The following is a 57,671-nucleotide window of genomic DNA, read 5'->3' on the forward strand; positions in this document are numbered from 1 at the left end:
TGAGATATCTGCGGAGGAAATAAGAGTACTTTTCATGATCCCAATGTGGGTACCAATAAGAAATATAGGAAGCCAGTTCTTTAATCGTCAAGTGAGAGAACGCCTCTACTAATTCTCCCGAAAACCCTATGTTTTGTTTATGTTGACTTTCACTTGCTGCAGCGAATTTCCCGAAAAAATGGATAGTACCTTCATCAGCCTGAAGAATATTCACTAAGAGACGAAACAGTGTGCTTTTTCCAGAACCATTAGCTCCTGCTATACCAAGTGAGAACCCTTTTTCCAAAGTTAAATTCACTGGTCCTAGGGTGAATTTCTTAAATGATTTTTTTACATTATTTAGCTCTACCACTAAATGATCACTCATCTTCCTTTCCCCCTTTACTCTTATTGATTTTATTATCAAAGTATTGGAGAAGCGCTTGATTAAAAAGGCTTTTCATTTCAGCTTGAGTAGAGCCTACTTGGTCAGCTTGTTCAACCGCCTTTAGAAAGGCAGATACTATTAGTTGCTGTTTGGTATCTTCTTTTCTTTGCTTCTCTACTTCTTTTACAAATGTGCCTTTTCCCTGTATGGTTTTGATCAAGGCTCTGCCTTCAAGATTTTGATATGCTTTCCTTGTTGTGATGACACTGCAGGAAAGTTCACTGGCCAGGGCTCTAATCGATGGAAGAGGAGTTCCTGGAGGCAATTTACCACTGACAATTAACGATTGAAGTTGAGTTTCAATTTGATGGTAAAGAGGCTCCCTGCTCTCCTCAGAAACACGTATCGGTAATTTCATAATGCCTCCTCCCTCAGATATTATAAGAAATCTTTTTTCAGCAGGCGCTGTTTAAGAAGCTGGTTCCAGAAAACCACTCCTGCTGCTCCTGCCCCTAAAGAAAATAAAGCTGCTATCCATCCATACTCCCTTATTAACAAAAAACTCCACTCGACAAATCCACGGCCTGTAAAAACGGAAATTATTATAATAGCGATCAATAAAACAAGTAAAAAAATATAGGGTGAAAGATAGAGCATGATGCCGTTTAAACCATATTCTACAAAGGGATTCCATCCCCCTAACAATAAGGCATAGCCAAACCAAAAAAGAATAAATAGAATAAATTCTTGCCTCGTTATGTATGTGAAAAACTCATTCGATAACCCTGCTGTTATAATGAGGTAAAAAACAATAGACATGACCGTTAAGATTATTACCATGGCAAGGGTTCTGCTCAGTGTAAGTACACTTACCGGAATGGGCAGAGCTCTAAGCAATGCCATCTTTTTGTTAAAGGGGTCCTCTTTAACTGTCCGAAAGCTTAAGTATGGACTTGACATGTATAGGGCTGCTAAAGATGGAGTCATCCCTACAAATATAACATCAAGCAGGATGCCATTGATATTCCCAGCTTCCGTAACAAATTCATTTCTTGCCAGCTGGTTGAGAAAAAACATCGTTACGACGCCACAGAGAGCGGTGAAAACAAGGGTAAAAACAAATGCCCATAGGTTATGTTTCAATTCCTTTCTCACCAGCCAGAAGGCTTGCCCTATCATCCTAACCTCTCCTTTCTCTTCATATCTCTCTGACCTGTAATTATTCAAAAAAACCTCTAATAAAGCCATTTTCCTGATTTCCTAAAAGATCAATTCCATAATAAGCCAAAACGGAAAAAACAATACTCCAGAGAGAAATGCTTCCTAACACCCAATAAACCGTTTTTTGTTTTGAGCCTCCAAGAGTCACACACATAAAAGCAGTAAGATGACTGCCGACAAAAAGCGGCCCGATGACAGCCAAGCCAGGAAGCCCGTATCTTTGCCAGAGCTTCTGTGCTCTCTTGTGCCTTTTGCTTTGCTGCTGCTCTTGTTCCACTCCTTTGCGTTTCTTCCTCCATGCTTTAATTTGTTCAATAAACAGGACTAAAAGAAGCACTGTCAACAGATTTCCAGCTAAACCAATGACAATGGATGGTACAGTCGATAAACCAGCTATGAGCGCAAGAGGTATAACCGCATAAGCTTCAAAAAAAGGAATAGCAGATAATACAAATACCAGAATATATGCCCACAGCAATGTCAGAAAATCCATATTAACTCCCCCTGTATGTTATGGTGTTTATATCAACATAAACACCATAACACTGTTGCTGTAATCTGGCAAGGATAAATCAACTAAAATGGTTTCAATGTCTTTTGCAGACCGATTTGCTTAGGGTACAAAGAAAAATGATTCTAAGTAAAACCTCCATGAAATAACAACCTTGCTTTTTAAATTCTTTCGCGGTATAATAGATCGAATACCACCTCACCCTCTAACAGGAGGTATTTGTTTACTCCCACATCATTAGCCTCTAATTTTCACTTCTCACGCTGGATACCCAATTTATAATTATGTGTAACAAGAACAAGTATGGTTGTAGACCAAATCACACTGGAGCGGTCATTGGAGCCGCAAGGACGAAAGAGTAGGAAGGGCTTTTGTTGTTTTATGTATCACTGCTGTATTTTCACCAATGTTATTAATAAATTGATTTAAAGAAAGAAGATGTGGGATACCCACTAGGCCAGCATAAGTAGAATTGCTGGCCTTTTTACGTTGGATTCCTTTTCACGATCAATTAATTACATACGAACCTGCAATTACTATATTTCATCATCCATGCCTATCTTTACACTTCGTCTCTCCAATAGCACTGTATCCCGCCAGACTCCGTTCATTTTCCCGATACGCTCCCGCCTGCCTACTTCACGAAAACCTTGTTTCTTATGCAGCCTGAGACTGGCAGTATTTTCAGGAAAAATTCCGGACTGAAGAGTCCAGTACCCTTGCTTTTCACTTTCTGCAATTAAAGCAGCCAAAAGTCTGCTTCCTACTCCCATGCCTTTACTCTTTTTGCTTATATAAATACTTACTTCTGCTACCCCGGCATATACATTCCTATTTGAAACCGGCGTTAAGGCAGCCCAGCCAAGGATGGCAGTGGCGCTGCGTACGACCAGTCGACATTCTCTAGCATGTTTTTCATCCCACTTCTCCCACGCGGGTGCATTTGTTTCAAAAGTTGCATTTCCGGTTGCAATTCCCTCTTCGTATATGGTCCTTACCTGTTCCCAGTCTTTTTCTGTCATCCAATCTATCACTATCGTTTCGTTCATTTCCTTTTTCCCACCGCTTCCTGTTTCATTTCCTGCTTTAGGTAATCACTATTATAACGACTTACAACACGGATTATAATCCCTTTTTTGGGACACAAAAATAGAGAGGTTTAAATATTTCCCTCTCTTTCAGTTTCATTATCTATTTTCTTTTTCAGTTATAGGGATTTCTTCCCCTCTTTTTCTTATTTCTTCTTCTAACAATTTTAAAAACTCTTCCTCTAACTCATTTTCACAGGCTAAGCGGTATGCTTCTAGAAGAGTGTGAACAGAGACTCCCTCCATGGCTTGCACCTCCACAACACTTTGCACTAACCACTTACATTACCTGACTTCCTCGCTTTAAAACATAAATTTCTCGTAAATGAATTTTTTTTTAAAATTGTGGTAACATCCTGTAATTAAGTATGTAACGGAAATATTATTAAAAGAACTGCATTTCTCTACAAAATAATGTTAAATGCTACTAGATTTCCTGTAAGTTTGATATCATGTTTTTATTAAACGAATTACTTCCAGGTGTTGAAGATTTCCAAACCCATTACATAAATATAAGAGGGGGACTTTGTATGAATGAAGCACAACAGAATTTTCATACATGCTTAAATCTATTTAGGGGAGCTTATAAAGTTATCGAAGAAGACTGGCAAAAGTCAGCACAGGAAATAGGAATTACGCTAGCAGAGCAGCATATCCTGTGGATCCTTCACATAGAAGGAAGATGTACAATGTCACGTGTAGCAGAAGTCGGTTTATGGGACCTTTCCACGGTGATGCAAATCATGAAAAGACTGAAAAATAAAGAGCTTGTCAAAACAGAAAAGAAAGCAAATGATTTACGAGTTTCTTATGTAACTTTAACAAACCAAGGGGAAAAGTTACGTGAAGAATCAGCTGGTAAAACCCATCGGTTTAACGACTTTATCCAGGAATACGCTAATAAGGGCGAATCAGAACAAAAGTTTCTAGCAGACCTGATGACTTTCTTAAAAGAAGCTAACTCAGTCTTCCACGGTTCTCATTTTGTAAAATGGCTGGAGCAGCAAGAAACTTCTAGAATCAAATAACCTTTCATTTCCCCATAAAAAAGAGACTCTCATGAGTCCCTTTTTCTTTTGCTTTCCTCCTAAAAGTTTTATGAGGTAATATTTAAAAATATTGATCTAAGTCAATCTCCCGCCCTTTACACCCTTCTTCGATTGTCGCTATGATTGTTTTTAAGGTCTTTACCCTGGCAAAGTTTTTATCCTCGCCTTCAATAATATGCCAAGGAGCATGTTTTGTATCCGTTTTGTAAAGCATATCTTCCACTGCTATTTTATACTCATCCCACTTTTCTCTGTTACGCCAATCTTCCTCTGTTATTTTCCAGCGCTTTAAAGGGTTATTCTGCCTTTCCCTAAACCGCTTTAACTGTTCTTCCTTAGAAATATGAAACCAGAATTTAATAATGAAAAAATCTTCTTGAGCAAATATTTTTTCCATTTGATTAATTTGGTCATAAGCTCTTGTCCATTCTTCTTCTTCAGCCAACTCTTCCACTCTTTCTACAAGCACACGTCCGTACCATGATCGATCAAATATCCCGATTTTCTCGTATTTAGGCATTCTGTCAAGAAACCGTTGAAGGTAATGGTGCTGCTTTTCTTCCAAGTTAGGTGCTGCAGTAGCATGAACTTCTAACCCTCTAGGATCTATCTTTTCTACAACTCGTTTTATGGCACTGCCTTTTCCCGCTGCATCCCAGCCTTCAAATACGATTATACAGCCTAACTTATGCTCAACCAGTGCTCTTTGCAGGGCTAGTAATTTCATTTGCTCTTTTTTTAATTCCGTTTTGTAGACTTCATCATCCATTTTAAGAGAAAGATCTACCTCTTCGAGCATTTTTACTCCCCTTTTCTAAAGTGTTGGTAACCTTTCCCCTTATCCTTCCCTAAACAAACTCTCAGCGATTGATTCAGCTGTTACTCAATAAAATCTATGAAAAAAAGAAACTCTATCTTTTTTCCATTCATTTTTCCTATAAGCCGATGCTTCAACGAAAATCCTTGCTAAATTCTCGACTGTTTGTTTTTCACAGACAGCTTCGGGGGTATGATTTATGGCCCACTCCCATGCCCTTTTTTCCTCCTTTATGTATTCATTGATAAACAAATCTAAAGACTTTACATAACGAACTTTATCACCAACATTTAGAGCCTCTTTGTGATCCTTTATAAAATTTTTTAAAGGGTCTTCCTGTTTTTGTTTCGTACAGTGACCTAATTCATGAAGAAGTATGATATAAACATAGGTTTTAAATTGAGCGAGCCTTATTCCATGAGAGACGATAACTTTTTTATAATTTTCTACCACTTTTTTTGAATTCACGTTAATTTCATAGTGATTTTCCTTTGAGCGGATCGCCGCTGCCTGAGTATTTATCGAAGAGTCTACTTTAAATGTTATAGTCTGTTTTAATTCCGGTATAATCATTTTTACTAAGTGGTGAAAAGCCAAATGAAATACTTTTTCTTCCATCTATCCACCATTCCCGTTCATGTTAATTGGCCTCTTTAGGTGAAGCGAGATTATTATATACCAAAATAACTTTAAGTGCCACGCTTGGAAGTACAAGGGACACATACATTCAGGCATCAGCCTTTATGTAAACAAAAAAAATAACCGGGAGTTTAATCCTGGTTATACTGTACGATATGTTTATTTATCAAATGTTATGTTCTTTCGCAGGCATCTTTTTTAATAACTACTCGCGGGTCAGGAAATTCTTCTTTTTTCTCTGCAATTGGATAATGAACAAATTCAATACAAACGGCGTGCTTATATTCTGCGGTAACCTGAGCTGCTTCTCCTTTATATAACACCTGTTCTCCTATCGTAAATAACCGGTCATATTCTGCTTGCTTGGTATACATATCATCTCTCCTTATGTTTGTTATCGCAATCGAGAGAGTGACTCTCATTACGGATTTGACCTTTTGCGGCTTTTGTTGTCCATAGGCCTGGCCCCTATTAATAGTAACTCTTGTCCTTGCTTCTTAGATTTACCCGCATTTACATTGAGCAAGAAACAAACATGGACATTAGTTTATGTATATGTAATTTCCCTCAATTACACAAACACAAACTAAAAAACCGCCTGAAAGTTAACCAGGCGATTTTTTATATTAACTTTTTTATTGCTTCCACAGCATCCTTTGCATCGTTTCCAACTGCTCTTACCGTCATTTGATTCTTCTGCTTTAAAAAGGTGCTGACACTTATCAGGCTTTTTCCATTAATAACCATACCATTCATTTCAAACACAATATAGCTTTGAAATTGATTTGCTTCTCTAACAATTGTAAGAAGCTTATCATAATACATCTTTTCTTCCATTTGAACCATAACAGCTGCTTCCATGATCCACACTACCCCTTTATCGAAAAGTCAATTACCCGCTTATTAAGAGAGTATTTGACCGCTTTTCTTTTTATGTTCATTTCCACTATATTCCTCTAATATATTATATATAAAAAGTTTTTTTCATGTAGAAATATGGGAGGTTTGCTGACACCTATTTTTCTGAAGGAGTAGTGCGTAAGCCTTTTTCTCTCAGTCTGATTTTATTTCGGCCTTCACAAGGATAGTTTTCAAAAACGAGTTCACATAATCCTTTATTTTAAAAGCGGCTTTCTTGTGTTATTTTTAATTTATATATTATTGAAGGAGTGAGGGTCGTGAAGGAAAATCATTCTGCATCTGACGAACTGCAGAAAAAGATCGAAGAAATAAGCAGAGAAAATACCGTAACTATCACTGACCTCTTTGACCAAAGTTTTATGAAACAATATACTTCTGTTTCCTCTTTTGAAGTATTCATTGCCCAAAGCGGCTTTGTATTCGAATCTGAAGAGGAGTTTAATAAACTTACAGAAACTGAGAAGTGGAATGAATATATTGGAGAGACAACTATTTTTGAAGACTGGGATGAAATGAGAGAGACTGCCGGTAAAGTTTATATTCAAAGAAGAATTAAAATGATGGAATTTAATTAACGGAAAAGGCTCCCAATCTTTGCTTACTGCTGACGGTTACGTTTGTCAGGCAGACAGCAGAGCTTGGGAGCTTTATCTTTCATGTTATACAAACCACCAGGCATCTTTTTGTTTTCCATATTCTTGTGAAGAGGGTAAGAACTTTTGCTTATGCTCCTTTTTTTGATAGATTCTATCCATTTCTTCTACCATGGTATCCAGCTGCTTTCTGGTAAGTTTCCCTTCTGCATAAAGCAGGCACGCGTAGGCATATGCCAGAGATGATGTATCAATATTTACGGTTACGTCAACATCTGAGTTCCCACTGCGGTCTACACTGGAAACATGCTGAACCGGGAAAGGCTTTTTCTCCATTTCAACGTCCCCCTTATTCAAATGTAAAGGCAAGGGAAGCAATCTCATTGTGATTACCTCCCGTCATCATTTATTATCTTTTTCTTCTCCCATCCTGAAATCCTGTTTCTTGTGCCTGCTTAGCGTCTGCATCTGCAAAAGACTTAGCACGGCCTTTAGCAAAGGATTCAGCATCTACGTGAACATTTACATAAGAGTTTCCGCTGTTTTTAATCACTGCTTCTGCCACGTTATAGTTTTTATCTTTAATAAAATTTTCGTTATCCAGTTTGTTTCTGCCAGTACTGACTGCCTGTACTTGATCGTCAACTCTGTCATCCCTATGCTTTCTGTGAATGCTCATAGTCTCCCTCCTTTCCTCGTACTGTTACCACTCTATGCGTCACCTCTTAAAACGTATAGACAGGTTCCTTTCAAAAAACCTATCCCTCTTTTAATTTCTACATCATTGGGAAAGGTATAGATAAAATAACATCCAAAAGGTGATAAATATGGAGCTTGTGAAATGCCAAAAAAACGTATGTAAACACCTGGGGTATGATTTCGTCGAAATTTATCCACCCAGGTTATTGTTTAAAGAGGGGTATATTTATCCTGCCTATCAGGACAAGTACGGAAGCTGGCTCGCCACTGATGAAGAGGGACAGTCTCATGTGGTATCGGAGACCATCAATAACCCTGAAGAAGACCCGTGGTTTCGTCTTCATTTTAAAAAGGTATGAGATTTTCAGGAGGTGGGATAGTTGAAAAAACATATTATTGTCCATGGAAAAGTGCAAGGAGTCGGATTTAGAGATTTCACCAGACAAGAAGCGAACAAGAAAAATGTCTTTGGGTGGGTGAAAAATAATTCCGATGGAACCGTTGAACTAAAAGCTGAGGGGGATAATAAAAATATGGAGGAGTTTATTGATTCCCTGGCTGAAGGTAATTCTTTTTCCAAGGTAGATCATCTTGATATTAATGAAGCAAATGAAATAGATCACGAAAACAGTTTTGAAGTTAAATATTAATGCAGGTTATAGGCCGTTCCCAAGTACGGTAAACAAGCCTTACGTTAAAAAGAAGCATAGGTCCGCAGATGCAGGCTATGCTTCTTCCTCTATTATTTCATTATTAAACCAGTTGATTTACTTTTCCCATCACATCTGCTTTCAGCAAGGCAAGTTCTCGCTCGGCTTCTTCCATGCTTTCCTCACGAACCCCAAAATAAAATTTAACCTTTGGTTCGGTTCCTGAAGGCCGCACACAAAACCAGGAGCCATCTTCTCTGAAATATTTTAATACATTAGAAACAGGCAGTTCAATCACTTCACGCTGGCTGCCCTCCAGCCAGCTTCTTTCGCTTGTTTTGTAATCCTCTACTGTGACAACCTGCTTTCCACCAGCTGTCCGAGGAGGAGACTTGCGAAAGTCTTTAATGATTTCTTCGATTTTTTCGACTCCCTCTTTCCCCTTGAGAGTAAGAGATTCAAGACCTTCCAGGTAATATCCATAACGGCTGAATAAGTTCATCAACCCTTCATATAACGTTAACCCTTGTTTCTTGTACCATAAAGTAATTTCTGCGGCTAACAAGGCAGCTTGGACTGCATCTTTATCACGAACAAATGATCCGACTAAATATCCATAGGATTCTTCGTATCCAAATTGAAATGAATACTCTCCTGACTCTTCATATTGTTTAATCTTCTCGCCGATAAACTTAAAGCCGGTAAGAGTGTCAATGGTTGTCAGTCCGTAAGCGTCTGCTACAGCGCGTCCGACTTCCGAAGTTACGATCGTTTTTAACACGACGCCGTTTGCCGGAAGAACTCCGTTTGCTTTTTTCTGAGATAAAAGATATTCCAACATAAGAGCTCCGGTTTGATTACCCGTTAATACTTGATACTTCCCGTCATTGTTCCGGACAGCCACTCCCACCCTGTCTGCATCGGGATCTGTAGCAATAAGGACATCTGCCCCTGTCTTCTCTCCTTCTTCGATAGCCAGCTCAAAAGCTGCTTCTTCCTCAGGATTAGGACTCTTTACAGTAGAGAATTCAGGATCTGGAAGTTCCTGTTCTTTTACAATGTGCACATCTGTAAAACCACTCGTTTCCAGGGCCCGTACAACCGGGAGATTCGCTGTACCATGGAGCGGAGTAAACACAATGGTAACGTCTTTACCCTCTTTTTTTGTTAGATCCGGATTTACTACAATGGTTTGGAGCTCTTTATTGTAAGCCTCATCGATTTCTTCTCCAATCACTGTCAGAAGACCATTTGCTTTTAATTCTTCCTGGCTTGCAGCAGGTATTTGCAACTCATCTTCTACTTCCTCTACTTTTGTAATTAAGTCCTCTGCCGGCCCTGGAGGGAACTGGCCCCCATCCTCGCCATATACTTTAAAACCATTGTATTCCGGCGGGTTATGGCTCGCCGTAATCACTACTCCTCCAAACGCACGGAGATGTCTTACTGCATAGGAAAGTTCTGGAGTAGGCCTTAACTCTTCGAATATGTAAGATTTAATATTATGAGCCCCAAGGGTTAATGCTGTTTCCAAAGCAAACTCGGGTGAGCGGTGGCGGGAATCAAAAGCGATCACTACTCCGCGCTCTTTTGCTTCTTTTCCTGCTTCTTCAATATATCTTGCCAGTCCTTCGGCTGCTCTGCGGATCGTATACTTATTCATACGGTTAGTACCAGGGCCAATTTCTCCCCGCATCCCGCCTGTACCGAATTCCAGATATTTATAAAAGCAATCCTCCGTCGCTTTTTCGTCTTTGGTTATTTCTTTTAGCAGGTCCTTTAAATCTTGATCTAAGCCTTCAAATGAACTCCAGCGTTCATAATGTTTCTTCCAAACCATACCTTTCCTCCTCGTCTCTTTCCAGTAGTAAAGCTTACTATCTCTTCCATTTTTAGAGTATCATGTACATTATTATTTTTATAGAAAAGTTTTCTTTTTCCTTCTTTTTTCCTCCAACATTTATAGATGTCGTTCGTCAAATTTCTCTTTTTCCCAACGTGTTCTGGGGTGAGTTCTCTCAAATTACAGGGAAAAAAGCAATTTTTTCTCACAAAAAAGGAACAGGCAGCCTGTTCCTTCGTTGATTATCACACCACTTTTTTTGCTTCAGGACCGGATTCCTTTCCTAAGGGTACCTGAGCCCACTTTATTTCTTCTTCTAGCACTCTAGTAAATCGTCTTTCTTGCTCCTCTGTCCAACGTAAGTGATCTTTCATAAAAGCAGCGACGTTCTTTTTATAAGCCATTACCTGTTCCATTCCAAAATACAAATAAGCTGTTCTGCGATTAAAGAAGTCAAGTGGAGTCACTGCCATTTCATCCTGAAGAGCATACAGAAGTTTCCCAGCTATGTGAAGAGGCAGTCCATATTCTTTTGCAATCTCCCCTTGTTCTTTCACTAGTTCAAAAAGACGGGGAGCATTTGATCCATAAAAACGTACGATCTCCCTTGCCTCTTCTTCGGAAAATCCAAGTGATAGTCCCTTTGCTTGATTTTCTTCAATAAAACGATCAAACCCTGCGCTTCCACCTACATCCCCGCCTGATAGTTTTATATGTTCAGTCGGGCACGGGGCGTGAATGTTAAGCTTTTCGGTAACAATATCAGCAATTCGTTCTGCCATCTTCCGATACCCTGTCAACTTTCCCCCTGCAATGGATATTAATCCAGACTCAGAGATAAACACCTCATCTTTTCGGGAGATTTCAGAAGCATTCTTGCCTTCTTCATAAATAAGCGGACGGAGACCGGCCCAGCTCGATTCCACGTCTTCTGCTGACAGGTTCACTTCAGGAAACATCTCATTTGCTGCCTGAAGAAGATAGTCCCGGTCTTCTTCGGTCATTCTTGGACTAGCAATATCTCCTTTATATACCGTGTCAGTCGTGCCTACATACGCCTTTTTGTCCCGGGGGATGGCAAAGACCATTCTTCCGTCAGGCGTATCAAAGTAAACAGCTTGCTGAAGCGGGAACCTTTCCCGGTCAAACACCAGGTGAACACCTTTTGTTAAATGAAGCTGTTTCCCCTTTTTGGAGCCATCTTTTTCCCTTAACTCATCGACCCAGGGACCCGCCGCGCTTACAATATGCTTGGCATAAATTTCATAGGTTTTGTCGTTAACCAGGTCTTTAACATTTACTCCCACTGCTTTATTTCCGTTGTAAATAAATGATTCTGCTTTCGCATGGTTCACAGGGTTGGCACCTAAATCATTTGCCTTCTTTATCGTTTCTAATGTTAAGCGGGCATCATCAGTGCGATATTCTACGTAAACACCGCCGCCTTTTACTTTATCCTTTAATAATAACGGTTCTTTTTTTAACGTTTCCTCTTTATTTAACATGTAACGCTTTTCACTCTTTTTTACTCGTGCAAGGGTATCATAAACTTTTAAACCAAGAGATGTTGAGAATTTACCAAAGGTGCCGTTTTCAATGATAGGAAGCAGCATCCATTCAGGAGTTGTAACATGGGGAGCATTTTCATAGACAATTGCTCTTTCTTTTCCCACCTCAGCCACAAGCTTCACTTCAAATTGTTTTAAGTAGCGAAGCCCTCCGTGTACTAGTTTTGTAGACCGACTTGACGTTCCTTCAGCAAAATCCTGCATTTCAATCAAACCTACATCTATTCCTCTGGCAGCTGTATCAAGGGCTATGCCTGCACCAGTAATCCCACCGCCGATGACAAGCAAGTCTAGCTCCCTACCTGACATTTCTTCTAACCGCTCTGTTCTAGATATGGCAGAAAACCGTGATTGTTTCATAGGTATCTCTCCTTTTTCTATTGTCAGAATTAGGAATAAAAAAAGACCACAATACACCTGCTGTTGCGTAGCAGGGTATTGTGGTCTCTCTGTAACTCCGACCGTTTTATTAACTTAGTTCTATTATAACGAGAACCACTGATAATATCAAACCCTTTGCTAAAAACAGCAGGATTTCCTTGTTGTTAACAAGACCCTTTTTACTAAATCACGTAATAGTAATTATCCGGGTTAAAAAATGCGACAAAACTACAACCTTTTCAACAAAAATAATCTTTTTTCTACTGATTGGAGGGGGAATGAAATGACTAAGCCACTTTCCTTGTTGAGTCTCAGGTTGTTTTGCCTGTTTTCCACGTCCGGCAAATGTTCTAGGCCGATGTAATAAATAATATAGTTAAACACTACGCTTGCACTTTATTATCAACCCTATTATTTCAGGTGCATGTAGTGAGAATGCAGTGTTTTGTATGAATCATATAATCATGTACCCTGCATATAAATATTTTACGCGTTTTGCAGAAAAAATTTGTCAAAAAACTTCGCAAAGTTTTCTAAGCAGTTAGAAGGTTTATTTCTCTATGAAAGAGAAACTTATACTAACTCAAAACGGCTCTGTAGTTGACAGCCAGTAACTTTTCATTTCACCAGGGGGATTGCAATGGATAATTTAGGGATTTCTGAACACGATTTGTATTTATTTCACCAAGGAACTTTTTTTCAAAGCTACGAGACATTTGGCTGCCACCACTTGGTACTTAACGGAGAATCTGGGTACCGCTTTGTTGTCTGGGCTCCTCATGCAAAGCAGGTGAGTGTGGTGGGAGAATTCAACTATTGGAACGGGGATGATTATCCCCTTCACCGGATTAATGACCAGGGAGTATGGGCTGGCTTTTTCACTTCCATTGAAGCTGGTACATCCTACAAGTACAAAATCACCACTTCTTACGACGAAACATTATTAAAAGCAGATCCTTATGCTTTCACTTCCGAAGTTCGGCCTGCCACTGCCTCAGTAGCACCAGCTCCATCCACCTATAAATGGAGTGATCAGGAGTGGATTTCAGAAAGAGAGAAGCAAGCGCCTTATGACTCCCCTCTTCTAGTCTATGAAGTGCATTTAGGTACGTGGAAACGCAAAGATGATGGAACTCTTTATTCCTACCGGGAGCTTGCTGAAACTCTGGTCCCATATGTGAAGGACATGGGGTTCACCCACATCGAACTTCTTCCTTTAGCAGAACATCCATATGATCGTTCATGGGGCTATCAAATTACAGGGTACTTCTCTGTCACAAGCAGGTTTGGCTCTCCTGATGACTTCCGTTACTTTGTTGATACGTGCCATAAGCATCAAATTGGTGTCATTATGGACTGGGTACCTGGCCATTTTTGTAAAGACAGTCACGGTCTTCGGCTCTTTGATGGCGGTCCCGTATTTGAATATGAAGATTCAAGGAAGGCTGAAAAGCTTTCGTGGGGGACATTAACCTTTGATTTTGGTAAGCCTGAAATTCAGAGTTTTCTTATATCCAACGCTGTTTTCTGGATGAAGGAGTTCCACATCGACGGATTGAGAGTGGACGCAGTAGCTAACATGCTCTATTTAAATTTCGATAAGCATGATGGAGAAGAAAAGATTTATAACACGTACGGTGGAGAAGAGAACCTTGAAGCCATTGCTTTTTTACGTAAGCTGAATGAAACGGTTTTTAAATACCAGCCTCATGCATTAATGATGGCTGAAGAAAGTACTTCCTGGCCTCTTGTCAGCTCCCCTACTCATGTTGGCGGGCTTGGCTTTAATTTCAAATGGAACATGGGCTGGATGAATGACATGCTTGAATATATGGAGATGGATCCCGTCCATCGAAAGTGGAATCACTCACTCATTACTTTCTCTTTAATGTATGCCTTTTCAGAGAATTATATTTTACCTTTATCTCATGATGAAGTGGTCCATGGGAAACGTTCCCTTCTTAATAAAATGCCAGGTGACCAATGGCAGCAGTTTGCTCAGCTCAGATTGCTTTACGGCTATATGATGACTCACCCTGGAAAAAAATTACTCTTTATGGGAGGCGAACTGGGCCAATATGATGAATGGAAAGATTTAGATGACCTGGATTGGAACCTTTTAGACTATCCTCTGCACAATAAAGTCCATCGTTATGTAAAAGAGCTGAATCACTTTTACCTTGAAGAAAAAGCATTGTTTGAAAAAGACCACGAAGGTGAAGGATTTTTTTGGATTAACGCCAATGATTACGAGCAAAGCATTATTTCCTTCGTAAGAAAAGGATTTGATCCTGAGGATGAACTTCTTATTGTATGCAACTTTACACCTGTAGTGCGATATGACTACCGCGTAGGAGTGCCTAAACCAGGCACCTATAAGGAAATATTCAACTCTGACTCTGAAGCTTTCGGAGGTTCCGGGCAAACGAGCTCAGCCCCCCACTTTACTGTTCCTGAACATTGGAACGGCCAAGATCAATATATCTCGTTGAAAATACCTCCTCTAGCCATCACTGTATACAGGCGCCTTCCCGAGGGGGAACAAGCAAGGGAGGAAGAACAATGAAAAAAGAATGTGTCGGAATGCTCTTAGCAGGAGGAGAAGGAAAAAGATTAGGACTTCTCACGAAAGATACGGCAAAACCAGCCGTTTATTTTGGCGGGAAATACCGCATTATAGATTTCACATTAAGTAATTGCACAAATTCTAACATTGATACAGTCGGAGTCCTCACTCAATATGAACCTTTGGAATTAAACAAGCATTTGGGCATCGGGAGACCATGGGATATGGATAGAAAGCACGGCGGAGTTTCTGTACTTCCTCCTTTTACAGGAAAAGGTGAAGCAGGGGAATGGTATAAAGGAACAGCTGATGCGATTTATCAAAATATCCAGTTTATCGAGCAATTTAACCCTCAATACATTCTGGTTATTTCAGGAGACCATATTTACAAGATGAACTATGCAGCCATGCTTGATTTTCACAAGGAAATGAATGCTGATACGTCTATTTCCGTAATAGAGGTGCCATGGGAAGAAGCTTCACGCTTTGGGATTATGAACACGGCGAGCGATTACTCAGTAACTGAATTCCAGGAAAAACCTGCTGTGCCTAAAAATAATCTTGCTTCTATGGGAATTTATATCTTTACCTGGAGTGTCCTGAAACAATATTTATTGGACGATGCAAAAAGCGAGGTTTCCAGCCATGACTTTGGAAAAGACATTATTCCGGCGATGCTGAGAGATCAAAAGCGACTCTTTGCCTTTCCGTTTAAGGGTTATTGGAAGGACGTTGGAACTATTAACAGCTACTGGGAAGCCAATATGGACTTACTTAAAGAAAGTCCATCTCTTCAGTTAACGGACTACAACTGGCGGATTTATTCAGTCAATCACAATCAGCCTCCTCACTACGTCGGTCCTGGTGCGCAGGTTACGAGCAGCCTTGTAAATGAAGGGTGTCAAATATACGGAAAGGTCCACCACTCCATCTTATTCCATGGCGTAGAAGCTGGCCAAAACTCAACGATTGAGCACTCTGTTATTATGCCAAACGTAAAGATAGGCAAGAATGTAAAAATTGAAAAGGCTATTATAAAAGAGGGAACGATTATCCCTGATAACTGCACGATTCAGTCAGGCCCAAATGAAGAGTTAAGAGTCATAGATAAAGACACTATGCTTGAAGATTTTGCGGTCAGTAAATAAGTAATGATTGGATATTAAACATTCATACATTGACATTCGTTAGGAGGCTCGCAGATGGAACGCATGATGGGCATTATAAATTTAGATCATGAACACGATTTTTTGCAGGAGTTAACTTATTTCAGGTGCGGGGCCGCTGTTCCTTTCGGCGGCCGGTACAGGCTCATCGACTTTGTTCTCTCCAATATGGTTAATAGCCAAATCCATGATGTGGCTTTGTTCACCCGGTATAAATACCGTTCTCTTATGGATCATTTAGGCACAGGTGGAGAGTGGGATTTAGACCGAAAAAGAGGCGGGCTGTTTATTCTTCCCCCAGACTGGAATGATCCCTCCGATATTTCCAGAGGAGATCTTCAGCATTTCCACAATAACAGAGACTTCCTATACCGGGGAGGGCATGCTCAGTATGTATTAATCAGCGGAAGCCAGTTCATTGGCAACGTGGATGTTCAAAAGGCCTTCAGGCATCATTTAGAAACAGAAGCTGATGTTACCCTGATCAGCAAGCAATTTGAACAAAGAGAACCTGAACACGCCCCCTGCTTGAAGCTCGAAACAGATGAACAGGGCTGGGTTACGGATATAACTCATGACCAAAATAATTCTCATGTTTTTTCTGGCATGTATATCATTGGGAAACGTTTGCTTTTGAGCCTGGTCGATGAGTGCATTGCCTACGAAAAAAGCAGCTTCTTCCTTGACGGAATTAAACGGAACTTAGACCGTCTCCATGTCCAGTCTTACGTGTTCGATGGATATGCAGCAATCATTAATTCTGTGGAAAGTTTTTATAAGCATAATATGAAACTTTTAAACCCAGAGGTCTATCAAAACCTTTTTTACGGGGATCAATTAATATACACAAAAGTAAAAGACGAACCACCCGCTGAGTACTCGCCCTCTTCCTCAATCAGCAATTCATTAATTGCCAATGGCTGCAAAATCGATGGAGAAGTAGAGAACAGCATTTTGTTCCGGGGCGTCAGAGTTGAAAAAGGGGCAAAGGTCAAAAATTCTATCATCATGCAGAAATGCAAGGTCAAAGAAGGAGTACACTTAGAAAATGTCATTTTAGATAAGGACGCCGCGGTTTCAACGGAACGAACATTAATCGGCGGCTCAGAGCAGCCTTTTGTTGTTGCCAAAAGCAAAACGTTATAAAACTATCGTAATAAATATCAGAGAGGAGTTCCCTTACAATGAACGTTTTATTTGTCGCTTCAGAATGTACCCCATTCGCTAAAACCGGGGGACTTGCAGATGTCATCGGCTCCCTTCCTCAAGAACTAAAAAAGAATCACCGTGCAGACGTGCGGGTGATTCTTCCTTTATATGAGGATATAGCAGATGAATGGAAAGAACGAATGGAGAAAGTAGGATCTACTACCGTCCCAGTCGGCTGGAGAAATCAAAAAGCAACTCTTTATAAATTAACTCATGACAGCATCACCTACTATTTTATCTACAACGGATACTATTTTGGCAGAAACGGGTATTATGGCTATTACGACGATGGCGAGAGGTTCGTTTATTTCAGCAGAGCTGTCATAGAATGTCTGTCCCTTACTGACTTTACTCCTGATATTGTCCATGGTCATGACTGGCAGGCAGGCCTTGCTATCGCCCTGTTTAATATCCTTCAGCCCGTACCGGGGATAAAAACAGTTTTTACGATACATAACTTGAAATACCAGGGAGTCATGGGGATTGATATGTTTCATGACATGTTAAATCTTCCTGGAGAACACCTCTTTGGTTTTGAATGGAACGGGATGCTCAATTGTATGAAAGCAGCTCTCTTCCACGCAGACAAAATTACTACAGTCAGTCCCTCATATGCCAAAGAAATCCAGTATCCTTACTTCGGTGAAGGGCTGGACTCTATCCTTCGCGACCGGCAAGAGGATGTAGAAGGAATCATTAACGGCATAGACGGTGAAGCTTATAATCCTGAGTCAGATCCCTATTTGGAAGCTCCCTATAAGCAGGATCCAGACTCAAAACAGACCAATAAAGAGGCTCTTCAACGAAAGCTGGACCTTCCAGTAAACAAGGATATACCTGTCATAGGCATTGTTTCGCGCCTGGTGGAACAAAAAGGTCTTCCTCTCGTTCTTCATATGATGCCCGAATTAATGGAACAGGACGTTCAGATTGTAGTACTTGGCACTGGCGAGAAGGAACTTGAGGATGGTTTTTCCCATGCAGCTTATCTCTATCCGGACAAAATTTCTGCTAATCTTTACTTTGATGAAGGGTTAGCTCATCAGATTTATGCAGGTTCTGATTTCTTTCTTATGCCGTCTCTCTTTGAACCATGCGGCTTAGGACAGCTTATTGCGCTGCAATATGAAACGATCCCTATTGTCCGGGAGATAGGAGGTTTAAAAGATACTGTTGCTTCATTCAATGAATACACCGGAGAGGGAAATGGTTTCACCTTCCGCAACTATAATGCCCATGACATGTTTAATACAATTAAGTATGCTTTAACAGTTTATGCTGTTCCTGAAAAACGACAAACCCTGCTTACAAACGTATATCACAGTCAATATGACTGGAAAGATTCAGCCCATCAATATATTTATCTCTATTCATCACTCGTTGCCAGCCAATAAAGAAACAGAAAAAAAGGAGTGGAGCCTTCCAATGATTATGACGGCTGAAAGCATGAAAGAAGCCATTGTTGACAGACTCGAAACGACATTAGGAATTCCTTTTGACCAAGCAACAGAACGTGATATCTATGTGGCTTTAAGTACTCTTGTAAAAGAACAGGTCAGTAAAAATTGGACACGCACCACTCAAACATATAAAAAACAGCAAGAACGACAAGTTTACTATTTTTCTATGGAGTTTTTACTTGGACGTTTAATTGAGAATAATCTTCTTAACCTAGGTCTCCTTGATGTTTGCAATGAAGCTTTGCAGGAATTAGATTTTGTTCCTGAAGAAATTTACTCTCAAGAACATGATGCTGGGTTAGGAAATGGCGGACTTGGCAGATTAGCCGCTTGCTTCCTGGATTCCCTTGCTTCCCTTGAGCTGCCGGGCCACGGCTGCGGGATACGTTATAAATATGGGTTGTTTCGCCAGCGTTTTGTTAACGGTCACCAGGTAGAACTGCCTGATTACTGGCTGAAAGAAGATTACGCCTGGGAGACCAGACGTGGAGAGCAGGCGGTAGAGGTGCGTTTTGGCGGAACCGTTGAGATGAATGACAATGACGGCAAATTAACATTCCACCATAAAGATTATGAAACTGTACTGGCCGTCCCCTATGACGTTCCCATTGTAGGATATCAGAACAAAACCGTAAATACACTCCGGCTGTGGAGCGCAGAGTCTTCATCGGATGACTTTAATTTTTTTGGAAGCGATAGGACTGACTACTATAACTACCTTGAATACAAAAGGTCAATCGAACAAATATCCGAATTTCTATACCCTGACGACTCTCATTTTGAAGGCAAAGTATTGCGCTTAAAGCAGCAATATTTCCTGGTGGCCGCCGGCTTAAAAAGTATCCTCCGTTCTTATAAAAAGAAGCTTGGCCTGCCCCTATCCTCTTTGCCAGAAAAAATAAAGATACAAATAAACGATACGCACCCGAGCTTGGTCGTTCCGGAACTCATGAGGATTTTGCTGGATGAAGAAGGATTAACCTGGGAGGAAGCATGGGAAATAACGAGGAAAACAGTTGCCTATACCAACCATACAACCTTGAGTGAAGCACTGGAAACATGGCCGACTGAAATGGTAAGAGATCTTCTCCCTCGTATTTTTATGATTATAGATGAAATCAATGAACGTTTCTGTAAAGGTCTATGGTTTGACCACCCTGAACTCCGGGACCAAATACCTGAACTTGCCATTATCGCTTACGATACGATAAGAATGGCTCATCTTGCCATCGTAGGAAGTTTCAGCGTCAATGGTGTTGCTAAGATTCATACAGATATTTTAAAGAAAAAAGAGATGAAAATGTTCTATTCTCTCTATCCGCAAAAATTTAACAACAAAACAAACGGCATCACACATAGACGCTGGCTTCTTCATGCCAACCCAGAGCTTTCAGCTGCCATAAGTGAAGCAATCGGTGATAAATGGATTGAGCACCCGAAAAATCTGATTGGGCTTCTTCGCTACGTAGATGATAAATCCTTTCAAGAGAAGATTGATAGCGTAAAACGATACAACAAACAACAATTTGCCAAGATCATTAGAGATCAAACAGGAATCATAGTTGATGACCATTCCATTTTTGATGTTCATATTAAACGACTTCATGGGTACAAACGACAGCTTTTAAATATCTTCCATATTATTTATCTTTATAATACTTTAAGAGAAAACCCGTCTCTTGATATTACACCCCGTACATTTATTTTCGGAGCAAAAGCTGCTCCCGGGTATCACTTCGCTAAGCAGGTAATCAAACTCATTATCTCTGTGGCGGACATGATCAATAGTGATCCATTGATTAAAAATAAAATCAAGGTCGTCTTTATGGAGAATTACAGTGTAAGCCTGGCTGAAAAGATCATTCCGGCAGCTGATGTAAGTGAACAAATTTCTACAGCAAGCAAAGAAGCATCCGGCACGGGCAACATGAAATTAATGATGAACGGGGCCCTGACTCTAGGGACTCTTGATGGGGCAAACATTGAAATTAAAGATATGGTTGGAAAAGAGAACAGCTTTATTTTCGGCCTCAGTGCTGATGAAGTTCTTCATTATTACAACCACGGTGGATATGTTGCAAGAGATATTTACAACACAGATGACCGAATTCGTACAGTCATGGATCAATTGATCAATGGATTTTTTGGTTCCGATGAAATGGAGTTTAAAGATATTTACTATAACATCCTTTCAAATAATGATGAGTACTTTGTTTTGAAGGACTTTGACAGCTATGAGGAAGCACAGGAACTTGTAGATCAGACCTACCGTAACCGAAGTAAATGGATGCAGATGAGCATTACCAATATTGCTCACTCGGGCAAGTTTTCCAGTGACCGGACAATCTCTGAATATGCAGCTGAAATATGGGGGCTTCGATCCACTACCGTATAGTCACCCTTCTCAATAAAAAAGACAAGCTTATCGCTTGTCTTTTTTTGATGAACTAATACAATATCTAAACTTATGCCATACATAGACTGATTTACAAAATATCGACTCACTAGTAAATAGGATTGTAGAGACGCCCCTTAAATAAAGAGAAAAGAACAAAACTCATCTGTCATTCTATACCTATTACATTACGTTAAAAAGACGTGACCCATCACCCCAAACAATAATGTTGATATCAACGTAATCACTCCCCCGACTAAAAATTCATACGGAAGCAGCTGAAACCTTTCTTTTAATGACATATCCACTGCAGCTCTGGAAATATGAAAAAGCGTGCCTTGTGGCATATTATCAAACATCCCGGCTCCGGCATGAAGCATAGCTGCCCCTGCCAAAGGATGCACTCCCAGCTCCAGTATTGATGGAGCAAACACATTTCCGGCTACAGCTGCCGCTGCCGAAGTAGAGCCTGTTGCGACAGACATGCTCATCCCCGCTACGGGAGCAAGCATATAAGCAGGCATCCCTAATTGATCAATTCCGGTAATAATTATCTCTATCAGTTCAGAGTGAGCGATAATACCTGCCAGCGTCCCTGTGCCAATCAAAAGGATAGCAACCCCGCTCATTCTTTTAAGTCCCTCATGTGCAAAATGATTCAGGTCTTTTCCCTTTTTCATCATAAATGCTCCAATTGCTCCCCCTGCCGGTAAAGCAAACAAAGGGTCTATCGCAATACCGAATAAGGGCTGAAGGAGAAGAAGACCAATAGCTGCTGCAGGCCCTGACAAAGAAGCCGTCAGTGAAGGGAGTTCAGAGGTATTCACTTTTTCTGTCTCCTTCTTGTCTACCTTCTCCCCTTTATGCTGAAGATGCCTGGCGATGATATAGGTTATCCATATCCCCCCTAAAGCGGGCACAATCCCGGCAAACATCACTGTCGTCAGAAGAAGCTGAAATGCATCAGCTACTGCAATCGTGTTAGGGTTGGGAGATATAATGTTTCCGGCCTTTCCTCCGCATGTGATAGCAAGAAGTACAGCCATTTTCGAAAGGTTGGCTTTGTGGGCAATGGATAATGCTATCGGAGCCACAGTTAAGACAGCAACCCCTATAAACACACCAACACCTGTCAGAACCATCATGGCCCCAGCAATAGCGAGCAAGGCTTTGGATACCCCTAATCGGTTAAAAATTTGCTCAGCTATTGTCCGGGCAGCTCCCGATTCTATCAGCACCCCTGCCAACACTCCGGCTGCCAGTACTCTTAACACTACACCAGTCATCCCACCTGCACCGTCTATCATTACCAGTACAGTGTCTTCAATTGTTATTCCTCCTGCTATGCCTGCAAATAAAGCTCCTATCATCATCGCATAAGCGGGACTTACTTTCTTTATAATGAAAAAAATAGTCAGCCCAAGGCCCAGTAACGTGCCTAAGGCTGAGATTTCGATACCATTCATGGGGCCGTCTCCTACGTATCTATTTTATGTAAATCAAATAACTAGACTTTCTCTACTATTTCAATGTTTTTTATGTATCTCCTCTTTTAAATACCTATTATTCTCATTTTTTGTCGAAAAGAAAAATAGTACTCTCTAAAAAAGGGCCTTGCCTTCATGATTATTTGCTCTATATAAAAAGAACGCAGGATCCCTGCGTTCTTCCTTTTAGGATTTTATATCCATCCCCTCACTGTCCTTACTGGTCTTTTTCTTGGATCCTGACCAAAAGGATACGAGAGCCGGTCCGGAAATATTATGCCAAACGGAAAAGATGGCACTTGGCAAAGCAGCAAGCGGTGTAAAATGCACGGTAGCGAGTGTAGCTCCAAGGCCTGAATTCTGCATGCCCACTTCAATTGAAATCGCTCTTCTTTTTGTCTCATCCAGACCGCAGACTTTCGCTGTTGCATATCCAAGCAAATAACCAAAACCATTATGCAGGATGACAGCTGCAAATATAGCAAGGCCGGAAGTTATCAAGTTCTCTGTGTTTGCTCCAATGACAGCTGCAACGATAGCCAGAATCGCAACGATGGAAACAATGGGAAGGGCGGCTGTTCCCTTTTCTACTGTTTCAGGCATAAAACGCCTAACAAGGATACCTAATGCAATAGGTATGATAATAACCTGGATAATTGACATAAACATTGCACCTGCATCAACAGGAAGCCATTCCCCTGCAAGAACCAATAAAATGAACGGCGTCAAAAAAGGAGCCAGCATTGTAGAAACGGAAGTCATGGCAACCGACACTGGCACATCACCTTTTGCCAGATAAACCATTACGTTGGATGCCGTGCCGCCAGGACACGCTCCTACTAAAACAAGCCCCGCTGCAAGTTCAGGAGGAAGCTGCAAAGCTATGGCTAACCCGAAAGCAACCAGCGGCATAATAACAAATTGTGCAACTATTCCAATAAATACCGGCAGAGGTTTTTTAGCTACTACCGCAAAATCTGACAACCTCATCGTCAAGCCCATGCCAAACATTATAATTCCAAGAAGAATTGTAATATATGGAGCAATCCAGACAAAGCCTTCTGGCACAGCAAAAGCAATAAGTGCAATGAGAATAACAAACACTGCAAAATATTTGCTGAAAAAATTACTCGTCCTTTCCAAACTATTCATCTCTCTCACCCTTTATGTATTATTTCACAGGTCTTTATTTTAACTTTTCAAACTTTTTAATTCAACCTTTTACAACATTAAAGTAAAAAAGCAATCTTTTCCATATTTTTTCTCTCGAAGGCTAAGGTTTATTTCATCTGAACACATTCTCTTCCTCAATTCTTTACGCATATTAGCCTGCCTGTAGATAAAGGAAGTGCCTCCTACCGTTTTTCTGTCTTCAAAGTATATGTTTAAAACTATCCTTTGCGGGTAGAAAAAAACTAGTCTCATACGAATTATTCTTGGAGGTGTGTTTCTTGTCAAAAAAACCAAATCAGCCTGACCACGCTTATGAAGAACAACCTGATATTCAACCCCCTCAGCATCAGGATCGTCAGCCAGGTATTGAATCTGAAATGGAACCTCAGCCTTATCCGGAAGAAAAAGATTACAAACCAGCCGGCAAGCTGAAAGGCAAGGTTGCTTTAATTACAGGCGGAGACAGCGGCATTGGCCGGGCAACAGCCATTGCTTTTGCCAAGGAAGGTGCTGACATGGTGATTTCTTATTTAGATGAGCACAAGGACGCTGAAGAAACCAAAAACCGTGTAGAAGAAATTGGTCAAAAAGCTGTTCTCATCCCAGGTCATGTGGGGGACCGCTCCCATTGTCAAAGACTGATTGATGACACGATCAATGAGTTCGGAAAGCTGGATATCCTGGTAAATAATGCGGCAGAACAGCATCCTAAAGACGGCTTAGAGGAAATCGACCTTGATGACATGGAGCAGACCTTTCAAACGAATATATTCTCCATGTTTTATTTAACAAAAGCAGCTCTTCCTCACTTAAAAGAAGGAAGTTCAATCATCAATACGACTTCCGTGGTAGCTTATCGAGGCAACCCGGGGTTAATCGACTACTCTGCAACAAAGGGGGCCGTTACCTCATTTACTCGTTCAATGGCTGTTTCATTAGCCAAAAAAGGGATCAGAGTGAACGGTGTAGCCCCTGGACCTGTTTGGACACCACTAATCCCTGCTACCTTTGATGAGGATCATGTGGACAAATTTGGCGGCAATACGGAAATGGACCGTCCAGGTCAGCCAGCAGAGCTCGCTCCTGCTTACGTGTACCTGGCAAGTGAAGATTCCTCATTCATGTCAGGACAGGTTCTCCACTTAAACGGCGGTATGGTAGTAAACGGATAAAATCTGGAAGGGCTGTTCCCAAAGTCTACGTCAGGCTTGTTAAAGGGGCAGCCCTTTATTGATAAACTTAGCATTGTAGTGCCCCCTATTGTTAATCATTCGTTTATTTAGTGTACTTTTCTGGTCCATATGGCAGCTTTTCGGGTCAATTCAGTTAGGAATTGGGTCGTTCTGTAGTTATTTGGGTCAATTTTGTTGCTATTTGGGTCAATTCTCTCACTAATTGGGTCAAAATCGATAACTTTCCGGTCAACTGACTTAATTCGACAAAATCTGCCCCTCCTCCCCCCTCCACTCTATATACTGAATTGCTTCCTTTCCAATCTTCTCAACACTCTTCCTTTCCTCGTTTTTCATGCACCTGTTATAATGTTATTCTACTGATTGTTGAAAGGACGTGAGACTTGTGGGGGATCAAGCTGTAAATTCCACAATAGAAAAAGCCACCTTTGCCGGAGGATGCTTTTGGTGCATGGTTAAGCCATTTGAAGAAATGGACGGCATAATTGAAGTCGTTTCCGGCTATACCGGAGGACATAAAGAAAATCCAACATACGAACAGGTTAAAACCGGAACCACCGGCCATTATGAAGCTGTTCAGATCACTTACGACCCAACTATTTTCCCTTATGAAAAACTATTGGATATTTACTGGCCCCAGGTTGACCCGACAGACAATGAAGGGCAATTTCATGACCGTGGCCCTCAGTACAGGCCTGCAGTCTTTTACCATAATGAAAAGCAAAAAGAACTAGCCGAACTGTCAAGAAAGGAAATTGAAACAAGCGGTCGTTTTTCCAAGCCTGTAGTAACCCCTATACTCCCTGCAACACCTTTTTATCCTGCAGAGGACTATCATCAGAAGTTCCACAAGAAAAATCCTAAAGAGTATAAAGAAGACCGTGCAAAATCAGGAAGAGATGAATTTATGACGAAACATTGGGGATAATTGTCTACTGTCTACATAAGAGAGGAGGAGGCACAGCTATGAGGCTTGGATACCCTTGCCAAAACTTGACTCTGCCAAGCCGGTTTAGAACGTGCCGGCTGCAAACCATGAAAACAGAAGGAGAAGAAAAGGTAAAAGAGCTGGCACTTCACAATTTCAAAGAACTCCAACGAGTATTGGAATGGAATATTACAGAAAATATTACTTTCTTTCGTATCAGCAGTGATATTGTCCCGTTTGGAAGTCATCCCCTTTTGGAATGGGAATGGTGGAAAGATGATGATATCTTAGCCGCTGCCTCCTCTATAAAAAAACTTCAGCAAAAGCACAATATGCGTTTAAGTGTGCATCCAGGACAATATACTGTGTTAAATTCACCCAAAGACAATATTGTGGAAAATGCTGTCTCGGACCTTGAGTATCACGGGCACTTACTCTCTCTTTGCGGAGGAACGGATATGATTCTTCATATTGGGGGCGGATATGGAGATAAAGAATCTGCCAAAGAAAGATTTATCACCAACTTTGATAAAGTAACCCCTTTTGTTAAAGAAAGCCTTCGTCTCGAAAATGACGATAAAACATACCACATTGAAGATGTACTAGAAGTCTCCAACCATCTTAAGGTACCTGCTTGCTTTGATATTCACCATCACCGTTGCAATCCACCTGGGGAAAATGAGACGAGGAGCTACATTGAAGACGTATTTTTAACTTGGAAGGATAAGAGCATCCGTCCTAAAATGCATATTAGTTCTGGTAAAGCTCATCAAGTTGATACCTCTCATGCCGATTATATAAGCGATGAAGATTTTCATTCTTTTATAGACCTTTTGCCCGATACAAATATCGATCTAATGCTTGAAGCAAAGAAAAAAGAAAAAGCTGTGTTCGCTTTGCGAATGTAGCTGATCATGCATACTTTTTTGGTGGAGGCGTTGTCAATGCTTCGTTTCCATATTACAATATAAATGTAAGGCGGGATGTAGCTCAGCTTGGTAGAGCACAGGCATGGGGTGTCTGGAGTCGCAGGTTCAAATCCTGTCATCCCGACCAGCCACCACTTATTAAACCAAACCAGACTCCTTAATGGGCCATCCACTAAGGAGTCTTTTAATTCTTTTATTTACATAGAAAGATAACTGTCAGAACCTCTACAGGAAGGAAAAATCCGAAGCTGGAAGTCTTCTCGTCTAACTCAGTAAATAAAAAAGTTCGGATGGATTATCCGAACCATGACATCATCCATTCAATTCCATAAAAAGATGCAACGGTCATTCCAGCAGCCCATAATGCCAAACTTGCATTCATCCACAGAGCTATTTTCGTTTTGTTTGCTTTGAAAGCCATCGCAAACAAAGTCGCAAGATGGATCCCCGTAATCGCCGGGCCTGTAATGGCGAGCCCAGCCAGCCCATACTTTTCGAATATCCTTTGCATTCTTTCTTTTCTGGCTTGCTTCTTTTGAAGCTTTTCCTCATTTATTTGTTCGTTCTTTCTTTGTTTGTTCAGTTCCCTCTTCTTCTTCCACGCAAGATACCATCGGTTGTTTGTAAGCCAATGAAACTTATACAGAAGAAGAAACACAGGAATGGCATTTCCCAGAAACGCAATAAATCCTACAGCGACAGGATTCAACCCTGCTCCTATTCCTATAGGGATAACCACAAGCATTTCAAGCCAAGGAGTAGCAGCCATTATGAATATACTAAAGTACCAGCCTATCACTTCTAACATTTATCCCACCTGCTCTCATGCTGTGATTCCTTGCCAAAAAATTTCCCAGGAAGCCTCCACTTTTTCTTTCACTTTGGAAGTCTCATATATAAACATTTCTGTTGCTACACCATCCACTAAGCAATAGTACGCTTTTAAATACGTATCTACAGGACCTTCTCTTATTTCTTTATTGGAAATACCTTCAATTATAAGGTTATTAAATAAGTCGTCTGTTACTCCCTCACATCTTAAAAAGCGTGTTTTAATTTCGTTCTCCAATTCCTTTGGAGGAAACATTAATACGCGCATATAAAGAACACCTACATCATGACTGCTTAAAAATTGGCATGTGGAATATAACACTTGCTTTAATTTGTCTTCTACGTTGCTTTCCCCAAGAGCAGAGAGAGAGTCATGGACATAGGTAATGTAAGACGTGAAAACATCTTCTACAATTACTAAGAACAATTCTTTTTTGCTTGAAAAGTGATTATACAGGGATGGCTTTTTAATACCGACTTGGTCAGCAATGTCTGCCAAACTTGTTCCATTGTACCCGTGTTCAGCAAACAAGGCCCTTGCAGCCTCTTTAATTTCATCTATTCTCATTGCTTTTCTCTCTCCTTTCCCCTTAATGTTCAGCACGGGAAACTAACGGTCGTTAGTAACGATACCTCATCCTGTTTTTTGAGTCAAGAAAGAGCGTTTGTGCACGGTGAAGGTGGAATACTCTTACAATTGAAAGAGTTCAATTTACTATACAAATTTGTACTCCTCACACTCGTTTTGGTTCTATGTGGACAACTGACACGTTTAACGTTGCCCCTCCTTTTGTTGAACAGCATATTCATTTCAGCAAAAAAACAGCATCATAATTGATGCTGCTTTTTCATCCGTTATTTCTGTCTCTTACTGAATTTCTTTCTACAAGGCTTCCTTGCAGTCCTTTCATGATAGGCTGATCACTGCTTTTATTTTCCTCTTCAAGTAACAGCTTGATAGAATGTTCAACCATTTCATCAACTGGCTGAAGCCAAGTTGTTAATTCATAAGAAGCCCATCCGGACGTTTTTACGTTATCAAAACCAATTATGGATATATCCTCTGGGACCCTGTATCCCATTTTTTTAATCGCATCCATGGCTCCAAAAGCTGATACATCATTGGCACAAAAAATTGAATCAACAGCTGGATTGTCTTTCAACAACCTGATTGCTGCGTCAAAACCGCCTTCATAGGAATACTTTCCATCTTCAGAAGGAAAAGTTACAATTCCCCCCTCAAAAAGGGCTTCCTTAAAACCTTTCTCCCGGTCTATAGTTGTAGATGTATTCGTAGGCCCTGAAATAAAAGCAGGCTTTTGGTGGCCCTTTTCAAGTAAATATGAGCCTATTTTCTTGGCAGCTGAATAATTATCACAATATACTGCGCTGCAGCCAGAAAAGTAGATATAACGATTAAATAACACAACGGATATCCCGTTTCTTAAAAACCTTTGGACCGCTGAAGAAGCGAGAAGGGCATCTGTAATAATTACCCCTTCGACGCTGTATTCAATAAGCTGGCTGATTTCGTCTTCTTTAATTTCATTGTTCTCTGAGTTAATGAAGAGAAGCTGGTACCCTCTCTCCGAAAGCTTATTATAGAACTTTTCAAGTACTTCCGGATAGAAGGGGTTCCCAACATTCCTCATAACAATTCCAATAATTCTTGATTTATTCGTAGTAAGTCCTCTTGCAAAGGCATTAGGCTGATACCCAAGTTTCTCCGCAGCTTCTAATATTCGTGCTTTTTTCGTTTTTGATACGCTCGAACTCTTGCTAAAAGCTCTGGAAACACTAGATTGAGAGACGCCAGCAAGACGAGCAACATCTGTAGCAGTTACTTTTTTATTACTTCCATTACTCACTTTTCTCTCCTCCTGACTACCGTCGACAGAGAGAATTATACCAAATTTACTGATCCTTTTTCATTATTGCTTTTTTCCATATCTTCTGACACGCAAGGAAGCCTGCTCTTTATGGCCCATAAATCCTTCTAATTCACAAAGACGCTCTGCGTATTCGCCGATTTCCACAGTGGCTTCTGGAGTCACACGCTGATACGTGCAGTTTTTAAGGAACTTCCCTACCCATAATCCGCCAGTATATCTGGCAGCCTTTTTGGTTGGAAGTGTATGGTTTGTACCGATTACTTTATCCCCGTAAGCCACATTTGTTTCTGGTCCAAGGAACAGCCCGCCAAAGTTAGTTAAATTTTCCAGGAAGTAATTTGGATCCTCTGTCAGTACCTCTACATGCTCATAGGCAAGTTTATCGGCTTCCACTACAGCCTCTTCAAGACTGTCAACTAGAATGATGGTACCATTATCTCTCCATGCCACTTCTGCCACATCCGCTGTTGGAAGTACTTTAAGCTGTCGCTGAATTTCGTCCTCAAGCTCTTCTGCAAGTTTTCTTGACGTAGTGATCAAAGCACTAGGAGATGTCGGACCATGTTCAGCTTGTCCCAGTAAATCTGTTGCTACGATTTCAGCATCAGATGTTTCATCAGCTATTACCAACGTTTCAGTAGGGCCTGCAAATAAATCAATTCCAACACGGCCATAAAGCTGGCGCTTTGCTTCTGCAACAAACGCATTCCCTGGTCCTACAATCATGTCTACAGGGTCGATTGTTTCCGTTCCCACTGACATCGCTGTCATCGCTTGTACGCCGCCCAGAATATAAATTTCATCAGCACCAGCCATGTGCATAGCATACACGGTGGATACTGGAATTTCTCCCTGTGCTGGAGGAGTGCAGGCAATCACTCTTTTTACTCCCGCAACCTTGGCTGTCAAAATACTCATGTGAGAAGAAGCAACCATAGGGTAACGTCCGCCTGGAATATAGCACCCTACGCTGTTAACAGGTATATTTTTATGACCCAAAAATACTCCCGGTCTTGTTTCTACTTCAATATCTTTAATAGAATCCTTCTGGTGTTCTGCAAAATTTTTAATCTGTTCCTGGGCAAATTTAATATCCTCTTTAACTTGTTCAGGGACTGATTCAATTACTTTTTGGATATCTTCCTCTGATAGACGAAAACTCTCTGGAGACCACTTATCAAATTTTTCAGATAGTTCGCGGACAGCAGAGTCACCGTTTTCTTCTATATTTTTAATAATGCCGCTGACTGCTTCCTGGACTTTTGTATCTACTTCCTGGATTTCTTGTTCGCTTTTTCCCTTTTTAATAAACGTTGCCATGTAAGTGTCACTCCTCAATTTATATAGTTTATTATTACTGCCCGACTTTTTTGCAATTTGAGAGTTGGTCACGTCTCTTTCATGCTACTGCATCCTCAACACTTTTGAATACGCATTCAAAAGTGTACAAAAAAATGACTCCCTGATTATTCGATTACTTTTCATTTACATTAGTTATAAGTATTTAAGCAGTAACATTGCACCTTCAATGTTGTCGATTCTTCAAAAAAGTCAGTTTTTTGAATACGTATGCAATTATATCTCTTTTTTTCTTTCATGTAAACGTTTTACTGACATTTCTTTAAAAAATTTGTATCATTCTTACTCACCAGCCTGTTCATTGAATGAAAAATAATTCAAGAATTTCTCCAGTTTGTTTCCATGAAAAAGAAGGGCTGCTCAAGGTGAACAGCCCCCCTTCTTTAAGCATACAGCTCATTTTCTTCTTTTCTAAAGAACCATTTTAAAGCCTCGAATATATCTCCTTTTTGCTTCAAAATAAAATACCTGAAACGTTCATCTTCAATGTTCTTGTATGAACTCATCAATGTAGAGTGACGGTGGTACTGGTTAACTTCTGCGTATCCTACCATACTCGATAGCTCCATGAGTTCCTGGATGTGATTAAGGCATCGGGCATTGTCGGAGGTTAAGTTGTCTCCATCGGAGAAGTGAAAAGGATAGATATTGTAGCGCTCCGGATTGTATTTCTGGTCGATTACTTCCAAGGCTTTTCTGTAAGCTGAAGAACAAATAGTTCCTCCACTCTCCCCTTTTGAAAAGAAATCATCTTCGGTCACTATTTTTGCTTCTGTATGATGGGCAATAAATTCAATTTCCACAGTTTCATACTTAGTTCGTAAAAACCTTGCCATCCAGAAAAAGAAACTTCGTGCCATAAACTTTTCCCATCTTCCCATCGAACCTGAAGTATCCATCATCGCTATGACCACTGCCTTGGATTCAGGCCGAATTTTCTCATTCCACGTCTTAAAACGAAGATCATCGTTATGAATCGGGTTGATGCCGGGTTTCCCATCCATAGCGTTTCGTTTAATTGCAGATAAAATAGTCCTTCTTTTATCAATATTCCCCATGAGCCCTTGTTTCCTAATATCATTAAATTCAATGTCTTCAATAACGATATTATCCTCTTCTTTTTCTTGAAGGTTCGGTAATTCCATTTCACTGAAAAGCAGGTTTTCCAGTTCCACAATGGAAACCTCTGCTTCATAGTAATCTTCCCCAGCCTGGTCACCGGCCTGTTCTCCCTTGCCGGGAGCTTTCTGGCCGCTTCCTGGTTCACGCGCCACAACATCCCCTACTTCACTATCTCCATCGCCCTGGCCAACATGTTTGTTTTTATCATAGTTATAACGGATCTTGTATTCATCAAGGGAGCGGATCGGTATCCTGACCACTTCCCTCCCATTGGACATAATGATATTTTCTTCACTGACAAGGTCTGGAAGATTTTTCTTAATGGCCTCTTGTACTTTTTCCTGGTGCCGCCTTTGGTCTTGATGGCCTTTGCGATGGAGGGACCAATTTTCTTGAGATACAACAAAATTATGCCTTTTTTCTTTTCCCATCTTACGCCCTCCTTACTTTTTCATTTGAACTGGTCACAACAAATGAGTTTGATTCATACACTAAAGCGATTATGTCATTTAAAGGGTTTACTTTATCCTATGCAGAGAGACAAGAGAGTTGCTAAAATTTCAGATAATTTCCTCAAGACAAGCTTCCTTTTTCAATTGGATGTGAAGCTTTTATCCTTTAGTCTCGCTGTAAAGAAGACCTGTCCAGAGCATAAGGGTGTTTCTGACAGCTAAGATAAGCTTCATTGGTAAAACAGCCCGGTATCAAGGAAAAGCTGAAAAAAAATAGCCCCCACCGTTGGTGAGGACCATCCTTTACTGACCTTTTATTTTTTTCCATTTTAAAACTGTTTTTTTATCGTACAAAAGAAAATTCACTTACCGGCCAGTAACGTACATTTGCCTTGCCGACTACATCCTCAAAAGGGATAAATCCTAATTGCCTGCTGTCCAGGCTGTTTCTTCTGTTATCTCCAAGAACAAAGATATGGTTTTCCGGAACCTCTATTTGGCCAGTCAGCTCTTCAAGCGTGAAGTCCGGAGTGTATGTCTCCCCTTCAAACCCGGCACGCCAATCGTCTAAGTATTCTTCATCATAAGCCTCACCATTGATATAAAGAATATCATCTTCCACTCTTAGTTCATCTCCTGGAAGACCAATCACTCGTTTAATATAATCGCTATCTTCTGTAGCATGAAAAACCACCAAATCAAAGCGAGTTGGCTCAGAAAATTCGTAACCTATTTTATTTATGATTAACCTCTCTCCACTTTGTATGGTCGGCATCATTGACTCTCCATGGACCATGTAGTTGGCGAAGAAAAAGGTTCTTACAATTAACACGATGAGTATAACAATAGCGAACGTTTTGACCCAGTCTAATACCTCTCTTGCTACACTGCTCATAACGACTCCTCCATTTCTTCCCTTAACTTTACCACTCAATGTTTTGATAAACAATTAAAATTTCACAGGGGTAAACTTATGTATTCTTTACGTAAAACTTATAAGAATGTACCCTTTTTTCTTCAGTAAAAATCTTATTTCGTTTTGAAGGCAGAAAGAGAAAATCATCAGTGTGCTCCTCCTTTAAACCTTTTTATAGATCGGTCAAGAAAAAAGAAGGAAATAAATGGTTTTCGTAGAATGTGGTTTACAAACTATGTAAACGGGTAAATATTAGAGGTTCTACCTTTGACATTTTCACATATTTTGACTAGCATATAATAGTTGATAAGTATTTTTATCCCAAAGCATTATTAACTTTTCTTATTTTACTAGATCCAGAATTCATTTTACAAAGGGATATTAAGCGAGGAGTGTGAGGAGTATGAAGCACTTATTTATAGTCTTTTTATTTACTCTTTCTGTGTTTCATTTGTGCTCTTCTTCTACTGCAGCCAAAAGTGAGACATCTGCCGACGCAGAACCTGCTTTTGTTCAGTATGAACTTAAGGGAAATAATGTAACTTTAACATGGCAGCCAAAACCAGCCCTGGGCTATCAGATTACTATTGAAAATTATGAAATAAATGATGAAACGTTACATTTGTATTATTCTCTTCACTTTGCTGATCCCGCGACGAATCCTTTACAGGTAACTACATATCCTCAGGCAGCGATGGAGCTGCCAGTAACGGATGAAGAGATTGAAGATGTACAATTATTTGAAGTTATGGATTCATATGTTTTTAAAGAACACAGACCGCCGGTAGAAATTAAAGAAAACAAAATCTGGAACATTGATTTTAGTTCACCAGTTGTTTCTTCTGCTATTAATAATGAAACTGTTTACATAGTTGACGATGACAATAATCCAGTAGATACAGTTATTCTTTTAGCAAACAACAGAGAGGTGAAAATTCTTCCCCCTGAAGGAGGCTACGAACCAAATAAGCTCTACAACTTATACGTTGCCCCTTCTATCACAAATCAAAATGGGGTTGAAATGGAGCATGGTTTTAAGCAGACATTTTATGCGGGCCTTCTGAAAAGTGACATAGACTTGAATTTTCAAGATGGAACGATCCTTGGGCCACAAACCTCACAAGGACAGCAGGAAGAAGCATCCAATGAGGACAGTGACACCGACCTCCTTATCTCCTTTGCTAATGACGGGGAAGAAGCAGAAGTTACAAAGCCGATATTTGAGGAAGAATTTGAAATTATCCCCCTTACTGTAGGGGAAGAGGGAAGAGAATTTATTATACACAAAACCTTTCCCTCCAGTACAGAAACCATAAACGAAGACCACTACTTTTTTCCATTGCAGTATAACAACCCTTTTGCAGACTCCATGCGCCGTTTTTTCCTGGTTCCCTATCTCCAGTATTTAGAAAGGTAAAAAACAGGAATACCTAAAAGCCTCTTGTACCTTCACAGGGTACAAGAGGCTTTGTTAACATTTAACGATTCAATAAACTACCCACATATCTAAGCAGTTCGTTTGCAGAGACAGAATTATATCCATGCTCATCAATTAACCGTTCTATGACACTATTAATCTTTTTCAACTGTGACTCATCCGGCGTTTTTGTGGAGGTAGTAATTTTCACAACATCTTTTAAGTCAGCAAATAGTTTCTTTTGAATTGCTTCGCGCAAACGTTCGTGAGAATTATAGTCAAATTTCTTTCCTTTGCGGGCATAGGCTGATATCCGAATAAGGATTTCTTCCCTGAACGCTCTTTTCGCATTTTCTGAAATCCCAATCTGCTCTTCAATGGAACGCATCAGCTTCTCATCTGGATTCATTTCTTCACCGGTAAGTGGATCCCGAAGTTTATTCTTATTGCAGTAGGCTTCTACGTTATCAAGGTAGTTATCCATAAGCGTCTTCGCTGACTCTTCATAGGAATAGACAAATGCTTTCTGAACTTCTTTTTTCGCAATTTCGTCGTATTGCTTTCTTGCAATAGATATGAAGTCCATATATCTTTCTTTATCTTCCTGAGATATAGAAGCATGCTGGCTTAACCCATCCTTTAAGGAACGAAGAACATCCAGGGCATTGATCGATGAGATCTCCTTTCTGATCAACGCAGAAGAAATCCGGTTAATCACATAACGTGGGTCGATTCCATTCATTCCTTCGTCTTGATGCTCTTTTCTTAACTCCTCGATGTCCTGTTCGTTAAAGCCTTCAACATCCTCTCCATCGTATAAACGCATTTTCTTAACTAAGTCCACACCTTGCTTTTTCGGGTCTTTCAGCCTTGTCAGGATAGTAAATATGGCTGCAGTCCGCAAAGCATGAGGAGCAATATGAACGTGAGACAAGTCGCTTTCTTCAATCATTTTCTTATAAATTCTCTCTTCTTCAGTCACCTTTAAGTTATAAGGAATATTCATTACAATAATACGGGAGTGAAGTGCTTCATTCTTTTTATTGGCTATAAAGGACTTATACTCTGCTTCGTTCGTATGGGCAACAATCAGCTCATCTGCGCTTATTAACGCAAATCTTCCCGCCTTGAAATTCCCTTCCTGCGTTAAAGAAAGCAAATGCCACAAAAATTTCTCATCACACTTCAGCATTTCCTGAAACTCCATCATACCTCTGTTTGCTTTATTAAGTTCTCCGTCAAATCGGTAGGCACGGGGATCGGATTCTGAACCATATTCTGCGATCGTGGAAAAGTCTATGCTTCCAGTTAAATCTGCAATATCCTGGGACTTGGGATCAGACGGACTGAACGTTCCTATTCCCACCCTTTTATCTTCTGATAAAAAGATTCTTTCGACTATTACATCTTCAATATGGCCCCCGTATTCTTTCTCAAGCCTCATTAAATTGAGAGGGGACAAATTGCCTTCTATTCTGATTCCATACTCTTTAAAAAAATCTTCACGTAAATGGTGAGGAATCAAATGAAGGGGATCCTCGTGCATCGGACACCCGGAAATTGCATAGACCGCTCCTGGATCCGTATGAGAATACTTTTCCAATCCTCTTTTCAGCATTGTTACCAGCGTGGATTTCCCCCCGCTGACCGGCCCCATAAGAAGAAGTATTCTCTTTCTTACGTCAAGCCTTCTAGCAGCTGAATGAAAATATTCTTCTACCAGTTTCTCAAGGGAATCTTCAACCCCGAAGATTTCTCCTTTAAAAAAGTTATAATGTTTTTTACCATCTATTTCCTCTATCCCAGCGTCTTTTATCATATTATACACCCGTGAATGAGCAGTTTGGGCAACGTGGGGGTTCTCTTTTAAAATATCTAAATACTCCGCAAATGTACCTCTCCACTTAAGCTTCTCTTCTTCTTCCCTGGAGTTACGAATTTTATTTAAAATGTCCACCTGATAAAAGCCTCCCTTTCTTAAACTTCTAAAATTTTGCTGGCTGCAAAGGGGGGCGCAGGCCGGAACGTTTGACCTCCGCCTATGTTGTTCTGTTACTCATTTTTATGCGGTCTTATGAAAAAGATAACCTGTCTCTGTTTATTCCTTTAATAAATTTAGGGTCCGACTCCTGATATTCAATGGTTTCCAGCACTACTGGCAATATCGTTGCCGTATTTCTTTACAGCTTGGACCTCCTGAGCAGCCAGCCATACTGGATAAAGAAAATAGAATCCAGTCTGGTGATTCATGGTAAAATAAAGGTTCATTAACCAGTTTCTGCATTCAGACACAGGTAGAAAGAAGGAACGCGAGCATGAGAGTTGCAACCGGCTATACAGTCATTTTTCTTTTTGTTGCAATATTTATTGTTGTATTTTTGCACGTGATGGATGAAGCAAAAAGTATTCGTCCATTTCCAGCAGTTTTAGCAGAGGAAATTGATGTCACTGATGTGGAGTTAATGAATATTAGCTATATGTATGATACAAATGGCGATCTTATTTCAGAGATTGCCGGGGAAGAGAAAAGAAAATATCTTCCTCATGATGAGATACCGATTATGTTTAAACACGCTTTTCTGGCAACAGAAGACCGCCACTTCTACGACCACCAAGGCCTGGATATGTCCTCTGTGGTCAGAGCTTTTGTAACTAACGTTCAATCTCAATCCATTGAACAAGGGGCCAGCACAATCACACAGCAGCTCGCCCGAAATTTATTCTTGGATCACTCACAATCCTATAATAGAAAGCTCAAAGAAGTGTTATACGCTTATCAAATGGAACAGGAATACAGCAAGGAAGACATACTGGAACTCTACTTAAATACAATTTATTTTGGCAATGGAGTGTACGGCATTGAAACTGCCAGTGAATTTTACTTTGATAAACCGAGCCAGGAGCTTGCTGTAAACGAGATAGCTTTTCTCACCGGTATTCCGGCCAATCCTACATTCTATAATCCTTTAACTAACTTTGAAAATACGAAACAGCGCCAGGAATGGGTCCTTGAAAAAATGACAGAATACGAAAGTATCAGTGAAGAAAAGAAAGACAGCGCAATAGCAGCTGAGGTTGTTCTTCAGGTGAAGGACCGAGTGGATCAATACCCTTCATACGTCACCTACATAGAATATGAGCTTAAAGAGCTGATTGCAGAAAACGAAGGATTTACCAAAAGACTTACCAATGCAGAAGGAGAAGAAAGAATTGAAATAGAAAGAGAACTTCAAGGACGTACAATGGAGTGGCTGCGTTCAGGACTGAAAATTGAAACCAATCTTCAACCCTCTATACAAGATCAGGTTAACCACGCCTTATCAAGTCATTTGGGTGCACGTGAAGCCGAAGGAACGGCTGTGGTGGTTGATCATCAAAATCACAACATTGTAGCAGTTTCCGGTGGAAAGAACTATAAGAAATATGATTTCCACAGAGGCTTCCAGGCATACCGCCAGCCAGGCTCAGCAATCAAGCCTCTTCTCTCTTTTGCTCCTTATATCGAAGAGCACGGGGCATCCATTAATAGTTTAGTCAACGGCGGCCGGTTTTGTGCCCAGGGCTACTGTCCCCGCAACTTTGGCGGTGCGTCATATGGACATGTCTCTTTGAACCATGCGTTTACCCACTCCATTAATACAGCAGCTTTAAGATTGGCAGAAAGAACTGGCCTTGAAACTGCCTTTTCCTACCTAGAACCTTTTTCTTTCTCTAAAGTCACAGAGGATGATTATTCCTATCCCTCTGTGTTAGGAGGTTTAAATCAAGGTGTTACCCCTTTAGAGCTGACTAGAGCGTATACTACTTTTTCTAATAATGGCATATACACTCCCCCGCGAGGAATTCACAAAGTCACTGATTATGACGGGAATATACTCCTTGAGTGGTCTCACAAAGAAACGAAAATGTGGAGCACAGAGACAAATGAAAAGATGAGAGTCCTTCTCCAAAACGTGATAAAAGAAGGAACAGGAAGAAACGCATCCTATGGGTCTCATTTGGCTGGCGGAAAAACAGGGACCACCAATAGTTACCATGACCTTTGGTTCGTTGGTTATAATGAAGCCTATACAACTGGTGTGTGGATAGGCAAAGATCAACCTGGTTCTATCCAGCCCTTAAGCTCGGAAGGAACTCACCTGGCTGTCTGGCGCAGTATTATGAGTCAGATCCAATAAAGCCGCTACGGCTTTTATAAACGGAAGGTGGATAATATGTTAAATAAAGAGCTTGCCTCTGAGATTGTCCAAAGGACAATGGGTATTATTGATTGTAATGTGAACGTCATGGATAGAGAAGGAAGGATCATTGGCTCAGGTGAACCAAAACGCCTGAACCAGGTTCATGAAGGAGCACAAAAGGTCATCCGCAAACAAACTGCTATTGAATTTTCCAGAAAAGAAATTGATGAATTAGATGGTACTCTCCCGGGTATAAATCTTCCAATCAGATTTCAGGGGACCATCGTCGGTGTCATCGGTTTAACGGGTGAACCCGAAGAAATAAGAGGGTTTGCCCAGCTGGTACAGATGGGCGCCGAGTTAACATTAGAACACGCTGCTTTAGCGCAAGAGATTCAAAGTGATAAAAGTGTCAAAGAAAGTACTCTTTCCCATTTATTGCTGGGTACTGAGACAGATGACACCTTTGTAGAAGAGAGAGCGCGGTCTTTAGGAATTAATATACATGCTTATGGAACTGTGTTTTTATTTTCATTACCCTCTCGTCAGTCTAGAACCTTCAAAAGCTGGCTCGAACAACATATTGCAGAAGAAGGAGACGAGTTCATTCCCTTATATACATCAGAGTTAATTTTTTTAAGAAAAGGAAGCACAAAAGCAGCTGATTCAGCGAGAAAGGAAATAAATCACTGGCTGTCTTCCTCTTCCTTTCAGGGAGTAACAGCTTCATGCGGGCCTGCTGAGTACGGTTATAAAGGATGGCGCCACTCCTTTGAGGTTGCTCGTTTGCTCAATAACACAGCTGCCGCTTTAAAGAAATGGAGCACGGTATGGACAATGGAATCCTTACATACAGAGGCCATGTGCTATGGATTTTATCAAAATTTCCCTAAAGAATCTTTCCCCTTGATACAAAATTATCAAAAGGTTTTATTAAATGAAAACGGTGATGAGTTGCATAAAACTTTATTCGCCTTTATTGAGGAAAACGGTGAGATGATGAAAACGGCAGAACGACTTTATATACATAGGAACACCCTTGCCTATCGTCTTGAAAAAATACAAAACATAACTGGAAAAAACCCTAAATTAATCAATGACCTGTTTGATCTTAAAGTGAGCCTGCTATTCGCATTAATCGATGAGAACAGTGTCTCGCAGTAGGTAAATTTCTTTTCTAAAAAAAGGCCCGCTTTTGTGCGGCTGCACGATAAAATCCTTTATTTTTCACTTTTCTCTATTCAGTTGCCTAATGAAAGTTACTTTGTAAACGGTTACCCTAGAGATAGAGAAACCCCTCATAAACGGGGATGTCAGCAGGGAAATTCCAATCGTACTTAAAGTGATGGCCTAGGAAAGCCTTGTTGATTCAACCTCCCCATCAATATCTGGAGTATTTCGCTTATTTTAGAAAAGGAGTGATCCACATGGTAAAAGTAGTCATTGCACCGGATTCGTTCAAAGAATGCATGACAGCACAAGAGGCCGCTACTGCCATTGAAAAAGGGTTTCAGCAAGTCTTTGAAAAGGACATTGTCATTGATAAAATCCCTATGGCTGATGGCGGTGAAGGGACAACGCAATCACTTGCCGACGCTCTGAACGGAAAGATTTACACTACTGAGGTTACTGGCCCTATGGGACAAAAAGTGATGGCCTCCTATGCTGTGTCAGGCGACAAGGAAACTGCAATTATGGAAATGGCTGAAGCATCAGGTCTTTCACTTGTTCCGGCTGAGGAAAGAAACCCTCTTACTGCTTCTACATACGGAACTGGAGAATTAATTAAAGCTGCGTTAGACCATAATGTTTCTAAAATTATTATTGGAATTGGAGGCAGTGCTACAAATGATGGCGGAGCCGGGATGATCAAGGCCCTGGGCGGAAAGCTGCTGGATCATAAAGACAATGAGATCGAAGAAGGAGGAGCTGCTTTAAAGGAGCTTAGTCGCCTTGATTTGGAAGGTCTGGATCCAAGATTAAAACATGTTAACATTACTGTGGCTTGTGATGTAACCAACCCTTTGACTGGTCCAAAAGGAGCTAGTGCTGTCTACGGCCCTCAAAAGGGAGCCACAGGAGAAATGGTAGAAGAACTGGATGAAGCTTTAAAGAATTTTGGAATGATACTGGAAACCAGCACTGGTAAGCCTGTTTCAGACATTCCAGGTGCCGGGGCTGCAGGGGGCTTAGGAGCTGGTCTGCTTGCATGTCTTCAGGCAGAGTTAGAGTCTGGTGTGACCATTGCTCTCCAAGAAACCTCCTTTCATGATAGAGTGAAAGACGCCGATTTAGTGATCACAGGAGAAGGGAAAATTGACAGCCAGACCATATACGGAAAAACTCCAATAGGAGTAGCACAAGCCGCAAAGAAACATGGTTGTTATGTTGTAGCTTTGTGTGGCAAGCTTGAGCACGGATATGAACCAGTGTTAGAGCGTGGAATTGATGCTGCATTCAGCCTCGTGCCTGGCCCTGTATCACTGGACGATGCGATGAAGCACGGAAAACATTACTTAGAAGACCTCTCGCGAAATATTGCTGCCATCATTAAGCTACAAATGTAATAATTACATGAGGCTAGGACAAAGCTGTTTCATTTAAGTAAATTAGGCACCAATTATCTTCTCTTGATAATTGGTGCCTTATATTTGGATCAAGCCTTTCTGGTTATGCGTCCAGGCGATATACTTTCTTAAGTCACCGCCGGGAGTGCTTTCGGAAACAGAAACAAACGAGATCTACGGCGAGCGTTTTGTTGAGGTGATGTAACTTTATCGGAAGGTACCCATTTTTCATACACAATGTTAGAACCTGAAGGTCTGTCTTTAATTGTTCAAAATTACGAGACGCCTGCGGGAAAATTGGTCCCGGCCTCTTAGACGTCATATCGGCAGGCTTGCGATAAAACTATTATATAAAACAGTGCAGGTGTATATAACAACCAAGCTAAATGAGGACCAGAACATAAGATGGAAGAAGATGACCCCTGTCATTCGACTAAAAGAAAGGGAACCGCTGATTTTATACACAAAAAAAGTAAAGTAAATAACTGAAGCTGAAATAAATAACATGATAATGGCTTCCGGTATAGCTATGAAAAACAGTGATAGGCCACTTGCAATGAGAAAAATCCAGGAACCCTTTCTAATTTTGTAAAGGTCCTCCCCTTCCTGATCGTTTGAAAAAAATAATAGAGACAGCTGAATAAGTGTATCGGAGATTAATTTCAACGCTGAAAAGACCATAAAATAAAACAAAAGAAATAAAAAGAGAAGTGTGCCTTTGATTCCTGCTTCAGAGAAGAATTCCATCATTCCTCTGTACAGCCCGATCTCATTTAACCATCCTGTGATGAGGCCTTCCGTATATATGGCAAGTGAGCAGCTGAACAACAGGATTGAAAACAAAGGAAAGTGGCTTGTGATATATGTATTTTTCATTGATGACTCCTAAAGAATTCTATATTAGTATACTCTTTCTAATCATAGCAAGCATAAAAAAAAGATCAACAGATTTTTCTGTTGATCTTCCTATTCTCACGTCTGGTAAACAACCTCATAAGCATTCAGTTCACTGCCTGAAGCCGGGCTTTTTTCTTTAGACTCTCTTTTTTCTTTGTGGGCATTCTTAAAGGCATCGCTGTTTTTCCAATCCTCGAAATGCTCTTTTGTCTCCCATTTCGTAAACACAACCAGCTTCCCATCCGGGTTTTCATTATCGAGGAATAAATATTCAAGACATCCAGGAACCTTCTTCATGTTTTCAGCACTTTGGGCAAAACGCCCCTTCATTGCATCCTTTGCTTCTTTAGGCACGTGAAGCTCATTCATAACTACGTACATTTGCTATCCCTCCTAAATATGTATCATACCTTTATTATACATGGGATTTGAATTGCCACAAAATCGAAAGCATTGAACATTCACATTGATTGTATTTTCGTCTATAATATAGGTTAGACTATCCATCCACCAACAAAGGAGGCTTTCACAATGGGACTAGTCTTAATTCTTGGTGTTTGTGTAGCGTTCCTCGTTTCCATCCTGACAGCAGGTGTAGAAGAGAAGCCACACAGCCAGTGAGTATGAATAAGAATTAAGAAAAAGGAGCTTTTTTCCTCAAAAAAGCTCCTTTTTTATTTTAAGACAACCCTTTAAACCCTTGCTGGCGCATTGCCTCATACACTAAAATAGCGGCCGTATTCGAAAGGTTTAATGACCTTACTTTATCTGTCTGGGGAATACGAAGACATTGTTCTTTATACTTATCTGTGATTTCACCAGGAAGTCCTGTCGTTTCCTTTCCAAAGACAAAAAAATAATCCTCTGCTGGATCAGTATAGTCAAAGTCACTGTATGTTTTTGTCCCAATAGTTTCCACAAAGAAAAAATTTCCTTCCGGATAGCTTTCAAGCAATTCTTCAATAGCATCATAATAATTAATCTTAACATTCGGCCAATAATCACAACCTGCTCTTTTTAACATTTTATCATCGGTAGAAAACCCTAATGGTCTGATTAAATGAAGAGACGTATTAGTCCCCGCGCAGGTTCTTGCAATATTGCCGGTGTTGGCAGGAATTTCTGGCTGATATAAAACGACATGGATTGCCATCGCTATTTGCACCTCGTTTCTTCAATAACATGGGATATTATATCATATTACTCCGTCCCTTCCTATTCCCCGCTCAGTACTTAAAAAAGACACAAGAAAAGGGCTGACAGTGTCACACCCCGATGCGGAAAAACTTATATTTTACGTTAGGCGTCCAGGCTGTTGAATCCTCATATGCCCAGTATCTCATTCTGCTGTTTGTTGTCTGGGCATTTACCAGCGGTTCATTATTTGCATCTTTAGCCGTAACAATGGTTGTATGCTGCCAGCGCCCATCCCCATTAAAATCATAACAAATCACATCTCCAGCCTCGAGGTCTTCTGCCCTCTCTGCCTCAGAAGCTGACAAACCCTGGGTTGACCCGCTTAAGTACCACCTCATTGAATGAGCCACAGACCAGCTGTAACTCCAGTTGTTATTTTGATACCACCAGCCTTGTGACCGGTTAGGGTACCCTCTCATAGGAGCATTCCCAGCTCGTAAACATTGGGAAATAAAATTTGTACAATTATCCGTGAATTTTTCATATTGAGGATTGTAATCATTCCACCATCGTTCAGCATAGCGAATTGCTTCTCTTCGATCATACTGAAAGGAGCGTCTCTCTTGTGAAAAAAAACGGGAAGGAGAATCATTATTTTCAAACAAATAAGGTACACTAATAATTTTATCTTCCAGCAGTTTCTTCCCATCAAAAGTGGCTCTTCTTTTTTGCATGATTTCTTCCATGTAAAAATCTTTCTTTAAACGAATGAGAAATGAAGTCACAAACAAATAATCTACAGCCTTCTCCCCGCTCTTTGAAAATACTCTGTAAGGAAGAATCTCACCGCTGCCTTTTACTCGTTCAGCCTTTCTCTTGCTGTTGCGCTCCTCTCCCCTTTTCAGGGCTGCAAGTTCTTGATTTTCTAATTTGCTTATCAATGTTTTTTGTCTTTTTGTATCCCCAGCTACCATGTAAGCTAACAGTTGATCACTATGTTCTGTTAATGTTGACTCCCATTCTCTCACACTATCATCCTCCTCCTTTAAAGATATGAAGGAGGGTGATCGGATACGAATAAGAAATCATACTAGACTGCTTGTTCCTTTGTCTGCCCTGCCTGCAGCTCAGCATAAAAACCTTTATTATTCATTAATTCTTCGTGTGAACCTTTTTCTGTTATTTTTCCATGTTGAAGCACAATAATCTGGTCCGCCTGCCTGATTGTATTTAAGCGGTGGGCGATGACAAAGCTGGTTCGTCCCTTCATCAGCCTTTGCAGTGCTTCTTGTATTTTGATTTCAGTGACAGTATCTATGCTGCTCGTCGCTTCATCCAAAATTAAAATGGCTGGGTCTGCCAAAATCGCCCTGGCAATAGAGAGTAACTGTTTCTGCCCCTGACTGATGCCCTGACCGTTTTGTTTTAATGTTGTCTCATATTTCTCAGGAAACTTCTGTATGAATCCATCAGCGTTAGCAAGTCTGGCGGCTCGTTCCACCTCTTCATCTGAAGCAGAAAGGTTTCCATACCGTATATTTTCCCTGATGGTCCCTTGAAACAAAAAAGAATCCTGTAATACAAACGCCATATGGCTTCTCACGTTTTCTCTTTTTATGTGAGCCATATTCCGGCCATCCAACTGAATTTCCCCTTTGTCTGGATCATAAAAGCGAGATAACAGATTTATTATTGTTGTCTTTCCGGCTCCTGTCGGCCCGACAAATGCTATAGTCTCACCTGCATGAGCGGTAAAGGTAACCTCAGTCAGCGTCTGTTCATCCCTTTCATAAGCAAAGGATACGTTTGAAAAGGTAATCTCCCCTTTCACTTCTGACAATACTGCCGCCTCTTTTTCATCACTTCTTTCATCTTTTTCATCCATCACTTCAAAAACACGCTCCGCCCCTGCAATTGCAGATAAAAGGGTGTTTACTTGGTTTGCAAGGTCATTTAGTGGCCGGGTAAACTGTCTTGCATATTCTGCAAAAATTACGATTACCCCGATGGTTATCACACCCTGCAAAGCAAGAATACCTCCCACCCCTGCAATGACGGCAAAGCTGAGATTATTCAGCATATTCATCAGCTTTGGAATAAAGCCGGAAATCGTTTGAGCCCAGAAACCAGACTGGCGTAAACGCCCGTTTTTCTCCACAAATGAATCAATCACTCGTTTTTCAAGAGAAAAAGTCTTTACGATGCTATGCCCGGACATGGTTTCTTCAATATACCCATTCACATCCCCAAGATCACGTTGCTGCTCTTTAAATAACCTTCCTGTCCGTTTCGTGATCCATTTCATCCCGGATACCATTGCCGGTACAATGAGCAGGGTAATCAAAGTCAGAAGGGGACTAAGCCATAGCATGACACTAATTGTGCCTAAAAGTGTTAGCAGGCTTGAAAAAATTTGAATGACTGAGCTATTAAGAGTGTTACTTACATTTTCCATATCATTGGTAACCCTGCTCATCAACTCACCGTGCTGTTTTTTGTCAAAGAAAGGGATAGGGAGGCTGTGAAGATGAGTGAACAAGTCGGTTCTCATTGTATATACTGTCTGCTGGGCAATCCCTGCCATTAAAAAGTTTTGAAGAAGGAGTGAGCCCGAATGGATGAGGTAGACAAAAACAAGGCCAATAAGGAAAGAACGTAAAGCCCCCAGGTCACCTGTAACCACATAATTGTCAATAGCCATTCCAATCATAAATGGCCCCAGAAGTGCAAAAGCAGAACTTAGCAATACAAGAAATAATACGAAAAAAAGCTTCCCTTTCCGGTAAGAGAGATATAACCAGATTCTTTTTAACGTATCTTTCCAATTATCAGCTTGAGGACGCTTCTTTACTAAAGCATTTTTATTACCATGGCTAAGTGCTCGTTTTTCGTATGAAAAAGGCTCCTTAAGTTTAGAAAACATGTGCTAAGCCTCCTTTCCCGCCTGGGACTTGTTTATACGATAATATAAAGAAGACATACTCATTAATTCTTCATGCGTTCCTTTGGCAGTCAGCTGTCCTTCATCAAGAAGTAAAATCGTGTCAGCCTCCATGGTAGTGCTTATTTTCTGAGTGATCATTAACACTGTACATGATAAGTCATCCAGCTCTTGCAACAGCTTCATCTCCGTTTTCACATCCAAGGCACTCGTACTATCATCGAGCAACAGAATTCTAGGCTTTCTAATAAGAGCTCTTGCTATGGAAAGGCGCTGCTTTTGGCCGCCTGATAAATTAACACCCTTTTGACCTAAGATGGTGTCGTATTGATGTGGCAGGGATAATATCGTTTCATGTATTTGAGCTTTCCTTGCCGCTTCCTTAATTTCTTCCAAAGAAGCATTTTCTTTGCCCCATGCAATATTTTCTTTAATCGTCCCGGTAAAAAGGAGGGCCTCCTGAGGAACATACCCTATGTTATTCCTTAAAAGGGACGAATCCATTTGCCTTATGTCTTTTCCATCTATAAGTACAGAGCCTTGTTCTGGTTCATATAACCTGGGAATCAACTGGAACAAGGAGGTTTTCCCTGAACCTGTGGCTCCTAAAATGGCAGCCTTTTCCCCTCCTTTGATCACAAAGGAAAGGTTCTCCAACACGGAATCCCTGCTTTCAGGATAACGAAAGGAAACTTGTTGAAACTCTATTTCTCCACGGCCGATTTCCGTAGGCTCGTCCTTACCGGTTTCTACCTCATTTTTTTCAGATTCCAATACTTCCGCAACTCGGCTTGCTGATGCCCGGGCTCGTGAAAACATCATAATAATCATCGTAAAAATAGAAAGGGCTCCTGTCATTCTAGCCGCGTAATTAACAATGGCAACAACCTCCCCTACCGTAGCCCCTCCGGCATTCACCTCAATTGTTCCATACCATAGGACAAACAAGACACTGCCATTGATAAGCAGAAGAATGACGGGCATGGCGATTTCTGTCAGGCGAAGGGCTTTAATTACCTTCGCCCGAAGTTCGTCACTGGCGTGTATAAATCGATTAATCTCATGTGTTCTCCGTAAAAACGCTTTAATGACCCTGATCCCCGCTAAACTTTCATACATTACATTGTTGACTTTATCCAATCGTTCCTGGACTATTTTAAATAGTGACCCCGCTTTTTTCATGACTCCTATTAAAAATATAAGAAGTATAGGAACAGTAATTGCAAAGATTATCCCTAATTGAGCATTTACAATAAAAATCATAGTTATGCTTCCGAGTACTAACAAAGGAGCTCGCAGCATGATTCGAAGACACATAAATATTACATTTTGCAATTGAGTAATATCGTTGGTCATTCTTGTCACCAGGGAAGAGGTTGGAAAAAGGCTAAACGTAGAAAATGAAAAGGATTGGACTTTTGTATATATGGCTTTACGAATGTCATGTCCAGTACTCTGGCTGACATGAGCGGCGTAAAAGGAGTTGATAATACCTGCAGTAAAAGCAACTAGAGAAAGGCCCACCATGACCCCTCCCCATTGAAGAACAACAGAAAGATCCCCTTCCATAATGCCATCATCAATAATTCGTGAAATTAAAAAAGGCTGTACCAATTCAACCCCAAGTTCTATAAGCATTAACAGCAAAGCAACAAAAGCTGCCAGCCGGTATGGCTTCATAAATGAAAAAACCTTTCTCATCGAAGTTCCCACCTTCAACAAAAGACAAAGTAAATGGTTCATTTATCGAAATACTTTATATCACTTTATCACACTTGTTAACCTCTCATAGATAAAAACGCACCCTCTTTGAAGACAGGAAGACAAAAAAAAAGAGACTGTCTCAAAAGCAAAGCTTTTGCGCACAGCCACTTCTTTTTTTAGGTCTAAGCATTTAGTCAGTCGTAGTGCTGTCCTCTTATTCTTACAGGTTTAAGAGGAAACTTTCTGCAAGGCTCCTTCCAACACTAATAACTGCTCTTTTTTGCGAAGGCCTCCTCCGTAACCAACCATCGCCCCGTTGCTTCCTACTACGCGATGACATGGCAGGATAATAGGGAGTGGGTTTTGGTTGTTTGCTGCCCCTATCGCTCTGACGGCTTTCGGGGCTCCTATTTCCAAAGCTACTTGTTTATAAGATTTTGTTTGGCCGTATGGAATAGCATTCAACGCTTCCCACACAAGCCTTTGAAATTTAGTTCCATAGAGATCTATCTCAACATCAAATGTATTTCTTTCACCTGAAAAATATTCTTCCAGCTGGGTAACAACCGTCTGAAGAGCTTCATTGTTTTGTTGAAGCAGGTCGACTTTTAAATTCTTTTTCTTCAACCACGTTTTAACCAAGGGGAGAGAGTGTTCGGCAGACCCATATTGGAGCATGCAAACCCCCTGATTGGTACCTACAAGCGTTATTGGACCTATGAAACTGTCCATCTCTGAATAGAAGACTGATCGCTTCTCAGACACAGATACCACATCCTTCCATGCCATTCTTGTCCTTAATACTACATAATTATTATGGAACATTCCAAAGCTATTTTATGCTATATTAGCTTATTTTAGGGCATTATCAACTTCTTTTTTTACATTGCTGTCGATTTCTTGTTTAAGCGCCTGATTAAGATAATCTCTGGACTCTCTATTATTTATTTCACCTAATGCCCAGGCAGCAGTGCCACGAATGACTGGACGAGGATCATCAATAAGCAATTTCCCTAAATCGTCTACAGCCTTTTCTTCTTTAAAATGACCTAAAGCAATAATAGCATTTCTCTGTATAGGTTTCTTCCCTCTCCAAGAACCAGCAATTGGACCAAACTTTCTCTTAAATTCTTTATTGCTGATTTGAAGCAAGGGAATGAGTTTTGGCTTAACGATTTCAGGATCTGGTTCAAACTCTTCTTGATGATGATAATCGATCCCTTTATTTTCTGGGCAAACCTGCTGGCATGTGTCACAGCCATAAAGTCTATTGCCAAGCTTTTTCCTATATTGATCCGGTAAAAAGTCTTTTGTTTGTGTCAGATAAGCAATACATTTATTAGAGTCAAGCTGGCCTCCTTGAACTAACGCCCCTGTCGGGCAAGCCTCTACACATTTATTACAAGAACCGCATTGATCAGTAACTGGCTGATCAGGAGGAAGGGATAATGTAGTGATCATTTCTCCTAAATAAACATAAGAGCCAAATTCCGGAGTAATAATGGCGCAGTTCTTTCCGCTCCATCCTATGCCGGCCCGCTCTGCCACAGCCCGGTCAGATAATTCCCCAGTGTCTACCATTGATTTCATCCTGGCGGCCGGAGCTTTTTCCTGGATAAATTCCTGCAGCTTTTCTAATCTGTTTTTCAATACTCTATGATAATCCTCCCCCCAGGAAGCACGGCAAAACACGCCTCGTCGGTCGCCTTTTTTGCTTTTTGGAGGGTTTTTCATTTTTGATGGGTAGGCCAAAGCAATTGCTATGATTGTTTTAGCTTCCGGGAGAACCATATCAGGGTGAGTTCGTTTATTGATATCCGGTTCTTCAAATCCAGATTGATATCCAAGCTCCTGCTGCTTTAACAACCTGTCTTTTAAGGATAAGAAGGGATTTGCAGAAGCAAAGCCAATCTTATCAATTCCAATCTTTTTACTATATGCAATAATTTCTTCTTTCAACTGGGCATCTGCCATTCTTCTCACTCCTATCTCAATAAAGCACTTGTATAGGCGGCCTGGACTAAGTTGTGATAAACTAAGCAACAAATAAATGCAAGAGGAGGAAGGCAATGAACATATCTATTCACCAGGACATCAAAAAACGAGTGCCTGATTTTAAAATCGGTATCCTTACCTATAAAGATATTGTGGTTGATGAGTCCCCTAAAATGTTAAAAGGGCGGCTCGAGTTTTTTCAGGAAAAAATTCAGGTTGATTTAGAAAACGACTCTGTAACCAGGTATCAAGGCGTGAAAGAATGGAGAAAGGTATTCAAGACTCTTGGCATTGATCCCGGCAGGTATAGGCCGTCTCATGAAGCCCTCTTTCGAAAAGTAGGGCGAAAACAGAAAATGGGCTTTATAAACTCAGCAGTGGATCTAAATAATTTCTTTTCTCTGCAATATGAAATTCCATTTGGGATTTATAATTTGGACCAACTTCAAGATTCTATCATATTACGCCTTGGTAATGAAGGCGAAAGTTATAAAGGCCTGAACGGCCGGGAAAATTCCTTACAAGGCCGCCTTGTCTCCGCTGATGCTCAAGGGCCCTTTGGCAGTCCTATTGTAGACTCGGCAAGAACGAAAGTAGACAATACCACTGCAAATGCGTTACATATTGCTTACCTTCGGCCGTCGATGGCGTCTGCAGAAGCCAATGAGATGTTAAGCTCTCTGGCAAAAATGTTCACCCAGCTTCATAGCGGTGATGCTGAATGGTTTCTCTTAGAGTAGTCCTACCTTCATTTATGAAGAGGCTGTCCCATAAGCTTTTTGGGCAGCCTCTTTTTTAACGATGGCATGGAAGCTCTCTTTCACCCAAGGTACAAGTGCGACATCCATTTCGCCTTCACTTCATATCCATTCACTGTTTTATTTGCCGAAAATGCATGAAGACTCTTCGGGAACAACCCCCTGCAGGGTTCTTTTCTGCTATCGTTTGCAGGAGTCTTGCATCCCTTAACGTTCAACCTTTTTTAATACTATACAGCATTTACGTTTTCTCTCATTTTTTTACAATAAGACCAAAAAAAATCGAGGGGTCTAATCAGACCGCTAATTGTGCGGCTTGTTAAGACACCCTCTCCATTATACCATGTTCAGCTGCCCAATAAACCAGGCTGACCGTTGTTATTCCGCCGGTATTGCTGCTTTAGATTCTGAGACAGATTCCGTAAGAAACTTTTATATGACTAGAGCTTTGGACCTCTGTGGTTGTCTAAGTCAGGGAAACAAAAGAAAGCCAGCCTGATGTTACTTCAGGCTGGCTTCTTATAGAGTAACAGCTTGTAAAATGCTTTCTTTGGAAGATCGGAAGACCGGGTAGGATATTCCTTCCTCTTTCATTGAATGGCTGTGGGAAAATCCTATACGCTGTAATATCCTTTCTCCATCCTTTGAAATGGCAATAGCTCCAATCTCTTTAATGTTCTGGTCCTGTTTCTCAATCCAATGAAGCTGTGAAACCATATCATACAAAAGGTGTTTCGTATATTCCTTTGCCTTTTGACTATGAATATCAACAATGATAGAAATCAAGTAAAGATATACATCACCTGGTTTCTTGTAATCTATAATATGTTCGTATAAGTCCTTCTCCGATATTTCACCGGTCAGGACCTGTTCGTACACCGTTTTGGGAAGAGGGAATAAACTGTGGATCCCTTTAACCTGTTTATTCTCTTTATACACCCTGTAAACAAAAGGATTTCTTTCCATAATAGAAAGGACATACTCTTTTGAAACGTGCCACTCTTTTGGGTAAATTTTATAGTTCAGCTCAAGCATTTCATTTATGTCTTCTTTTCCTGGTGTTACCATTTCACCGTTATTATGCCGGGTCATGTTTATTGCTCCAATCTACAGCGATTGTTTTTTCCTCTTCTTCTACTTCGTTGATTACAGATAATACAAAGGCAGCAAATTCTTTGTCATACCATGCAGCGGAATCTTTAAACATCCCTCTGGCCAGAGAGCAGCCTTTAAAAAAGTGTTTGATAAAAGCTACCCAGGATTCCCAATCTTCTTTGTCGTTCTTATTCTTGTAGATCTTTTTGTGGTAAAAATCGAAAATGATGTCAAAGAAGTTAATATAATAATAAATAAAAGCCTCTTTTTTTCCTTTTTTTAACGGGGTTTTTTCTATATGCTGCGAAATAGGATGATCGTCATAAATACTCCATAAATCCGGATCCTCTATGTACATCTTGTCAATTTCAAGCATTAACTTATTATGTTCTACTCTGGCCTCATTTCTTATTGTGATATTATTATACCGGTATGTAATAACAGCTACTCCCCCTGATATAGTTAAAGACAGCAGGGAAATAAGCAAGGTTACTGTATTTGCATCCACCATTAGTCACCCTTTAGTATTCATTTACGCCATTATACCAAAGTCCCACTTTCTTGTGGATTTTTCATCCATCATTACATAATAAAAGCACCCCAACTTATAGGTGGGGTGCAGTCCTTTCTTTGTTTACGAGTCACTTACCGGATGAGGCTGCTGAAAATCTTTTGCACAAGAGTGGCATACATCAAGAAGTTCGTGATCTGCTGCTTCTTCCATTCTTTCTTCCTCACGTCTGCCGCATATTTCGCACACCCGTGGCATCGGCGTGCACCTCCTCAGAAGTATGTTTTTCTAAGACCCTTCGTCGCCTTCCACTCTATAACCAGCATCAACAACGGCCTGCTGAAAATCGATGTATGATGCTGCTTTTTCATCATATGAAAATACCGCTTCCTGCTTATCCACATCTACATTGACTTTTCTTATGCCCCAAACATCTCTAAGAATATTTTCCACTTTCAGGGCATCCTCTTGATTGCTCAAATTATTTATGACAAGCTTTTGGGTTTCCATTGTGACTTCTCCTTACCTACAAGTATGAAAAACACAGGGAGAGTGGGGCCGTAGCTCTCTTCCTCTTATCGGTCAGCTTCAGGTTTATGGTTGTTCAACGCCTCTCCCATTCCTTTTAAGAAACCGAACATCGTTTGCATAGAAGCATTGATATCAGGATCTCTCAATGATTTTGCCATTCCCCAGAGGGAGAGCTTCTCATCGCTTTCTATCCCTTTACTTGTGCGGTCAAGACCATTAGCAACCCCTGCAAGCAATATCTCCATATCCTTCGGGTCCACTTTACCTAAAAATTGAAAAGCCTGGGTTCCTGCCTGTACTACGCGGTGCACATTCGGCTGATTAATCTGTTCTACGGCAATGGCTCCAATTTTATCCCGGGTTCGCAAAAACCCCCGTGCCATATCTAACACTTCTGCATCCTTTACTTCTTTAATAACCTCCAGAAGAAGCATGAGTGATTCATGATTATCAGCTGTCATGTCCACAAGTGTTCTGATTGCTTCTTCTCTTTCTTCTGCCTGACTTGGATTATGCTTTTCAATTTGCGTGATCTGTTTGGCCATCATTCATCCCCTCTCCTTCAATAAGATCAGCAATCGGGGTAAAGTCGTCCCTTGACCACTTGTCTTCCACTTTTACTCCAAACTGCGGCTGGCGGTTACCAAACCTGTAATTATGCCGTGGGAGCGGAGACTCCCCATCCGCTTCAATGACCTCCATTTTGACACTCATTTCCTTATAGTTTGGAGTATGAGTCACTTTATCATGGTAGCTGCTCGTCAGCATGTTTACGGCTTCCATTTCATCCGTTGTATTCATCGGCAGATACAGCTCTTTCCCAGAGACATGTTCGGTCACCCAGACTCTTATTTTCACTTCGCCATACGGGGAAGTTAATTTAACAAGGGCGCCTGTTTTTATTCCGCGTTCTTCTGCCAGTTCCGGAGACACTTCAAGCCAAGGCTGAGGCACTTTGTGAGTAATACTCTTAGACCTGTACGTTAAGTTCCCTTCATGAAAATGCTCAAGTAACCTTCCGTTATTTAAATGTAAATCATACTCTTTTTCGTCCGGCACATAAGGCTTTCTCCATTCCACAGGATAGAGCTTCGCTTTCCCGTCTGCAAATGGAAATTTCTCAGTGTACAAAAGAGGTGTACTTTCTCCACTTTTTTGGACAGGCCAAAGCTGGCTGTTCCATTTCTCAAGCCGCTCATAACTCACTCCGGCAAAAAGCGGTGCCAGACTTGCTGCCTCATCCATGATTTCGCTTGGGTGCTTATAATTCCACTTAGCCCCTAAACGATTAGCAATGGCCTGGAATATTTTCCAGTCTGGCTGACTGTCCCCAAGAGGTTCAAAAACTTTATGAAAACGCTGGATTCTTCGTTCTGTGTTCGTAAATGTTCCATCCTTCTCAAGGCTGGGAGCAGCAGGCAAAACAACATCTGCAAACTCGGCCGTTTTGGAGAAGAAGACATCCTGGACTACAAAGAACTCAAGCTTTTCAAAAGCGGCATGGACGTGATTAATATTGGCATCAACCAGACCCATCTCTTCACCGAATAAATACATTCCTTTTACTTTCCCACTGTGAATGGTTTCAACAATTTGATGGTTGTTTAAACCTGGTTTTCGAGGCAGTGAAACACCCCATGCCTTCTCATACCTTGCTCTTATTTCTTCATTTTCCACAGGCTCATAACCTGGCATCCAAGCCGGCATCGTCCCAAAATCACAGGCTCCTTGAACGTTATTATGTCCTCGCAACGGATAAGCCCCTGTACCTGGCTTGCCGTAATTTCCGGTTACTAACAAAAGGTTGGAGATGGCTGTACTCGTTTCAGTGCCTCCAATATGCTGTGTAACCCCCATCGCCCAGCATATGCACATCGTTTCAGCCTCATTGATCGTAGTCGCTAATTCAATAAGCTCCTCTTTCTTTAATCCGGTTTCTTGTTCAGCATATTCTAACGTATACTTGTCTAAAGAATCGACGTATTCGTCAAAATTATTAACCCTGTTCTTGATAAAGTCATCATCCGCCCAGCCCTGATCGATGATGTACTTTGTCACCGCAGAGATCCATATTAAATCTGAAGATGGAACTGGATGGAGAAATTGATCTGCCATCTGAGCTAATTCATGTTTTCTTAAATCAGCGACAATCAATTTCTGCCCATGAAGCTTATGGGCTCTTTTTATCCTCGTTGCAAGAACAGGGTGTGATTCTGCAGGGTTTGCTCCAATTACAAAGACTAAGTCAGTCGTCTTAAGATCCTCTATGGTTCCTGCATCCCCTCCGTACCCTACAGTCCTCATAAGTCCCGCTGTCGCCGGGGACTGACAGTACCTGGAACAGTTATCTACATTATTTGTGCCCATTACTCCGCGGGCAAGCTTTTGGAAAAGGTAATTTTCTTCATTCGAACATTTAGAGGAGGCAATGAACCCCATGGAATCTGGACCATACGTGTCCTTTAGTTCAGTAAATTTAGAAGCAATGAGCGTTAATGCTTCATTCCAGGTAGCTTCTACAAACTTTCCTTCTTTTCTAATCAAAGGCTTGGTAAGCCTCTCTTCACTGTTTACAAAATCCCATCCCCATTTTCCTTTAACACACGTCGAAATACCGTTGACAGGTGCATCAGGCTGAGGCTGAATTTTTAAAATATCTCTTTCCTTCGTCCATACTTCAAAGCTGCAACCTACCCCGCAGTAGGTGCAAACTGTTTTGGTGCGCTTTATCCGATCCTCACGCATCGTTGCTTCAATGTTTGACATTGTAAAGATCTCTTGATATCCCGGCTCTACCTCTTTGGTTGTTTCAATAAGCGGGCCAAGAACATCCTTTGGCATCCCTGTCATATATCCAGCTTCCCCGAGCATTGATTTTTCCATCAAGGCATTACATGGACAGACAGTGACACAATGACCACACGACACACAAGACGATTGATCAATGGGAACGTCATTATCCCAAATGACACGTGGGGTTTCCCGCTTCCAGTCAATGCTAAGCACTTCACTCACCTGTAAGTCCTGGCAAGCTTCTACACAAAGGCCGCAAAGGATACACTGGTCAGGCTCATACCGGTACATAGGATGTGAATTATCAGGAGGATAAGGTTTTGGTTTAAATTCATACTTTTGGTGTTCAATTTCTAAATATTCTGCTGTATTGTGCACTACACAGTTACCATTGTTGTTATCACATACTGTGCAATACAGCTCATGGTTTTTAAGGATTCGCTGCATACCTTCTTCCTGAGCTTCCTTTGCCTTTTCAGAGACCGTTTTAACCACCATTCCAGGTGCTGCTTCTGTCGAACAGGAACGTTTCAGTTCTCCGTTTACTTCAACAAAACATGTATCACATGTTTCAATAACTCCAAAGCCTAAATCAGGCTGAGAGGAGCAAATGGCCGGAATATACAGATCTCCGTACTTTGCTGCCTCAAAGATTGACTGGCCTGGTTTTGCCGTAAACTCTTCACCGTTGATTTGTATGGAAAAAGTCTGACTGTCCAGTCTCATCACCTGCTTTCCAACAATTTCTTAGTAAAATATTTCCCTGTTTTTTTTGCATTATACAATGAAAGCTATCAGCTCTGATTTGCTAATTTCAGCTTTTCTTTCTGAATTCCTTGAATATCCCGCTTGATCAAAAAGGCTGTACCAAGAGCAGTTGCAATTAAAAAAGCAAAGACATAGAAGGTTGTAGTATAAGCGTTTGTCGCTTCCCTTATAAATGAAACAATCATAGGGCCTACAACACCCGCTACTGCCCATGAAGTCAGGAGATAACCGTGTATGGCTCCAAGCTGTTTTGTACCAAACATGTCACCTATAAATGCCGGCAGTGTGGCAAAGCCTCCTCCGTATATAGAAACAATAAGGTACATTAAAATCTGGAAGATAAGAGCATTACCCACCATGGGCAGGATCATAAAGGAAACCAGCTGAACACCAAAGAAAATTAAGAATATATTAGGCCTCCCGATATAATCCGACAGAGTAGACCAAATAATACGACCACCACCATTAAAGAGCCCCATAACCCCAACTACAGTAGCAGCTGCCATAGCCGTCATTCCAACTAACTCCTGAGCCATAGGTGAAGCCACAGCTATTAACATGATTCCTGCAGATATATTTATAAGCATCATCCACCATAGCAGCCAGAAACGTTTTGTTTTTATGGCTTCATTAGCTGTTAACTGAGCCAGATCTTCTCTTTTTTCAACCTCGCCGTCGTCTTTTTTCTCTTTAGCTGCTGCAGGCATCCAATCCTCTGGAGGCCGGGCAATGTACCATGCGCCCAGAGACATCAAAACAAAGTAAACAGCTCCTAACAGGTACAGAGTATTGGCTACCCCCATTCCTTCAATGAGCCTTGCAGCTACTGGACTGGCAATTAAAGACCCTGCTCCAAAACCAAACACCGCCATCCCTGTAGCAAGCCCCCTTCTGTCAGGAAACCATTTCACCAGAGTAGACACCGGAGAAATGTATCCAATGCCAAGACCG

55 protein-coding genes and 1 tRNA gene (2 of these 56 only partly in view) are annotated in these 57,671 nt (G+C 40.9%); 18 read left to right on the forward strand and 38 right to left on the reverse strand.

The features are described from left to right. The 6 genes from ACFPU1_RS12860 to sda form a co-directional block, all read right to left on the reverse strand. Window positions 1-367: the start of an ABC transporter ATP-binding protein gene (locus ACFPU1_RS12860; protein WP_385941815.1), read on the reverse strand. 527 nt of this gene lie to the left of the window's left edge; the window shows 367 of its 894 coding nt (coding positions 1-367); it begins with the start codon at window positions 365-367; the stop codon falls past the left edge of the window. Then, window positions 360-785, reverse strand: coding sequence for a GntR family transcriptional regulator (locus tag ACFPU1_RS12865; protein WP_054636700.1), 426 nt, complete (start codon window positions 783-785; stop codon window positions 360-362). Before ACFPU1_RS12865 ends, ACFPU1_RS12860 begins: the two co-directional genes overlap by 8 nt. Window positions 786-805: 20 nt before the next feature. After that, window positions 806-1,546, reverse strand: coding sequence for a hypothetical protein (locus ACFPU1_RS12870; protein ID WP_385941819.1), 741 nt, complete (start codon window positions 1,544-1,546; stop codon window positions 806-808). Window positions 1,547-1,586: 40 nt separating this feature from the next. Beyond that, a complete protein-coding gene (locus tag ACFPU1_RS12875; RefSeq protein WP_385941822.1) occupies window positions 1,587-2,081 on the reverse strand; it encodes a small multi-drug export protein in 495 nt (164 codons plus the stop codon). Between the two features lie 554 nt (window positions 2,082-2,635). Further along, window positions 2,636-3,148, reverse strand: a complete 513-nt coding sequence (locus tag ACFPU1_RS12880; RefSeq protein WP_385941825.1) for a GNAT family N-acetyltransferase — start codon at window positions 3,146-3,148, stop codon at window positions 2,636-2,638. A gap of 138 nt (window positions 3,149-3,286) precedes the next feature. After that, entirely contained in the window at window positions 3,287-3,433 is a 147-nt protein-coding gene (gene sda / locus ACFPU1_RS12885; protein ID WP_083465451.1) for a sporulation histidine kinase inhibitor Sda, read from the reverse strand. A 284-nt stretch (window positions 3,434-3,717) separates the two neighbouring features. On the opposite strand from sda, the gene ACFPU1_RS12890 reads away from it, so the two are divergent. Next, window positions 3,718-4,215: a MarR family winged helix-turn-helix transcriptional regulator gene (locus ACFPU1_RS12890; protein ID WP_385941830.1), complete on the forward strand. Its 498-nt coding sequence runs from the start codon at window positions 3,718-3,720 to the stop codon at window positions 4,213-4,215. A gap of 82 nt (window positions 4,216-4,297) precedes the next feature. On the opposite strand, the gene ACFPU1_RS12895 is transcribed toward ACFPU1_RS12890, so the two are convergent. The 4 genes from ACFPU1_RS12895 to ACFPU1_RS12910 all read right to left on the reverse strand — a co-directional run bounded on the left by ACFPU1_RS12895 (window position 4,298) and on the right by ACFPU1_RS12910 (window position 6,553). Then, window positions 4,298-5,035: a polyphosphate kinase 2 family protein gene (locus ACFPU1_RS12895; RefSeq protein WP_054636696.1), complete on the reverse strand. Its 738-nt coding sequence runs from the start codon at window positions 5,033-5,035 to the stop codon at window positions 4,298-4,300. An 84-nt stretch (window positions 5,036-5,119) separates the two neighbouring features. After that, complete coding sequence (locus ACFPU1_RS12900; protein WP_385941834.1) at window positions 5,120-5,671, reverse strand: hypothetical protein; 552 nt, start codon at window positions 5,669-5,671, stop codon at window positions 5,120-5,122. A 194-nt stretch (window positions 5,672-5,865) separates the two neighbouring features. Beyond that, on the reverse strand, window positions 5,866-6,066 hold the full coding sequence (locus ACFPU1_RS12905) for a hypothetical protein (protein WP_054636693.1): 201 nt from the start codon (window positions 6,064-6,066) through the stop codon (window positions 5,866-5,868). A gap of 247 nt (window positions 6,067-6,313) precedes the next feature. Continuing rightward, window positions 6,314-6,553, reverse strand: a complete 240-nt coding sequence (locus ACFPU1_RS12910) for an HPr family phosphocarrier protein (protein WP_054636692.1) — start codon at window positions 6,551-6,553, stop codon at window positions 6,314-6,316. A gap of 317 nt (window positions 6,554-6,870) precedes the next feature. On the opposite strand from ACFPU1_RS12910, the gene ACFPU1_RS12915 reads away from it, so the two are divergent. Next, window positions 6,871-7,188 (forward strand): hypothetical protein, encoded by a 318-nt coding sequence (locus tag ACFPU1_RS12915; RefSeq protein WP_385941838.1) that lies wholly within the window; start codon window positions 6,871-6,873, stop codon window positions 7,186-7,188. 84 nt (window positions 7,189-7,272) lie between these two features. On the opposite strand, the gene ACFPU1_RS12920 is transcribed toward ACFPU1_RS12915, so the two are convergent. Further along, complete coding sequence (locus tag ACFPU1_RS12920) at window positions 7,273-7,542, reverse strand: hypothetical protein (RefSeq protein WP_157049887.1); 270 nt, start codon at window positions 7,540-7,542, stop codon at window positions 7,273-7,275. Between the two features lie 73 nt (window positions 7,543-7,615). Beyond that, window positions 7,616-7,885, reverse strand: a complete 270-nt coding sequence (locus ACFPU1_RS12925) for a hypothetical protein (RefSeq protein WP_054636689.1) — start codon at window positions 7,883-7,885, stop codon at window positions 7,616-7,618. A gap of 148 nt (window positions 7,886-8,033) precedes the next feature. Between ACFPU1_RS12925 and ACFPU1_RS12930 the strand changes: the two genes are divergently transcribed. Together ACFPU1_RS12930 and ACFPU1_RS12935 are read left to right on the forward strand one after the other, a co-directional pair. After that, window positions 8,034-8,264, forward strand: a complete 231-nt coding sequence (locus ACFPU1_RS12930; RefSeq protein ID WP_100398085.1) for a hypothetical protein — start codon at window positions 8,034-8,036, stop codon at window positions 8,262-8,264. A 21-nt stretch (window positions 8,265-8,285) separates the two neighbouring features. Further along, on the forward strand, window positions 8,286-8,555 hold the full coding sequence (locus ACFPU1_RS12935) for an acylphosphatase (RefSeq protein WP_385941842.1): 270 nt from the start codon (window positions 8,286-8,288) through the stop codon (window positions 8,553-8,555). A gap of 103 nt (window positions 8,556-8,658) precedes the next feature. Here ACFPU1_RS12935 and ACFPU1_RS12940 read toward each other — a convergent pair whose 3' ends face one another. After that, window positions 8,659-10,395, reverse strand: coding sequence for a phospho-sugar mutase (locus ACFPU1_RS12940; RefSeq protein ID WP_385941845.1), 1,737 nt, complete (start codon window positions 10,393-10,395; stop codon window positions 8,659-8,661). A gap of 248 nt (window positions 10,396-10,643) precedes the next feature. After that, entirely contained in the window at window positions 10,644-12,326 is a 1,683-nt protein-coding gene (locus tag ACFPU1_RS12945; RefSeq protein WP_385941847.1) for a glycerol-3-phosphate dehydrogenase/oxidase, read from the reverse strand. Between the two features lie 661 nt (window positions 12,327-12,987). Here ACFPU1_RS12945 and glgB point away from each other — a divergent pair. From glgB to ACFPU1_RS12970, 5 genes are read left to right on the forward strand one after another with little or no spacing between them, the layout of a single operon-like run. After that, window positions 12,988-14,913, forward strand: coding sequence for a 1,4-alpha-glucan branching protein GlgB (gene glgB, locus ACFPU1_RS12950; protein ID WP_385941850.1), 1,926 nt, complete (start codon window positions 12,988-12,990; stop codon window positions 14,911-14,913). After that, on the forward strand, window positions 14,910-16,061 hold the full coding sequence (locus ACFPU1_RS12955) for a glucose-1-phosphate adenylyltransferase (RefSeq protein ID WP_385941853.1): 1,152 nt from the start codon (window positions 14,910-14,912) through the stop codon (window positions 16,059-16,061). The genes glgB and ACFPU1_RS12955 overlap by 4 nt, the downstream gene beginning before the upstream one ends. 54 nt (window positions 16,062-16,115) lie before the next feature. Further along, on the forward strand, window positions 16,116-17,225 hold the full coding sequence (glgD, locus tag ACFPU1_RS12960; RefSeq protein ID WP_385941856.1) for a glucose-1-phosphate adenylyltransferase subunit GlgD: 1,110 nt from the start codon (window positions 16,116-16,118) through the stop codon (window positions 17,223-17,225). 38 nt (window positions 17,226-17,263) lie between these two features. After that, window positions 17,264-18,682: a glycogen synthase GlgA gene (gene glgA, locus ACFPU1_RS12965; RefSeq protein ID WP_385941859.1), complete on the forward strand. Its 1,419-nt coding sequence runs from the start codon at window positions 17,264-17,266 to the stop codon at window positions 18,680-18,682. Window positions 18,683-18,713: 31 nt separating this feature from the next. Next, entirely contained in the window at window positions 18,714-21,143 is a 2,430-nt protein-coding gene (locus tag ACFPU1_RS12970) for a glycogen/starch/alpha-glucan phosphorylase (RefSeq protein WP_385941862.1), read from the forward strand. A gap of 188 nt (window positions 21,144-21,331) precedes the next feature. On the opposite strand, the gene ACFPU1_RS12975 is transcribed toward ACFPU1_RS12970, so the two are convergent. Together ACFPU1_RS12975 and ACFPU1_RS12980 are read right to left on the reverse strand one after the other, a co-directional pair. After that, window positions 21,332-22,609 carry a GntP family permease gene (locus ACFPU1_RS12975; RefSeq protein ID WP_385941864.1) on the reverse strand — a complete coding sequence of 426 codons (1,278 nt, stop codon included), beginning with the start codon at window positions 22,607-22,609 and terminating at the stop codon, window positions 21,332-21,334. A 207-nt stretch (window positions 22,610-22,816) separates the two neighbouring features. Continuing rightward, the gene (locus ACFPU1_RS12980; RefSeq protein WP_385941867.1) at window positions 22,817-23,782 is read right to left on the reverse strand and encodes a bile acid:sodium symporter family protein; all 966 of its coding nucleotides are present in this window, start codon (window positions 23,780-23,782) and stop codon (window positions 22,817-22,819) included. 299 nt (window positions 23,783-24,081) lie between these two features. On the opposite strand from ACFPU1_RS12980, the gene ACFPU1_RS12985 reads away from it, so the two are divergent. The 4 genes from ACFPU1_RS12985 to ACFPU1_RS13000 all read left to right on the forward strand — a co-directional run bounded on the left by ACFPU1_RS12985 (window position 24,082) and on the right by ACFPU1_RS13000 (window position 26,980). Next, on the forward strand, window positions 24,082-24,975 hold the full coding sequence (locus ACFPU1_RS12985; protein ID WP_385941870.1) for an SDR family oxidoreductase: 894 nt from the start codon (window positions 24,082-24,084) through the stop codon (window positions 24,973-24,975). A 433-nt stretch (window positions 24,976-25,408) separates the two neighbouring features. Then, entirely contained in the window at window positions 25,409-25,924 is a 516-nt protein-coding gene (msrA, locus tag ACFPU1_RS12990) for a peptide-methionine (S)-S-oxide reductase MsrA (RefSeq protein ID WP_385941969.1), read from the forward strand. A 38-nt stretch (window positions 25,925-25,962) separates the two neighbouring features. Then, entirely contained in the window at window positions 25,963-26,832 is an 870-nt protein-coding gene (gene uvsE / locus ACFPU1_RS12995) for a UV DNA damage repair endonuclease UvsE (protein WP_385941873.1), read from the forward strand. A 71-nt stretch (window positions 26,833-26,903) separates the two neighbouring features. Beyond that, a tRNA-Pro gene (locus ACFPU1_RS13000) sits at window positions 26,904-26,980 on the forward strand. A 168-nt stretch (window positions 26,981-27,148) separates the two neighbouring features. On the opposite strand, the gene ACFPU1_RS13005 is transcribed toward ACFPU1_RS13000, so the two are convergent. From ACFPU1_RS13005 to lepB, 6 genes are all read right to left on the reverse strand, one after another. After that, window positions 27,149-27,661: a small multi-drug export protein gene (locus tag ACFPU1_RS13005; RefSeq protein ID WP_054636684.1), complete on the reverse strand. Its 513-nt coding sequence runs from the start codon at window positions 27,659-27,661 to the stop codon at window positions 27,149-27,151. Window positions 27,662-27,676: 15 nt separating this feature from the next. Further along, window positions 27,677-28,252: a TetR/AcrR family transcriptional regulator gene (locus ACFPU1_RS13010; protein ID WP_157049883.1), complete on the reverse strand. Its 576-nt coding sequence runs from the start codon at window positions 28,250-28,252 to the stop codon at window positions 27,677-27,679. A 280-nt stretch (window positions 28,253-28,532) separates the two neighbouring features. Further along, a complete protein-coding gene (locus ACFPU1_RS13015; RefSeq protein WP_385941878.1) occupies window positions 28,533-29,552 on the reverse strand; it encodes a LacI family DNA-binding transcriptional regulator in 1,020 nt (339 codons plus the stop codon). 63 nt (window positions 29,553-29,615) lie between these two features. After that, entirely contained in the window at window positions 29,616-30,896 is a 1,281-nt protein-coding gene (hisD, locus tag ACFPU1_RS13020) for a histidinol dehydrogenase (RefSeq protein WP_385941880.1), read from the reverse strand. 422 nt (window positions 30,897-31,318) lie between these two features. After that, window positions 31,319-32,488, reverse strand: coding sequence for a sporulation protein YhbH (gene yhbH / locus ACFPU1_RS13025; RefSeq protein WP_385941883.1), 1,170 nt, complete (start codon window positions 32,486-32,488; stop codon window positions 31,319-31,321). 364 nt (window positions 32,489-32,852) lie between these two features. Then, complete coding sequence (gene lepB, locus ACFPU1_RS13030; protein ID WP_054636680.1) at window positions 32,853-33,404, reverse strand: signal peptidase I; 552 nt, start codon at window positions 33,402-33,404, stop codon at window positions 32,853-32,855. Between the two features lie 424 nt (window positions 33,405-33,828). Between lepB and ACFPU1_RS13035 the strand changes: the two genes are divergently transcribed. Next, window positions 33,829-34,842 (forward strand): hypothetical protein, encoded by a 1,014-nt coding sequence (locus tag ACFPU1_RS13035; protein ID WP_385941885.1) that lies wholly within the window; start codon window positions 33,829-33,831, stop codon window positions 34,840-34,842. Between the two features lie 61 nt (window positions 34,843-34,903). Here ACFPU1_RS13035 and ACFPU1_RS13040 read toward each other — a convergent pair whose 3' ends face one another. Further along, window positions 34,904-36,799 (reverse strand): PrkA family serine protein kinase, encoded by a 1,896-nt coding sequence (locus tag ACFPU1_RS13040; RefSeq protein WP_054636678.1) that lies wholly within the window; start codon window positions 36,797-36,799, stop codon window positions 34,904-34,906. A 358-nt stretch (window positions 36,800-37,157) separates the two neighbouring features. Between ACFPU1_RS13040 and ACFPU1_RS13045 the strand changes: the two genes are divergently transcribed. The 3 genes from ACFPU1_RS13045 (at window position 37,158) to ACFPU1_RS13055 (ending at window position 41,590) form a co-directional block, all read left to right on the forward strand. After that, window positions 37,158-39,020: a transglycosylase domain-containing protein gene (locus tag ACFPU1_RS13045; RefSeq protein WP_385941889.1), complete on the forward strand. Its 1,863-nt coding sequence runs from the start codon at window positions 37,158-37,160 to the stop codon at window positions 39,018-39,020. Window positions 39,021-39,056: 36 nt separating this feature from the next. After that, window positions 39,057-40,187, forward strand: a complete 1,131-nt coding sequence (locus tag ACFPU1_RS13050; RefSeq protein WP_385941891.1) for a CdaR family transcriptional regulator — start codon at window positions 39,057-39,059, stop codon at window positions 40,185-40,187. Window positions 40,188-40,450: 263 nt separating this feature from the next. Further along, a complete protein-coding gene (locus ACFPU1_RS13055; RefSeq protein ID WP_385941894.1) occupies window positions 40,451-41,590 on the forward strand; it encodes a glycerate kinase in 1,140 nt (379 codons plus the stop codon). Window positions 41,591-41,908: 318 nt separating this feature from the next. Here ACFPU1_RS13055 and ACFPU1_RS13060 read toward each other — a convergent pair whose 3' ends face one another. The 8 genes from ACFPU1_RS13060 to queG all read right to left on the reverse strand — a co-directional run bounded on the left by ACFPU1_RS13060 (window position 41,909) and on the right by queG (window position 50,243). Further along, complete coding sequence (locus ACFPU1_RS13060) at window positions 41,909-42,466, reverse strand: DUF5366 family protein (RefSeq protein WP_385941897.1); 558 nt, start codon at window positions 42,464-42,466, stop codon at window positions 41,909-41,911. 96 nt (window positions 42,467-42,562) lie between these two features. Continuing rightward, window positions 42,563-42,868, reverse strand: coding sequence for an antibiotic biosynthesis monooxygenase family protein (locus ACFPU1_RS13065; protein ID WP_054636673.1), 306 nt, complete (start codon window positions 42,866-42,868; stop codon window positions 42,563-42,565). A gap of 298 nt (window positions 42,869-43,166) precedes the next feature. Next, window positions 43,167-43,640: a tRNA (uridine(34)/cytosine(34)/5-carboxymethylaminomethyluridine(34)-2'-O)-methyltransferase TrmL gene (gene trmL, locus ACFPU1_RS13070; protein ID WP_385941901.1), complete on the reverse strand. Its 474-nt coding sequence runs from the start codon at window positions 43,638-43,640 to the stop codon at window positions 43,167-43,169. Between the two features lie 112 nt (window positions 43,641-43,752). Continuing rightward, on the reverse strand, window positions 43,753-44,598 hold the full coding sequence (locus ACFPU1_RS13075; RefSeq protein ID WP_385941972.1) for an amidase domain-containing protein: 846 nt from the start codon (window positions 44,596-44,598) through the stop codon (window positions 43,753-43,755). 116 nt (window positions 44,599-44,714) lie between these two features. Further along, window positions 44,715-46,547, reverse strand: coding sequence for an ABC transporter ATP-binding protein (locus tag ACFPU1_RS13080; protein WP_385941902.1), 1,833 nt, complete (start codon window positions 46,545-46,547; stop codon window positions 44,715-44,717). A gap of 3 nt (window positions 46,548-46,550) precedes the next feature. Beyond that, window positions 46,551-48,266, reverse strand: coding sequence for an ABC transporter ATP-binding protein (locus tag ACFPU1_RS13085; protein WP_385941905.1), 1,716 nt, complete (start codon window positions 48,264-48,266; stop codon window positions 46,551-46,553). Between the two features lie 231 nt (window positions 48,267-48,497). Then, entirely contained in the window at window positions 48,498-49,058 is a 561-nt protein-coding gene (locus ACFPU1_RS13090) for a methylated-DNA--[protein]-cysteine S-methyltransferase (protein ID WP_054636670.1), read from the reverse strand. Window positions 49,059-49,121: 63 nt separating this feature from the next. Continuing rightward, a complete protein-coding gene (queG, locus tag ACFPU1_RS13095; protein WP_385941909.1) occupies window positions 49,122-50,243 on the reverse strand; it encodes a tRNA epoxyqueuosine(34) reductase QueG in 1,122 nt (373 codons plus the stop codon). A gap of 95 nt (window positions 50,244-50,338) precedes the next feature. Between queG and ACFPU1_RS13100 the strand changes: the two genes are divergently transcribed. Beyond that, window positions 50,339-51,004, forward strand: a complete 666-nt coding sequence (locus tag ACFPU1_RS13100) for a B3/B4 domain-containing protein (protein WP_100398057.1) — start codon at window positions 50,339-50,341, stop codon at window positions 51,002-51,004. 537 nt (window positions 51,005-51,541) lie between these two features. On the opposite strand, the gene ACFPU1_RS13105 is transcribed toward ACFPU1_RS13100, so the two are convergent. From ACFPU1_RS13105 to ACFPU1_RS13135, 7 genes are all read right to left on the reverse strand, one after another. After that, window positions 51,542-52,114 carry a hypothetical protein gene (locus ACFPU1_RS13105; protein WP_385941912.1) on the reverse strand — a complete coding sequence of 191 codons (573 nt, stop codon included), beginning with the start codon at window positions 52,112-52,114 and terminating at the stop codon, window positions 51,542-51,544. After that, a complete protein-coding gene (locus ACFPU1_RS13110) occupies window positions 52,101-52,625 on the reverse strand; it encodes a hypothetical protein (protein ID WP_385941915.1) in 525 nt (174 codons plus the stop codon). The genes ACFPU1_RS13105 and ACFPU1_RS13110 overlap by 14 nt, the downstream gene beginning before the upstream one ends. Window positions 52,626-52,751: 126 nt before the next feature. Further along, window positions 52,752-52,886 (reverse strand): hypothetical protein, encoded by a 135-nt coding sequence (locus ACFPU1_RS13115; RefSeq protein ID WP_269758211.1) that lies wholly within the window; start codon window positions 52,884-52,886, stop codon window positions 52,752-52,754. 30 nt (window positions 52,887-52,916) lie between these two features. Beyond that, a complete protein-coding gene (locus ACFPU1_RS13120) occupies window positions 52,917-53,138 on the reverse strand; it encodes a heavy-metal-associated domain-containing protein (protein WP_054636667.1) in 222 nt (73 codons plus the stop codon). Between the two features lie 65 nt (window positions 53,139-53,203). Next, a complete protein-coding gene (locus ACFPU1_RS13125; protein WP_054636666.1) occupies window positions 53,204-53,707 on the reverse strand; it encodes a helical membrane plugin domain-containing protein in 504 nt (167 codons plus the stop codon). Beyond that, complete coding sequence (gene fdhF, locus ACFPU1_RS13130) at window positions 53,679-56,678, reverse strand: formate dehydrogenase subunit alpha (protein WP_100398055.1); 3,000 nt, start codon at window positions 56,676-56,678, stop codon at window positions 53,679-53,681. Before fdhF ends, ACFPU1_RS13125 begins: the two co-directional genes overlap by 29 nt. A 68-nt stretch (window positions 56,679-56,746) precedes the next feature. Then, window positions 56,747-57,671: the 3' portion of an L-lactate MFS transporter gene (locus ACFPU1_RS13135; protein WP_100398054.1), read on the reverse strand. Its footprint extends 332 nt past the window's final position; 925 of the gene's 1,257 nt are visible here — the last part of the coding sequence; the start codon falls outside the window, past its right edge — the gene reads right to left on this strand; its stop codon occupies window positions 56,747-56,749.

The organism is Thalassorhabdus alkalitolerans (assembly GCF_042656525.1).
GTDB lineage: Bacteria > Bacillota > Bacilli > Bacillales > Marinococcaceae > Thalassorhabdus > Thalassorhabdus alkalitolerans.

Coding starts and splice junctions, on each gene's coding strand:
- ACFPU1_RS13055 (WP_385941894.1), top strand. CDS start 40,451: ATGGTAAAAGTAGTCATTGCACCGGATTCGTTCAAAGAATGCATGACA.
- ACFPU1_RS13065 (WP_054636673.1), bottom strand. CDS start 42,868: ATGTACGTAGTTATGAATGAGCTTCACGTGCCTAAAGAAGCAAAGGAT.
- ACFPU1_RS12930 (WP_100398085.1), top strand. CDS start 8,034: ATGGAGCTTGTGAAATGCCAAAAAAACGTATGTAAACACCTGGGGTAT.
- ACFPU1_RS12945 (WP_385941847.1), bottom strand. CDS start 12,326: ATGAAACAATCACGGTTTTCTGCCATATCTAGAACAGAGCGGTTAGAA.
- ACFPU1_RS12920 (WP_157049887.1), bottom strand. CDS start 7,542: ATGGAGAAAAAGCCTTTCCCGGTTCAGCATGTTTCCAGTGTAGACCGC.
- lepB (WP_054636680.1), bottom strand. CDS start 33,404: ATGAGCAGTGTAGCAAGAGAGGTATTAGACTGGGTCAAAACGTTCGCT.
- ACFPU1_RS12875 (WP_385941822.1), bottom strand. CDS start 2,081: ATGGATTTTCTGACATTGCTGTGGGCATATATTCTGGTATTTGTATTA.
- ACFPU1_RS12970 (WP_385941862.1), top strand. CDS start 18,714: ATGATTATGACGGCTGAAAGCATGAAAGAAGCCATTGTTGACAGACTC.
- ACFPU1_RS12880 (WP_385941825.1), bottom strand. CDS start 3,148: ATGAACGAAACGATAGTGATAGATTGGATGACAGAAAAAGACTGGGAA.
- ACFPU1_RS13080 (WP_385941902.1), bottom strand. CDS start 46,547: ATGTTTTCTAAACTTAAGGAGCCTTTTTCATACGAAAAACGAGCACTT.
- sda (WP_083465451.1), bottom strand. CDS start 3,433: ATGGAGGGAGTCTCTGTTCACACTCTTCTAGAAGCATACCGCTTAGCC.
- ACFPU1_RS12900 (WP_385941834.1), bottom strand. CDS start 5,671: ATGGAAGAAAAAGTATTTCATTTGGCTTTTCACCACTTAGTAAAAATG.
- ACFPU1_RS12940 (WP_385941845.1), bottom strand. CDS start 10,395: ATGGTTTGGAAGAAACATTATGAACGCTGGAGTTCATTTGAAGGCTTA.
- ACFPU1_RS13075 (WP_385941972.1), bottom strand. CDS start 44,598: ATGGTAGCTGGGGATACAAAAAGACAAAAAACATTGATAAGCAAATTA.
- ACFPU1_RS13045 (WP_385941889.1), top strand. CDS start 37,158: ATGAGAGTTGCAACCGGCTATACAGTCATTTTTCTTTTTGTTGCAATA.
- ACFPU1_RS13005 (WP_054636684.1), bottom strand. CDS start 27,661: ATGTTAGAAGTGATAGGCTGGTACTTTAGTATATTCATAATGGCTGCT.
- glgB (WP_385941850.1), top strand. CDS start 12,988: ATGGATAATTTAGGGATTTCTGAACACGATTTGTATTTATTTCACCAA.
- ACFPU1_RS13090 (WP_054636670.1), bottom strand. CDS start 49,058: ATGGCATGGAAGGATGTGGTATCTGTGTCTGAGAAGCGATCAGTCTTC.
- ACFPU1_RS13050 (WP_385941891.1), top strand. CDS start 39,057: ATGTTAAATAAAGAGCTTGCCTCTGAGATTGTCCAAAGGACAATGGGT.
- ACFPU1_RS12890 (WP_385941830.1), top strand. CDS start 3,718: ATGAATGAAGCACAACAGAATTTTCATACATGCTTAAATCTATTTAGG.
- ACFPU1_RS12925 (WP_054636689.1), bottom strand. CDS start 7,885: ATGAGCATTCACAGAAAGCATAGGGATGACAGAGTTGACGATCAAGTA.
- ACFPU1_RS12980 (WP_385941867.1), bottom strand. CDS start 23,782: ATGAATAGTTTGGAAAGGACGAGTAATTTTTTCAGCAAATATTTTGCA.
- ACFPU1_RS12870 (WP_385941819.1), bottom strand. CDS start 1,546: ATGATAGGGCAAGCCTTCTGGCTGGTGAGAAAGGAATTGAAACATAAC.
- ACFPU1_RS13035 (WP_385941885.1), top strand. CDS start 33,829: ATGAAGCACTTATTTATAGTCTTTTTATTTACTCTTTCTGTGTTTCAT.
- ACFPU1_RS13085 (WP_385941905.1), bottom strand. CDS start 48,266: ATGAGAAAGGTTTTTTCATTTATGAAGCCATACCGGCTGGCAGCTTTT.
- ACFPU1_RS12905 (WP_054636693.1), bottom strand. CDS start 6,066: ATGTATACCAAGCAAGCAGAATATGACCGGTTATTTACGATAGGAGAA.
- trmL (WP_385941901.1), bottom strand. CDS start 43,640: ATGGCAATCCATGTCGTTTTATATCAGCCAGAAATTCCTGCCAACACC.
- queG (WP_385941909.1), bottom strand. CDS start 50,243: ATGGCAGATGCCCAGTTGAAAGAAGAAATTATTGCATATAGTAAAAAG.
- yhbH (WP_385941883.1), bottom strand. CDS start 32,488: ATGGGAAAAGAAAAAAGGCATAATTTTGTTGTATCTCAAGAAAATTGG.
- ACFPU1_RS13120 (WP_054636667.1), bottom strand. CDS start 53,138: ATGGAAACCCAAAAGCTTGTCATAAATAATTTGAGCAATCAAGAGGAT.
- ACFPU1_RS12865 (WP_054636700.1), bottom strand. CDS start 785: ATGAAATTACCGATACGTGTTTCTGAGGAGAGCAGGGAGCCTCTTTAC.
- fdhF (WP_100398055.1), bottom strand. CDS start 56,678: ATGAGACTGGACAGTCAGACTTTTTCCATACAAATCAACGGTGAAGAG.
- hisD (WP_385941880.1), bottom strand. CDS start 30,896: ATGGCAACGTTTATTAAAAAGGGAAAAAGCGAACAAGAAATCCAGGAA.
- glgD (WP_385941856.1), top strand. CDS start 16,116: ATGGAACGCATGATGGGCATTATAAATTTAGATCATGAACACGATTTT.
- ACFPU1_RS13125 (WP_054636666.1), bottom strand. CDS start 53,707: ATGATGGCCAAACAGATCACGCAAATTGAAAAGCATAATCCAAGTCAG.
- ACFPU1_RS12975 (WP_385941864.1), bottom strand. CDS start 22,609: ATGAATGGTATCGAAATCTCAGCCTTAGGCACGTTACTGGGCCTTGGG.
- ACFPU1_RS13115 (WP_269758211.1), bottom strand. CDS start 52,886: ATGCCACGGGTGTGCGAAATATGCGGCAGACGTGAGGAAGAAAGAATG.
- ACFPU1_RS12955 (WP_385941853.1), top strand. CDS start 14,910: ATGAAAAAAGAATGTGTCGGAATGCTCTTAGCAGGAGGAGAAGGAAAA.
- uvsE (WP_385941873.1), top strand. CDS start 25,963: ATGAGGCTTGGATACCCTTGCCAAAACTTGACTCTGCCAAGCCGGTTT.
- glgA (WP_385941859.1), top strand. CDS start 17,264: ATGAACGTTTTATTTGTCGCTTCAGAATGTACCCCATTCGCTAAAACC.
- ACFPU1_RS13010 (WP_157049883.1), bottom strand. CDS start 28,252: ATGAGAATAGATGAAATTAAAGAGGCTGCAAGGGCCTTGTTTGCTGAA.
- ACFPU1_RS12895 (WP_054636696.1), bottom strand. CDS start 5,035: ATGCTCGAAGAGGTAGATCTTTCTCTTAAAATGGATGATGAAGTCTAC.
- ACFPU1_RS13060 (WP_385941897.1), bottom strand. CDS start 42,466: ATGAAAAATACATATATCACAAGCCACTTTCCTTTGTTTTCAATCCTG.
- ACFPU1_RS13100 (WP_100398057.1), top strand. CDS start 50,339: ATGAACATATCTATTCACCAGGACATCAAAAAACGAGTGCCTGATTTT.
- ACFPU1_RS12910 (WP_054636692.1), bottom strand. CDS start 6,553: ATGGAAGCAGCTGTTATGGTTCAAATGGAAGAAAAGATGTATTATGAT.
- ACFPU1_RS13105 (WP_385941912.1), bottom strand. CDS start 52,114: ATGACCCGGCATAATAACGGTGAAATGGTAACACCAGGAAAAGAAGAC.